This is a genomic window from Rhizobacter sp. P2_D12 (genome assembly GCF_056404395.1).
Window position 1 is genome coordinate 111,652 of record NZ_JBFUEB010000002.1, and the last position, 41,522, is coordinate 153,173.

Here is a 41,522-nt window from a genome sequence, read left to right on the forward strand (position 1 = left end):
CTGGATGGCCTGGTCGAGCTCGAACAGCATGCCGCGCCGCATGTCGTCGCGCACCAGGCTCTGCACCCAGAGGAAGGAGCAGACGCGGGCGCCGCGCGTCACCGGCATCACGCGGTGCAGGCTGCTCGACGGGTAGAGGATCAGGTCGCCGGCCGGCAGCTTGATCTCGTGCGCGCCGTAGGTGTCCATCACCTCCAGCTCGCCGCCGTCGTACTCGTGCGGCTCGCTGAGGAACRGCGTGCACGACAGGTCGGTGCGCAGCCGCAGGCTGGTGCCGGGCACGCCGCGCACCGCGCCGTCGACGTGCAGTCCGTAGTGCTCGCCGCCCTCGTAGCGGTTGAAGAGGGGCGGCACGTAGCGCAGCGGCAGCGCGGCCGACGCGAACAGCGGATGCGTTTCCAGTGCCTGCAGGATGACCGGGCCCCAGCGCTGCGTCAGCGGCCCGGCCTCCGGCAGCTGGCGGTTGCGCTTGACCTGCGCACCCTGCGGGCCGACCGTCTCGCGGCCGTCGTTCCAGTCGGCCGCGTCGACGGCCTCGCGGATCTCGGCGACCTGGGACGGCGTCAGCACGCCGGGCACGTGGAGCAGCATGGTCAGTACTTGAAGTTGGCGCTCAGCAGGGCGTTGCGTGGTTCGCCCGGCTTGTAGCGGGAGCCGCCATTGTTCAACGAAGCGGTGTACTCCTTGTCGAACAGGTTGTTGACGTTCAGCTGCAAGGAGATGTTCTTGTCGATGTCATAGGACACCATGCTGTCGGCCACCCAATACGATTTGGTGTTCAGCAGGTTGGTCACCACGCCGCCATTGCTGCTGCGAGCGACCGTGTCGACGTAACGCACGCCGCCGGCCACGGTCAGCTTGTCCAGCAGCTTGTAGGCCGCCCACGAGCTGAAGGTTTTCTTGGGCGAGTAGACGATCACGTTGCCGTCGTTGCCGGTGGCGCCGGGCACGCCGCGGATGATCTTCGGATCCATCACGGCCAGGCCCAGGCTCAGGTCCAGCTGGGGCGTGACCTGCCCGACCAGACCCAGTTCGATGCCGTCGACGCGGCGCTTTCCGACCTGGGTGAAGGTTGCACCGGTCGCCGCGCCGTCGGAGATCAGTTCGTTCTTGTTCTCGCTGCGGTAGATGGCTGCGGTGGCCGCCAGCTTGCCGCCGAACAGGTCCCACTTGGTGCCGAGTTCGATGTTGCTGCCTTCCTGCGGCTTGATGCCCGGGTTGGCCTGGTTGGTGGTGGAGGTGCTCAGCGAGAAGTTGCTTCCGCCGGGCGGCTGGAAGGAGTTGGACACCGTCAGGTAGACGCTGCCGTTCTGGGTCGGCTTGAACAGCGCGCCCACCTTCCAGCTCACCAGGTTGTCGGTCAGGCCGAGTTGCGGGTTCTGCACCAAGGTCTCGGCCGTGGCCGGCGTGGTGCCGGTGTTCGACGCGGCGGTGAAGGTGGCGCTGTTGGTCTCGGTGTGGAACTTCTCCCAGCGCACCCCCCCATTCAGAAGCCAGCGCTCGGACAGCGTCAGCGTGTCGAAGGCGTAGACCGCCGCGCTCAGCGTGTCGCCCTTGGTGTAGCCGCCCTTGAACGGCGGGCTCAGGAAGGTGTCGCCGGTGCTCGGGTTGTACAGGTCGGCGCGCGGTTGCGACAGCGGCGAGGTCGGTAGCGTCGTGCCGCTGCGGCTGACGTCGGTCAGCGTCTGGGCATTGGCCTGGTTCTGCTTCTCGTAGATGAACTCGAAGCCGCTGGACAGCGAATGCTTGACGGCACCGGTCGCGAACTCGGTCGTCAGGTTGGTCTGGTTGGTCAGGATCTCGTTCGTCTGGTGGCGGCCTTGGCGCGAGCGCTGCACCGTCAGCTGGCCCGTGCCCTGCGTGACGGCGACGCCGTTGACGCCGGTCAGCACGAAGTCCTGCTCGGTGTGGCCCAGGCGCGTGATGTTGCGCARCGTGGTGCCACCGCCGAAGTCATGCTCGATGCGCGCGGTGAACATGTGCAGCGTGACGTCGTCGAAATCGTCCAGCGAACCGTAGAAGTTCTTCGAGTCGACCGCCGGGCCGGTGGGCAACGTGCCGAACATGTAGCCGTCGAGCCCGTAGGTGGAGACACCGCCATCGGGCCGGTTCTTCTGGTCGATGTAGAGGTAGTTGAAGATGGCGCGCGTCGGCGTGCCCAGGCCGAAGGCGACCGAGGGCGCGAAGCCGAAGCGCTTGCTCTTGACCTCGTCGCGGCCGGGCGTGCCGTAGTCCTGGGTCATCACGTTCAGGCGCACGGCCGAGCCGGGGATGGACAGGTCGAGCGGCCGGTTCAGGTCGGCAGTGGCGCGCAGGCGGTTCGACGTTCCCACCGTCAGCGTGCCGTTGTTGAAGGCCTCGCGGCCGGCCGACTTGGAGACCAGGTTGACGTAGCCCGACGAGGCGCCGCGGCCGTTGTCCGAGCCCGACGGGCCCTTGATCACCTCGACCTGCTCGATGTTGAACACGTCGCGCGAGATGTTGCCCAGGTCGCGAATGCCGTCGACGAAGATGCTGCCACTGGTGTCGAAACCGCGCAGGAAGATCGAATCGCCGGTCGAGGTGTTGCCGTTCTCGCCCAGCTGCATCGTGATGCCCGGGGTGTTGCGCAGCGCCTCGGCCAGCGTGGTGGCGACCTGCTGCTGCAGCACTTCCTTCTTGATCACCGTGATGGTCTGCGGCGTGTCGAGCAGCGGCTGCGTGAACTTCGGGCTCGACGGGTTGTCGGCCTTGAACTCGCTGCCGTTCTGGCCCGTCACCTTCACCGCGGGCAACGTGACTTCGGCCGATGCGTCGGGCTTCTTCGGCGCTTCGGCCGTCTGGGCCGCCGCCGGCAGGGCCGCCGCCATCAGGCTGAGCGCGGCAGAGGTCATGGTTGCCGCGTGCTTGCGGCTCTTGATGTGGGCCAAGGGAGACTCCTCGAGATTTTTGTCAGGGACTGCGTTTCGGCTGGCGCGTGGCTGGCGGATTCGTTAAAAGACAGCCGGCCCGTCACCGGCGCCGGCTGCAATGGAGAAACTCGGTTCAGCGCCGCAGCGCGTACCAGGCGACCACGACGACCGGCAGCCCGAGCGCGAACCAGGACAGCGCATCCCACGCGCCATCGCCGACCAGTGCGGACAGCAGGCCGACGGCGCTCAGCAGCGCCAGCGCGACCGGCCAGCCCCACAGGCGCAGGTTGGCATTCATGGTTGTGTCGCTGCCTCGGGCTCGCTGACGAAGCCGACCTTGGTCAGCCCGGCCTTCGACGCATCGGCCAGCGTCTGCGCGACGTAGCGGTAGGCGACGGCCTGGTCGGCGCGCAGGTGGATCTCGGGCTGCGGCTGCTTGCCGCTTTCGGCGGCGAAGCGCTTGCCGGCCTCGGCACGCGTCACGACCTCGCCGTTCCAGTACAGCAGGCCGGCCGCGTCGATCGCGAACTCGACCTTGTCGGGCGGCAGCTGGTTGACCTGCGAGCTGGCCTTGGGCAGCTCGAGCTTGACCGCGTTGGTGAGCAGCGGCGCGGTGATGATGAAGATCACCAGCAGCACCAGCATCACGTCGATCAGCGGGACCATGTTGATCTCCGCCATCGGCGCGCTGGCGTGCTTGGAATCGAAGCTGGCGAAGGCCATCGCGCGCCCCTCAGGCGGCCGCCGGCCGGGCGGCCAGCGCGCGCACGTTGGCCGGCTGCGCGGCCTCGTTGCCCAGCGGCTGGCCCATCGACACGAATGTGTGCAGCTCGTAGGCAAAGGCGTCGAGCTTGGACGACATCACGCGGTTGGCGCGCGTCAGCCAGTTGTAGCCCATCACCGCGGGGATCGCGACGGCGAGGCCCAGGCCGGTCATGATCAGCGCCTCGCCGACCGGGCCGGCCACCTTGTCCAGCGTGCCGGCGCCGCTCATGCCGATCGCGACCAGCGCGTGGTAGACGCCCCAGACGGTGCCGAACAGGCCGACGAAGGGCGCGGTGGCGCCGACGGTGGCCAGCATCGCCAGGCCGTTCTCCAGCCGCGTGGTCTCTTCGTCCAGCACCTTCTTGATGGTGCGGGTGACGAACTCGCCCGAGGTGCCGGCCTCTTCGAGCTTGGCGGCGCCGTACCTGGCGTGGTGGGCCTGCGCATGCATCGCGTGGCTGGTGAGGTGCGAGAACGGGTCGTGCACGCCGTGCGTGGCGATCTCGTTGGCGACGGACTCCAGCGATGTCGCGTTCCAGAAGAAGTTCAGGAAGGCCTGGCTGTGGCGGCGCCGCGTCACCAGCGACAAGCCCTTGATGGCGATGATCACCCACGACGCGATCGACATCAGCACCAGGATGCCCAGCAGCGTCTTGCCCACCACATCGCTTTGCGCGATGAAGTGGCCGAATCCCAAACCGGCTTCAGCGTTCACGTCATTTCTCCAGGTCAAAGGACAGCGGGATCAAGGCCCAGCCCGCAGTGGGGCGGCCGTTCTCCGTATAGGGTTCGAAGCGGAATTTCTGCACCGCGGCGACGGCCGCGTCGTCGAGCCGCGCGAAGCCGGACGACTTGCTGACCTGCACCGATTGCGGCACGCCGGCCTCGTCGATGTAGACGCGCACGGTGACGCGGCCGGTCTCGTTCAGGCGCTTGGAGGCGCGCGGGTATTCGGGCGGCTCGGCCTTCAGGTACTTCACGGCCGAGGCCGGGATCTGCTTCGGCGGGGCGGGCGGTGCCGGGGGCGCGGGCGGGGCCTCGATGGCGACCGGCGCGGGCGGCGGGGGCAGCTCGACCGGGGGCGGGGGCGCGACGAACGCGGCCGGTGCGGGCGTCGGCGCAGCGGTGATCAGCGGCGCCGGCGGCGGAACCTTGGCGATCGGCTTCGAGGGCGGAGGCGGCGGTGCCGGCGGCGTGGGGGGCGCCGGCGGCGCGATCAGGTCGACGAAGATCGGCGCCGCGCTGGCCACCGCATCGCGCACCGCAGGCACCTGCATCAGCCCCCAGCCCACGCCCAGGTGCACGGCCACGATGCCGGCCACGACGGCGCGCAGCTGGCCCAGCGTGAGGCCATCGGCACGCACCGGCCGGCGGCTCAGCGGCGGCAACGCGGCGGGCATTGCGGGAGGAGACACGGCAGCCATGGGTGGGGGTTGGAAGGGAGAAAGAACGCGGTACGTCAGACAGCAGCAAAAAACTTTAACACAAACGAGAACGATTCTTATTAAAGCATCACAACGTGGACATGCACCCCGGATTGGCATCCGGGCTGCCAAGAAAAACGGGCCGCACAAGGCGGCCCGTCAGGGGTGAGGGAAAGCTCAGGTCGTCACTTCGCGACGATCACCTGCGCTTCCGTGCCGGCTTCGCGCCGCAGCATCACCAGGAAGCCGGTCTGCGACGGCGAAGCCGTCGCGCCGCCCACCGGGGTCAGCGTGTCCACGCGCTGGATGCGCAGGCTGCGCACGATGCCGCTGCTGTCGCCGTTGACGGCGTAGCGCGGCTTGCTCGGCGTGAAGGTCATCTTGTCGAACGCGTCGGTGACGTTGCCGGTGTAGTAGTTGTCGTAGCCGATCGCGGTGAAGTCGAACTGCTGGTCGGCCGTCAGACCCAACGCTGCCAGCGGCACCGTCATGATCATGTTGGCCGAGTTCAGGTCGGCATCCGCGTAGTAGTACGCGCTGGTCACCCCCGTCGCCAGGTTCTGCACGTTGATCAGGTTGATGCCCGTCAGGCCGAACCCGCCCTGCTCCGCGTTGAAGACCGCGAAGTCGGGCACGCCGTCGCGGTTGGTGTCGATGTCCACCTCGAAGCCGGCCGGGTAGTTCGGCGTCGCGCGGCGCCCGAAGGTGCTGAGCGCGAACTGCAGCGCGTCTTCACCCGCCACGTAGCGCACCCCGATGGCCCGCAGGTCGATCAACGCGAAGTTGTCGCCCGGCTGCGGCTGCTCGCTCGGATCGGCCTTCTTGCTGGTACCGGTCAGCGCGAAGATGTCGAACTCGCTGTCGGCCGCACCGACGTTGCCCATCAGGATGATGCCGCCCGGCCAGTTCGGGCGCACCGCGGCCACCGCCAGCACCTGCGCCGCCTTGCGCGGCAGGATGTGCCACGGCACGCTCAGCACCTCGGTGCCGGCCGTCAGCGTGAAGTAGCCGTCGTACTCCGGCCCGTCGAGCAGGTCGCCGCTGCCGCCTTGCGCACCGCCGTCCAGCGTCCACTCGGGCAGCTTGGCAGGGTTCACGCGCAGCCTGACGGTGATCGTCTCGCGGCCCTTGGCGGCCACCTTCACCGACTTCGGCGCCGAGATCGACACCGCGCCGCTCGATTCGTCATCGGCGTAGCGGAAGGCGCTCTTGATCGTGAAGGTCTTCGCCTTGTCGCCGAAGTTCTGCACGACGAGCTTCTTCTCGTACTCGGCCGGAGCCGAGACTTCCTGGGCGCCGAAGGACAGCGCAGCGGACAGCGAGGTCGGCTCGTAGGCGATCGCGTTCAGCGCCAGCGCCTTGTTGACCCGCACCTCGCCCGCGCCGATGCGCGTGATGGGCGCCAGGCGGCCGGGCAGCAGCGCCGGGTTGGTGTAGATCTCGTTCATCGCGCTGTTCATCAGCATCGACTTGATCTGCAGCGGCGTGCGCGTCGGGTACTTGCCGATCAGGATCGCGGCAGAGCCCGCCACCATCGGCGTCGCACCCGAGGTGCCGCCAAAGGCCTCTTCGCCCGTCGCGCTGCCGGCCACCGCCGACACCGACGCGCCGGGCGCGCCGATCTCGGGCTTGATGGTCTGGAAGCTGATGCTCGGGCCGCGCGCCGAGGTGCTGGCCATGCTGCCGATCAGCGGCACCTTGGTGCCGTCGCTGACCGTCACGTTGACCGGCGCCGCGATGTTGGCCTTGATCTTGTTGGCCGCCGATTGCTGGATCACGAGCGTCGGCACGAAGTTGCTGCCGCCGCCGTTGCTGAACGACACCGCGTCGCCGGGGGCAACCAGGCCGAGCAGCACGCCGGTCGCGCCGGCCGTGCCGGCCGCATCCACCTTCAGGCTCACCGAGCAGGTGCCGCGGTCGATCAGCGCCACCTTGCCGGCCGGGTCGGCCAGCAGCGCCTGTCCCGGGCAGGCCGTGCCGACGTAGACCACGTCGCCGCTGAAGCCGCCGCCGATCGGCGCCCATTCCACCGTGGCGGTGTTGCCGTAGACGCCGGCGATCGAGGCCGGCGAGTTGATCTTCAGGCCGAAGGCGACCGCGCTGGGCACCTGCGTCTGCGCGACGCTGATGGCCCCCGGGGAGATCGACGGCGAGCTGACGATGTACGGCTTGTTCGCGGCATTGCCGGCGGCAAGCACCGCGACGATGCCGGCGTCGACCGCGGTCGAGATGGCTTCGGTCGAGTCGTCCATCACCTGGCCGTAGTCGGAGCCGAGCGACAGGTTCATCACGTCGACCGCGTCGGACGGATCGCCGTCGCCGTTCGGGTCGATGGCCCAGTCGATGGCCTTCAGGATCGACACGCCGTTGCAGCTGGTCGCGACCGCGCTGCACACGCGCAGGGCCAGCAGCTTGGCACCCGGGGCGACGCCCTTGTGCGTGCCATCCTTGCTCTTGCCGGCGATGATGTCGGCGACGTGCGTGCCGTGGCCCTGGAAGTCGATCGGGTTCGGGTCTTCGGTGCGCGGCCCGTTGGGCCACGTGTCGCCGACGAAGTCGAAGCCGCCGATCACCTTGTCGGTCGGGTAGACGCTCGGGTCGACCGTGGTGTTGCGCGGGTCGCTCGGGTCGGTGCCGTAGGCCTTCAGGTAGGCCTCGGGCGTGCCGTCGCCGCCGAGGTTGCGGTGCGTGTAGTCGATGCCCGAATCGAGCACGGCCACGCGCACGCCGGTGCCGTCGAAGCCGGCCTGCTGCGCGGCGGTCGCGCCGATGTAGGGCACGGTCTCGGACAGGCTCATCTCGTAGTGGTTGACGCGGCGCACCTTGGCGACGCCGGGCATGGCCGCGATGGCCTTCAGCTTCGACGCGTCGACCGTGACGGCGATGGCGTTGTGCGCCATGGTCACGCGGCCGAGTTCCTTGGCGCCGACGGCAGCCAGCCGCGCCTGCAGCGCGTCCTGGTGGGACAGCAGGGTCTTGCGGTGCGAGGCCAGCGCTTCGCGCGTGGCCTGCGGGGCTTCGCGCAGCGTCTTGACGCTGAGCGCACGTTCGTTGGTGGACGCGGCGATCGCGAGCTGCGAGGCCATCGCGGCCACCGGCGCGTCGTCCAGCGTGACCCAGACGTCGACCGAGCCGCTCAGGCGGGCCAGGCGGCTGTCGAGCACGTCGGTCTTGCCGCCGGGCAGCGAAATCTGCTGCACGCTGCGCGTCGGCGCGTCGGCGAGGGGTGCATCGTCGGCGGATGCGGTGTCGGGCGTACTGCCGCCGCCACCGCCGCCGCAGGCAGCGAGGACGAGCGCGGCAGTGACTGCCAGCCCGGCTTTCCAGGAAATTCGGATAGACACGAGACACTCCTTGTGGGGCACGTCCAACCCGATCCGTCCGACTGCTTCCAGCTGGACCGGGACGGCGCCGGAGACGGGTGCGTGCCCGGCGCCGTGCGTGAGGTTGATGGGAGAACGCATGCTCGGCGGCGTGTCCTCGCCGTGTCAAGCCGTGACAAAGCGTGCCCCCTATCCCTAGGGGGACCGGAAAACCCTGGGTCGTCGGACCTCGCCCCGCACGGTCGCGAGCGCAGTTGTCGCGCACTCTCCGATCGGGCGGGTATGCTCGCTGCATGAAGACCCTGGCCCGTTGGTTCCTGCTCGCCGCCTCGCTGTTGCTGCTGGCCCACTTCTACCCCGGCGTCAGCGTCAGCAGCTTCGGCTCGGCGCTGCTGGCTGCGCTGGTGCTCGGCCTGCTGAACGCGCTGCTGCGCCCGCTGCTGGTGCTGCTGACGCTGCCGGTGACGGTCCTCACGCTCGGGCTGTTCCTGTTCGTGATCAACGCGCTGATGTTCTATTTCGCGGCGCAGCTGCTCAGCGGCCTGGCGGTGGCCGGCTTCTTCGCGGCCTTGATCGGATCGCTGATCTACAGCCTGTGCGGCGTCGTGATCGACACCGCACTCGAGGCGCTGTTCAAGAACTGACCGCCGCCGCGCGCGGCGCCTTCAGCATCGCCTTGATCCCGCGCACCGCCTGCCGGATGCGCGCCTCGTTCTCGATCAGCGCGAAGCGCACGTGGTCGTCCCCATGGTCGCCGAAGCCGATGCCGGGCGACACCGACACCTTGGCCTGGGCCAGCAGCTGCTTGGCAAACTCCAGCGAGCCGAGCGCGCGGTACGGTTCCGGGATGCGCGCCCAGATGTACATCGAGGCCTTGGGCGTCTCGACCGGCCAGCCGGCCTCGTGCAGCCCCTTCACCAGCACGTCGCGCCGGCGCTGGTACTGCGCGGCGATGTCCTTCACGCACTGCTGGTCGCCCTCGAGCGCGGCGATCGCGGCCACCTGCAGCGGCGTGAAGGTGCCGTAGTCGTGGTAGGCCTTGATGCGTGCCAGGGCGGCCACCAGGTCGCGGTTGCCGACCATGAAGCCGATGCGCCAGCCGGCCATGTTGTAGCTCTTGGACAGCGTGAAGAACTCGACCGCCACTTCCTTCGCGCCCGGCACCTGCATGATCGACGGCGCCTTCCAGCCGTCGAACACGATGTCGGCATAGGCCAGGTCGTGCACGACGAAGATGTCGTGCTTGCGCGCCAGCGCCACCACGCGCTCGAAGAAATCCAGCTCGACGCACTGCGCCGTCGGGTTGCTCGGGAAGCCGAGCACCATCATCTTCGGCTTCGGGTAGCTGCCGCGGATCGCGCGCTCCAGCTCGGCGAAGAAGTCGACGCCGGGGACCAGCGGCACCGAGCGGATGTCGGCGCCGGCGATCACCGCGCCGTAGATGTGGATCGGATAGCTCGGGTCGGGCACCAGCACGGTGTCGCCGCGGTCCAGCGTCGCGAGCATCAGGTGCGACAGGCCTTCCTTGGAGCCGATGGTCGCGATGGCCTCGGTGTCCGGGTCGATCTCGACGCCGTAGCGGTCGCGATACCAGTGCGAGATCGCGCGGCGCAGGCGCGGGATGCCTTTCGAGGTGGAGTAGCCGTGCGTGTCCGGCCGCTGCGCCACCTCGGCGAGCTTGGCGACGATGTGCGGCGGCGTGGCCCCGTCGGGGTTGCCCATGCTCATGTCGATGATGTCTTCGCCGCGCCGGCGCGCGGCGGCGCGCAGCTCGGCGGTGATGTTGAAGACGTAGGGGGGAAGGCGGTCGATGCGCGCGAAGCGGCGCTGGCCTGCGGGAGAGGACATGGAATGACTTTCACGTGAGCGCCCGGAACCGTCCGAGCGACGTGAGCCGCGCATGAGGCGCGGCCCGGCGCGGCCCGGCGCGGATGGTAGCCGAGGTCAGCGCGGACGGGCGGGCTTGCCGGCCGGCCGGACGCCGGCGCCGCGCACCTCGAACTTCACCGCCTGCAGCAGCGCGCCGTCCTGTCCCGTCAGCTTCAGCTCGTGCCGCCCCGGCCACGGCGCCCAGTGCAGCCGCTCGCCCTGCCCCAGCCGCTTGCCGTCCATCCACCAGGTGCCGCCCTCGCCTTCCAGCACGATGCGCTGCGCGGCCGGCGGCATGTCGGGGTCGATCGCGAAGATGCTGCCGTCGCGCGGGCTCGCGATGCCGAAGCGCTGCGTGCCGCRCACCTGCGCGCCGGCGCTCCAGCGCGGCTGCTCGGTGCCGGCGACGAAGAACTCGTCGCGCGCCGCCTCGCGCTGGTCGTCGAAGCGGATCGCGGCCGACACCACGCCGGCCGGCGGGGCGGTGCGCTTCGACGGCGTGCCGTCGTGCAGGAAGCGCACCAGCGCCTGCCACACCGGCGCGGCGCCGCTGACGCCGCTCACGTCGTGCATCGCCTCGCCGCTCGCGTTGCCCACCCACACGCCGACGGTGTAGCGGTCGGTGAAACCGACGCACCAGTTGTCGCGCATGTCCTTGCTGGTGCCGGTCTTCACCGCCGCAAAGCCCTTCGTCACCAGGCTGCTGTCCAGGCCGAAGGTGCGCGCCCTCGCCGCGTTGTCGGCCAGGATGTCGGCGACGAGCCAGGTCGCCGCCGCGTCGGCCACGCGCTTCGGTGCGGGCGCCGGGCCGCGCAGCGCCGGCGGCGTGAACATCCCGCCGTTGGCCAGCGCGCGGTACGCATTCGTCAGCGCCAGCAACGTCACGTCGGCGCTGCCCAGCGCCAGCGCATGCCCGTAGTAGCCGCCGCTCTCGGGCAGCGCGAGGCCCAGCGCATTGAGCCGCGCCACCAGCGCGTCCGGCCCCAGCATCGCGCCGACCCGCACCGCCGGCACGTTCAGGCTGGCACCCAGCGCGGTGCGCGCGCTGACCCAGCCCTTGAACGCATGGTCGTAGTTCTGCGGCAGGTACAGGCCGTTGCCGGTGGCCAGCTGCGCCGGCGAATCGTCGAGCAGGCTGGCCGGCGTGATCAGCCGGCGCTCGAAGGCCAGCTCGTAGACGAAGGGCTTCAGCGTCGAGCCCGGCTGGCGCCGCGCCAGCACGCCGTCGACCTGGGCCGCATCCGACAGGCCGCCGCTGGAGCCGACCCATGCGCGCACCTCGCCGCTCGCGTTGTCGAGCACCACCACCGCGCCGTCCTCGACATTGCGCCCCGACAGCTCGGCCAGTTGCCGCTGCAGCGTGGTCACCGCGAAGCGCTGCAGCCGCGCATCGAGCGTCGTGGCTTGCGTCGGCTTGTCGCCCAGCACCACCTGGCGCGCGAAGTGCGGCGCGAGCTGCTCGCCCAGCGGCATGCCGCCCTGGCGCATCAGCGCGGTCTGCGCCAGTGCGGTGACGCCCTTGCAATCGAGCTTCTGCAGTTGCAGCACGCCGCAGGCGCGCTGGGCCACCACCGCCGGGGCCGCGTTCGGCCCGCGCAGCAGCGCCGCGGCGATCGCGGCCTCGTCGACGTCCAGCCCGCTGGCGTGCTTGCCGAACAAGGTCTGCGACAGCGCGTCGATGCCGACCACCTCGCCGCGAAACGCGACCCGGTTCAGGTAGGCCTCGAGGATCTCGCTCTTCTTCCAGCGCGCATCCAGCCGCGTCGCGGTGACGGCCTGGCCGAGCTTCTGCGCCACGCTGCGCCCGCCGGCCGGCCGCGCCAGGTCGTCGTCGAGCAGGCCGGCCAGCTGCATCGTCAGTGTCGACGCGCCGCGCGTGCGCGTGTTCCACAAGTTGGCCCAGGCGCTCTTCGCGACCGCGCCCCAGTCGACGCCGCTGTGCTCGTGGAAGCGGCGGTCCTCGCTGAGCACGATGGCCTGCAGCAGCGCCGGCGAGATGTCCTGCAGCGGGACCCAGGCCAGCCGGCGCGCGCTCTTGTCGACGCGCACCGTCTGCAGCGGCGTGCCGTCGCGCGCCAGCAGCGTGACGTCGGACGGCTTGTACGCCGCCTTCACCTCGTTGAAGGTCGGCAGCGCCTGCGCCGCGCCCGCTGCAAGCAGCAGCGCAGCGGTGCAGGCGTGCCATCTCACGGCGCGACCTCGATCAAGGCGTTCGGCAACTCGCCGAAGCTCTCGGGCGCATACATCGCCTCGACCCGCGTCGGCGGCAGCGCGAAGCGCCCCGGGTTGTTCAGGCGCACGGTGTACTCGATGACGTGCTTGCCGCGCGGCAGGTGGTCGTAGTAGCTGCGGAAGGCCTCGAAGCTGCGTTCCTCGTAGACCGGCCAGCTGCCGCTGCGCTTCTCGCCCTGCGTCGCGACCGCGCTGTCGCGGCCGAGGCCCGAGCCGAGCAGCGTCGCACCGCCCGGCACCGGGTCGCTGACGACGACCCAGGTCATGTCCGACTGTGCCTCCACCTCGATCCGCACGCGCAGCACGTCGCCGCGCGACCATTTCGTCTTGTCCGCCTTGTCCTTCTGCTCGACCGCCGTCACCGTGCGCACCAGGCTGTAGCCGGCGCGGATCGGTTCCTTCAGCGGGATGGCCGCCAGGCTTTGCACCGTCAGCCACGGCTTGCCGCTGCCTTCCTGCACGACGCCCAGCGTGCCGGGCTTGTCGGGCCACGGCAGGTTCACGACGCCGCCGTCGGCCGACTTGCTCCAGTCGATCGCCAACGGCGCGCCGCCGGTGTTCGCGACCGTCCTGCCGGCCACCTTGGCCGACTCGAACTTCGCCGAGAACTTGTCCAGCGCCAGCGAGCCCCACAAGTTGGCCGTCGTCGTCAGCCACGCGCCGCCGCGCTGCCGGCCCAGGCTGCCGACCACCATGCGCGGAAGGTCGTCGCGCCAGGCCGGGTCGTCGAGCACCGCCAGGATCAGCCGCGCCGCGTTCGCGTCGGCGCTGTCCATCAGCCACCACCAGAAGTCGTCGCCCTCGTTGCTGAAGCGCAGCGTCGTGCCGGCATAGGTCAGCCGGCTGCGCAGGATCTGCTGCGCCTCCTCCAGCCGCTTCGCTTGTTCGGGCACGCCCGGCACGCGGCGCAGGATGTTCAGCCAGTCGATGACCGCGGCGGTCGGCCACTGGTTCGGCGTCAGGTTGATCGAACCCAGCATCTTCGGCTGCGCACGGCCGTAGCGCGACAGCGCCTCGACCGCGGCGAGCTTGCGCACGTCCAGGTCGGCGCGCGGCGACCAGAACTTGCGCTCGATGCGGCCTTCGACGAAGGCGCCCAGGCCGTCCAGCATGCTGTCGCGCGCGGCCGGCGGCAGCTCGAAACCGGCCTCGTGCGTGGCCGCCAGCACATAGGCCGTCAGCCGGTCGCTGCCATGCGGCCCGTCTTCGGCGCGCGGCGGGAAGTAGCTGGCCAGCCCGTCGCTGTCGAGGTAGGTCGGCAGCGCGTTCGCGACGCCGGCCCACAGCTTCGCGTCCTTCAGCCCGACCGACTTCGAGGTCTTCTGCTCCAGGCAGATGAACGGATAGGTCTCGAAGAAGCGCCGGATGCCGGGCAGCGCGCCGCTCAGCTTCGGCTGCACGCCGACGTTCAGGCCGCCGCGCTTGGCACCCGCCTGCGGCAGCGCATCGGCCGGCGCCGCCACCGGCAGCGTGAACGGGCCATCGAGCTGCGACAGCGTGGCCTGCAGCACGCGCACCGGCACCGCAGCGCTGACCAACTGCGTGACTTTCAGCTTGTCCTGCGCCTTGTCGCCGGCCAGCTCCTGCGCACCGGCTTCCCACGCGATGCTGAAGACGTCGGCCGGCACGCTGACCGGCCACACCAGCTCCTTCGCGCCCCCGGCCGGCAGCACCACCTCCTGCGGCGCCAGCTCGATCGGCGTGCGCACGATGTCCGCCCCGCGTTCGCCGCCGCCGTTCGCGCTGCCGGCCAGCGTCGCCCGCACCTTCATCTCGTGCGTGGTGGTGTTGCGCAGCGTCAGCATCGCGCTGAACTGGTCGCCGTCGCGCACCAGCGGTGGCAGGCCGGACAGCACCTGCAGGTCCTGCGTGACGCGGATGCTGGTGCTGCCGGTGCCGAACTGCTGCAGCCCGGCATCGGCGATCGCGACAAGCCGGAAACTGGTCAGCGAATCGTTCAGCGGCACGTCGACCACCGCCTCGCCGTTCGCATCCAGCGCCACCTGCGCCTTCCAGACCAGCAGGGTGTCGAACAGCTCGCGCGTCGCGTTCTTGCCGCCGCCGCCGCCGGCCGCCACCGCCTTGCGGCCGTAGTGGCGCCGGCCGATGATCTCGCTCTGCCCGGTGCTGGTCTCCACGCCCAGCGCGCGCGGCTGCAGCATCGCGCCCAGCAGGTCCCAGGAGTCGTTGGCGCGCAGTGCCAGCAGCCCCTCGTCGACCGCGGCGAAGGCGACCTCGGTGTTGGCCAGCGGCTTGCCGTCGTGGACCACCTTGATGCGCGCCTTGGCGGTCTGGCGCACCGCGTACTGCGGCTTGTCGGCCGTCACGCTGACTTGCAGCTGGTGCTCGGACAGGCCCACCTTCAGCGCCGCGATGCCGAGCTTGAAGGCCGGCTTCGACAGGTCGACCATCGCGGTCGGCGCCTGGTATTCGCGGCCCTCGTACCAGAACGAGCGCACCCAGTTCAGCGGTTCCTTCCAGCCCCAGGTGAAGAACGAATACCACGGCACCTCGCGGATGCGCCCACGCAGCACCAGCACGTTGACATAGACGTTCGGGCCCCAGGCCTTGTCGATCTTCAGCTCGACCGTCGGGTCGTCGCCGCGCAGCGTCAGCACCTGCGTCGCGATCACGCCCTCGCGCTCGACGCTGACCAGCGCCGTCGCCTCGCGGAACGGCATGCGCACCTGCAGCCGCGCGGTCTCGCCGGGGTTGTAGCTCTTCTTCTCGGGCAGCACGTCGATGCGGTCGTCGTTGTCCTGCGCGAACCACAGCTCGCCCTGCTTCGTGACCCAGACGCTGGTGGCCGACTCGGCGAGGTTGCCGGCCTTGTCCTTGGCCTGTGCGATCAGCTCGACCTGGCCGGCGTTCTCGAGCGCCGCATCGCACAACAGCAGGCCGCGGTCGTCGGTGCTGCCGCTGCACACCGGCCCCAGCTCCTTCACCTCGGTGCGGTTGTCGTAGGCATAGAAGCCGCCGACCATGCGCTTGCGCGTGCTGATCACCTGCGACAGGCGGCCGCGCACCTCGACGGCCTGGCCCTTCAGCGGCTTGCCGGCGGTGTCCAGCGCCAGCACCTGGAACTTGACCTTGCCGCGCGCGCTCGCCCACGAGCCGGTCTTCAGCCCCAGCACGACGGCGCTCGGCCACAGCGCGACGGTGGCCGATGCGGTCTGCACCTCGCCGTTCGGGTCGTTGAAGGTCACCTCGGCGACCAGCTCGCTCGGGCGCTTGATCGCCGGCAGGTCCTTCACCGCCAGGTTGGCGGCGCCGTCGCGGTCGGTCGTCAGCGCGAGCTTGTCGGCGACGACGCGGGCGCCGCCATTGCCGGCCACGCCCTCGTCATCATCACTGCGCTCGGCCTGCTTCGGGTCGCGCGGCGGCTCGAAGCTGAACTCGTCGTAGCCGGCGAAGCCGCTGCTGCGGTTGCGCAGCAGCGCGGTCAGCCGCGCCGGCGCCTGCGCCATGCCGCCGCCCGAGAAGTAGTTCAACTGCACCGCGATCGGCAGCTCCTTCGGCGCCACCGCCACCTCCTTCGGCCCGCTGACGCGCGCATCGACCAGCGGCAGCCGGAACTCCTCGACGCGGAAGCTGCCGCTGGTCCAGCTGGCGCGCGGGTCGCCGGCGGCCGCGCCTTCACGCTCCAGCAGCACGTCGTAGACGCCCAGCTTGGCGGCCGGCGGGATGTTCCAGCTCGAGACGGCATTGCGTGCGCCGTTCCAGCTGAGCGGCAGCGTGACCTCCTGGCCGCTGCCCTGGTGGACGATCTTCAGCCGCGTCGGCAAGCGGTCGGCCGGCAGTGCGGCCAGGCCGGCACTGGTCTCGCGCCGCATGAAGTGCTTCATCGACACCGTCTCGCCCGCGCGCAGCAGCGTGCGGTCGAACACGGTGTGCGCCTGCATGTCGGGCTGCGGGTCGTTGCTGGTCGGGAAGTTGAAGCGCCAGGTCTCGATGCCCTTCTGCCAGCTGCTGAAGACGAAGGCGGTGTCGGTCAGGCCCTTGGGCGTGGGCTTGCGCGCGGTGACGAAGTAGCCGGCATCGGCCGGGCACTCGCCGCCGCGCATGGCCAGCGCCTGCGCGACGCGCGCCAACCCGTTCGCATCGGTCGTGCCGGACCACAGCCGCTGGCCGCGGCAGTCGTTGACGGCGACGTCGGCATCGGGCACCGGCTTGCCGCGGTCCAGCGTCGTGACCCACACCAGGCTGTTCTCGCGCCCGAGCTTGAAGTGCACGCCGAGGTTGGTGACCAGCACGCCGGCGCGCACGTACATCGGCGCCTTCTTGTCGAGCAAGGCCTCGCCGAGCCGGCGCGACTCGATCTCGACCACGTGGTAGCCGGGGTCGGCAATCGGAATGCCGACCACCTCGAACGGGCGCGGGTCGCCGCCGTTCAGCTGCGGCAGGTCCATGCGCTTGACGTCGGCGGCGGCGTTCAGCAGCGACAGCTCGCGGGTCTCGACCACGCGCTCGCGCCGCACCTCCTTGCTGCGGCCCTTGGCGTCGGTGACGCGCTCGACCTCATAGTGCTGCGCGGCCGGCAGCCCGGCCTCCTTCGCGGTGAGGCGGCTCTCGTGGTAGCGCGCGACGCGGGCATACCACTGCAGCATGTCGGCATCCGAGCGCAGCGTCTTGATGCGCACCGCTCCGCCGCCGGCGGCCGTGCGCAGGTCGCCCTGCACGTGGCGCAGCGTGACCGGCAGCATCGCGTCGGCGTTCAGCTCGATGACGCCGAACGGCGCGGCGGCGAACTTGGCGATCGGCGGCGCGTCGCCGGTCGCCACCTTCAGCGGGAAGCTCGCGGCATTGGCCAGCGTGCGGCCCGACACGTCCTTCAGCTCGCGCGGCAGCTCGATGCCGAAGGACATGCGCTCGGGCAGCGGCGTCGGGAAGCGCAGGCTGTCGACCTCGGTCGCCTTGTCGTCGGCATCGAACTCGGGCGCCAGCGCCTTGCCGTCGGCGGGCTTCAGGCGGATGGCGGCGGCGAGCTCGCGCGGCAGCGGCGACGAAAAGCGCAGCGTCAGCGGGCGGATCGGCAGGCACGGCGCCTCGGCACGCTCGCGCTCGCAGCTGAACTCGGCGGTGAAGGCCTTGCGCACGCGGTAGTTCWGGCGCTGCTCGGTGCGCGTGACGACCTTCGGGTTGACCTGCGCCGCGATGCCGGCGCCCCACACCAGGCGCAGCGCGCTGTCGGGCGGCAGCGGGCGCTGGCAGGCCAGCACGACGATGCGCTCGGCCTGCTTCTCGAGCTGGCGCGCCTTGATCATCTCGTCGCGGATGGCGCCGCCGACGATGCGCACCGGCATGCGTTCGCCGACGCCTTCGACCTCGCAATGCGCGTTGGCGGCGACGCTCGCCTCGACCGCCGGGCCGCTGAGCTGCAGCAGGAAGTGCTGGTCTTCCTCGACCTGGTTGCCGGCGTACGGCAGCGTCGACACGACGGCCGGGCCGCCGGTGCTGAACGCGTAGTCGGTGCTGCCGGTGAGCGCACCGTTCAGCGGCTTCCAGTCGGCGCGCGCCTTCAGCGTGCAGCGCGTGCCGGGCGGCAGCGCCTCGCGGAAGTCGTACAGCCACACGCGGTCGTTGGCCCAGCGGCCCGAGCCGGCACGCACCGGCCCTTCGCACGCGACGTTGAACGGGTCCGGCAGCCGCAGGTCGCCGAACGGCACCACGGCCTCGGAGAACTTCACGGTGACCTGCCGCACCTGCGCGACTTCGCCCTGCGGGCTGACCGCTGCCACCGTGGCGGCCTGCGTCGGCGCCAGCCACAGCGCGAACGTGGCGGCACCGATGGCCCGGGCGATGAATCGTGGCATGCCGTCTCCTCCTGAAGTGCCGGGAGGATAAGCGACGGCGGGACGGTCAACCTTCCTGTCGACGATCCTCTTCCATCTGCCGGCGGCGCTGCACCTCGAGGTCGCGCAGCCGCGCGTCGATGATGGACGCGTCGATGAAGTCGACCTTGCCGCCCGGCGTGCGCGCCAGGCGCTGGCCGGCGCGCAAACGGTCGACCGCGCCGGTGAGGTCGCCGACCGCGTAGTGCGCCTCGGCGTCGGCGCGCAGCGAGCGCAAGCGCTCGCCCAGCTGCTCCCAGGTGCGGCTGAGCTGCTGCCAGGCCAGCGCGTCGGCCGGGTGCAGCGTGGTCCAGGTCTGCAGGTCGTCGGCGCTGCGCTTGACCGTCGGATCGGCCTTCGGCGATGCCAGCGCGACCTGCGCCTGCAGCAGCAGCACCGCGCGCGACGGCGGGCTGCCGGCCTCGAGGTAGGGCTTGAGCACCTGCGCGGCGCGCGGGCCGTCGCCGCGTTCGGCCAGCGACTGGGCCTGCAGCATCACGACCTCGCGTTCGGCCGCGGCATCGCTGCGCGGGCTGCCGCGCACCAGGCCGAGCGCGACCTGCAGGGCCGCATCGGCGCGCGCCCAGTCGCGCAGCATGGTCGAGGCCAGCGCGCTGGCGTAGGCGGAGTTCAGCCGCTCGGCGACGCCGGCGTTCGGCGCCACGCTGTCCTGCGACTGCGCGCGGCGCAGCGCGTCGGTGCGCGGATCCATCATCACGCGCGCCCGCGCCTGCGCCGCGACGTGGGCCAGCACGCTGACCGGCGGCACCGGCGCGGCGGTGCCCAGGCGCTGGCGCGCATCGCCGATGCGCTCGGTGGTGATCGGGTGGGTGCGCAGGTAGGGGAAGCCGCCGCTGTCGTTGAGGTGCGAGGCCTGGTCGAGCTTCTCGAACATCGCGGCCATGCCGCCGGGCGCGAAACCGGCACCGGTGAGCACGCCGAAGCCGATGCGATCGGCCTCGCGCTCCATGTCGCGCGAGAAGTTCAGCTGGCCCTGCACCGAGGCCGCCTGCGCGCCGGTGAAGATCGCGTTGGCGCCGTCGGTGCGGTTGCTGCGGGTGGCCGCCAGCACGCCGAGGATCATGCCGGCCAGCCCGAGCAGCGACTGGCGCCGGCTGTTGACCATGCCGCGCGCGATGTGGCGCTGCGTCACGTGTGTCATTTCGTGCGCGAGCACCGAGGCCAGCTCGTCGCGCGTGGCCGTCATCGCGATCAGCCCGAGGTGCACGCCGACGAAGCCGCCCGGCAGCGCGAAGGCGTTGACGGTCTTGTCGCGCACCAGGAACGGTTCCCATGCGAAGCGCTGGTCGGTCTCGGCGCCGATGTTGCCCTGGGCGCGGGCGGCGGCGACCAGCGGCTGCCAGATCGACTGCAGGTACTCGAGCAGCACCGGGTCGTCGAGGTAGTCCGGGTCCTGGCGGATCGATCGCATGATCTGGTCGCCCAGCTTGCGTTCGGTGCCGACGCTCAGGTCGTCGGACACGGAGTCGCCGAGGGCCGGCAGGTTGGCCTGCGCGTACGCCGGCATCCACGCGGCGCTGCCCAGCACGGCCAGCGCGCAGAGCGTGGCGGTGAAGCGGGCGGCGACGGACGGGCGGGATCTGGGGTTGAAGCGGGTCATCCGGAAGGCTGCAGGACGACTGCAGGAGCAAGGGCGGCCGGTCGCTATGATGCCAGCGCCACGTTGCCCGGATGTTTCCCCCCATGACCAAGCCCCTTCCACCAGTGCAGGCGGAACCCGCCGCGGCGCTGACGCACTTCGACGCGCAGGGCCAGGCGCACATGGTCGACGTGTCGGCCAAGGCCGAGACGCACCGCATCGCGCGGGCCAGCGGGGTGATCCGGATGCTGCCGGCGACGTTCGCGCTGATCGCCTCCGGCGGCGCGAAGAAGGGCGACGTGATCGGCATCGCGCGCATCGCCGCGATCCAGGCCAGCAAGCGCACCGCCGAGCTGGTGCCGCTGTGCCACCCGCTGCCGATCACGAAGGTGGCAGTCGACTTCGAGCTCGACGCCGCCGAGAACCTGGTGCGCTGCACCGCGCAGGTCGAGACGCTCGGGCGCACCGGCGTCGAGATGGAGGCGCTGACCGCGGTGCAGGTCGGGCTGCTGACGGTCTACGACATGTGCAAGGCGGTCGACCGGGGGATGGTGATGGGCGAGATCCGGGTGCTGGAGAAGCAGGGAGGGAAGTCGGGCGACTGGGCCGTGCCTACCTGAAATCCTCGTAGGTCAGCGGGCGATCCGGCGGCAGGCACTGGAACGGCAGCGGCGCCGCATCGGTGCGCGGCAGTGCGCAGGGTGCGAAGAACTCGTCCGACCCCGGGTTGTTGAACTCGCGCAGGCGCTGCGCGACATAGCGCGCGCGGTCGGTATCGCCGCTTTCGTCGAGGGCCCTGGCCCAGGCCATCATCAGGCGGGTGTCCAGCAGGTAGTGCGGCGCGCGCTTGAAGGCGGCCAGCGCCTCGCCGGGGTGTTCGACGGTGGTGCCGGCCGCGTAGTCGGCGTGGTGTGCGAACAGCCAGCTGCGCTGGCCGTCGGCGATGCGGTCCGGCAGCGGCGCAGCATTGATCGGCGGCGAGAAGATGACCACGACCCGCATGTAGTCGGTCACCGACACGATGGCGCCGAGGACGAGCAGGGCCGAGCCGATGCCCAGGGCCACCGACGCGCGCGGCATGGCGCGGGCAGCCGCGGCGCGGTCCTGGCCGACGCCCCCCAGGCAGATGCCGAGCGCGAAGGCCGTGGGCAGCAGGAAGTAGGCATACCAGAGGGGGTACTCGAGCATGCTGTGCACCGCCATCATCAGCACCATGGCGAGCGCGCTGCGCTGCGTCAGCACGTCGGCCGAGTGCGCCTGGCGCGACGCGGCGAACGCCTTCCACAGCGCCCACAGCAGCAACCCGATGATCAGCAGTGCCAACGGGATGCCGAGCTCGACGAGCAGCTGCAGCGGCAGGTTGTGTGTGTGGTCGAAGAATGCACCCGGCCGGCCGGGGAAGGGCGTCAGCGTCCATGCGAAGTTGAACTCGCCCCAGCCGACGCCGAACCACGGATGCTGCGCGATCAGCGACAGCGCGTTGGCCCAGATGCCGAAGCGCGAGCTGGAGGGATCCGAGCGGTGGATCTGCGAATCGCCGGCGAAGGTTTGCGCGCCGGCCGTGGCAAACATCCATGCCAGCACGTACAGCACCGGCGCCAGCCACAGCAGCATGCGCGTGAAGCGCGACAGGCTGCGGTCGGCGATCCCCCACACGGCCAGCAACAGCACGCAGACCATGCCGGTGCGGGACACCGTCAGCACGACGCCGAGGACCAGCGCGCCCATGGCCACGAGCGACACGGCGCGGCCCACGGCCAGCAGCGGACCGCGCGGACGCTCGATCCAGGCTTCGTGCAGGCACACCAATGCCGCGAGCGACCACACGAGCAGGCTGCTCAGGTGGTTGGGCTGGCGCAGGTTGCCGCCGGCCCGCCCCGGCGTGGCGGGGTGGGCGATCCAGTTGCCGTCGGCCCATTGTGGTGCGAACGACTGGACCCCGGCCACCGCGAGGCTGAGCAGCCCGGCGATGAACATGGCGACGCAAAAGGCCCGGAAGACCGGATCGCGCTGGTCGAGCGACCTGCCGACGGCTACGCCGACCGCCAGCACGACGACGCTGGCAAGGATCATCCCGGCGGACGACAGCGCCAGCGGCCACGGCAGGCCCGAGACCCCGCCGGCAGCCAGTGCCGAGAGCGCGAGGATCAGCAGGGCCGCGGTGGCCGCCAGCGACGGCGCCGCATCGCGCCGCGCACCGGCCTGCAGCGGCACCGTGGCGCACAGCACCAGCGCCAGAACGCCCCATCCCGCCAGTGCCGCCGCCTGGTTCAACAGCGTCGCCGACGGAGGAACGTTGAAGGCGAGCAGCGAGGGAACGGCGATGGCCGCCAGGGCGAGACCGCCGACGAGGGCCGGCTCGGCGCGAGAGGAAGAGGTCATCCGGGAATTCTGCCCGAGGCGCCAGCAAGTAAACTTGCCGACCGGTCAGTGCCCTGGAGGAGCGCAAATGCTGAAATGGTTGGACGCGAAGGAAGAACAGGCCTTCGGCACACAGCTGGCGAAGTTCTACATCGAGCGCGTGCCCTTCGAGTCGCCGTTCAGCACCAAGCAGTTCGCCACCAAGACGCAGGAGGTCCTGAAGAAGGTCGACCTGCAGGTGTTCAACTTCAAGACCGGCCGCTCGATGAACGTCTACAAGAAGGCCAAGCTCGGCAATGCGTTCAAGTGGGTGCTGCGCGACGCCGGCTACGACACGGAGTACGTCGACGGCCTGACCGAGTGGCTGATGCACCGGCTGTGAGCGGCGCAGCGGGCGGGGGCCGGCGGTGACGGGCTGGCTCAGGAGACTGCTGGCACGGGATCGCAGCGCAGCCACGCCTGCAGATGACGGCGGCGCCACCGCGGCAGCTCACATCCAGGATGGAAATGCCTTGCTCGGCAATGGCCGACTCGAGGAGGCGGCCGCACGCTATCGCCTGGCCGCGGAGGCTGCACCGCACAATGCCGATGCTCACGTCAATCTCGGTTTCGTGCTGCTCGAATTGAACCGGCCAGCCGAAGCCTTGCCGGTGCTGCGCCAGGCCGCAGTGCTCGCGCCTGACTCGGCCGATGCGCACTACCTGCTCGGCACCGCGCTGGCGAAGCTGCATCAGCCAGCGGCTTCGGTCCCGGCCTTCGAGCGGGCGCTGGCCCTCAACGGGGATTTCGTCGCCGCGCATCGCGACCTGGCCAAGGCCTTGCACGACATTGGCCAGCATGCGCGTGCAAAGGCGCTGTTGCACACCGCAGCGGCGCTCGACCCGCGCTCGCCCGATCTGTACCTCTTTCTCGGCAACATCGCGCTGCACGAGATGGAACTCGATGCTGCACTGGCCAGCTACGACCGCGCGCTGGCCATCGAACCCAAGCTTGCCGTGGCGCTCAGCAACAAGTCGCAGGCTTTGCTGCAGCTCAGCGATTTCGATGGCGCGGCAGCGGCGGCACGGCGTGCCCTGGCGCTTGATCCTTCCTTGCATTTCGCCCGCAGCAACCTGCTGATGACGCTGTCCAGCGATGGTCATACGTCGCCACAGGCATACCTGGAGGAAGCGCGTCGCTACGGCGAGGCGGTGACGCCCGCGACGATCTTGTCGACGGTCCGCCGAACCGGTGGGTTGGCCGGTGCGGGCCAGCCGTTGCGGATCGGCTTCGTGTCCGCCGACCTTCACAACCACCCGGTCGGGTTCTTCCTGGACAGCGTGCTGGCGCACTGGGACCCCAGGGGGAAGATGGATGCGATCGCCTACAGCAACCGGGCCGCAGGCGATGAGCTCACGGCCCGGCTCAAGGGACGCTTCAGCGAATGGCACGACATTTCCAGCCTCGACGACGACACGGCGGCGCGCAAGATCGCCGCGGACCGCATCGATGTGCTGGTCGACCTGTCCGGCCACACCGCGGAGAACCGGCTGCCGGTATTCGCGCGGCGTCCGGCACCGGTCCAGGTCAGCTGGTTGGGGTATTGGGCGAGCACCGGCGTGCCGGCCATGGACTGGCTGATTGCCGATCCGGTCTCCGTGCCACCGGAGCAGCGCGGATTCTTCAGCGAGTCGATCTGCTACCTTCCCGACACCCGCCTGTGCTTCACGGCGCCGGGGGGCGACGGTGTGCCCGAAGTGGCAACGCCACCGGTCGTCGCCAAGGGCCATGTCACGTTCGGATCCTTCCAGCGCCTCACCAAGCTCCATGATGCGGTGCTGACGCTGTGGGCCCAGGTGCTGGCGGCAGTGCCGGGTTCGCGCCTTCGGTTGCAGTCGAAGCAGATGCAGGATCCGACAGCACGCCGGCAACTGCTCGCACGGCTGCAACGGGTCGGCGTCGACGCCCGGCGCGTCGAGCTGGTGCCGGCGAGCGCGCGTCTGGCCTACCTGGCGGCCCACGCCGAGATCGACATCCTGCTCGACACCTTTCCGCACAGCGGGGCGACCACCACCTGCGAAGCCCTGTGGATGGGCGTTCCCACCGTGACGCTGGCCGGGTCGACGATGCTGGCGCGCCAGGGTGCGAGCCTGCTCGGCTGCGTGGGTCTCGCGGACTGGGTGGCGCGCGACGAGGCACACTATGTCGAGTTGGCGGTTCGCCACGCGGGCGACATCGACGCGCTGGCTTGCCTGCGCGCCGGGTTGCGCGAGCAGGCTGCAGCGTCACCATTGTTCGATGCCGGACGCTTCGCGGCACATCTGCAGGCGGCGCTGCGCATCATGGCCGGCGTCGACGAATCGGCCGCCTGAGCCGATTCCCATGTCTTGAATCTTGAACTTCTAGAAAGAAACCGATGATCCTGACCCGCTTGCTGCGCCGCTTGTTTTCATCCAGACCGCTGCAAGGCGATCACGTTTTCGGCCAGCTGCAGCGCACGGCTTCGAATGCCGCGGTGAAACTGCCGGCGCTGTCGACCCCGGCACCGGATCGCGTCCCCAACTTCTTCTTTCCGATCCTCTGGTCGACTCGCAACAACGAGGCTGTCGCGTCATCGGCGCGAACGATTGCCGACTTGGTGAATGACGGTCACTATTTCGGCGACAACCTGCTGACCTGGGGCCGCAACATGTCGATGCTGGACGACCAGCCGTTCGTGCAGGCCTGGAAGACCAATATCGAGAGCGCTGCCGACCAAGCGATCCTGTGGCGGCGGTATGTGCTGGCCTGTGCCGCGTACCACTGCGTTCAGCTGGGTGGCGATTTCGTCGAATGCGGCGCCTACACGGGCGTCGGCATGAAAACGGTGATGGACTACCTCGGAGGAACGGACTTTCCGCGCACCTTCTGGGGCTATGACCTGTTCGAGCACGATGACACGATGCTGCACCACGCCATGCCCGAGCATGGAGCAGGGTTGTATGAGCGCGTACGACAGAAGTTCGCGGCTTACCCGCAGGTGAACCTGTTGAAGGGAACAATCCCCGATGTCTTTGCCCAAGGCTGCCCCGAGAGCATCGCCTACATGCACATCGACCTGAACCAGGCACCCGCGGAGATCGCCGCGCTCGACCATCTCTTCGACCGCATGGTGCCGGGGGGCGTGCTGATCCTCGACGACTACGAATGGGCAGGCCCCTACCGCGTACAGAAGCTGGCGGAGGACGTGTGGTTCGATGCGCGCCAGTACCGCGTCATGCCGCTGCCCACGGGTCAGGGCCTGGTGATCAAGCGCTGAGCTTCACGGCGCAGGCCAAGTCACTTGGAGGAGGGCGGGCTGCCGGACGGCCAGCGCGGCCCACAACACCTGCATGTTCCGGCATCCCGGCTCCGTCTCGAGTTTGCAGATTCGTCGGAGTACCTGCGCCGACTCGTCAGGCCGCTGATTCAAGGCCAGGGCCGCTGCAAGGCGGACCATGTTCGGCCCGGAAGGAAAGCGGGCAACGACTCTGCGCATCTCTGCAAGTTGGGCCTCGGTCATGTTCTCTCGCTCGGGCGTCCGCCCCAGTCGCAGCACTGCGTCCAGATGGGTGAGCATGCGAATCGGCGCCGCATCAGGACGGGACTTGCCGAGGCCGATGCGGGCCTGCTCGAATCGCAGCATCCGCATCTTCTGCTCGATGGCGAAGTAATCGAGAGACACCACGACGAGGACGCCCGTCGCACAGCACAGCAGCAGTGGCGACACCCACACCGGAGTGGCGCGCACCGATGCCGGCAGGACGTTCGCACACAGCAATCCGCACAACATGCCGGCCGGCAGCAGGAAGTAGGTGTACGCGAGCGGAAATTCCACCTGGGCGTGGACCAGCATCGCCATCAAGCCGGCAAGTGCGAGCAAGGTGGTCGAATCAGCCGTATGCCTCACGGTGCGCCACAGCCAGGCGCAGAGCCAGGCAACCATCGCCAGGCCCAGTGGCACGCCGTTCCAGACCAGCAGGTCGAGAACCAGGTTATGGCTGTATGCCAGCACTTCATGCGTGGCCGGAAACCCGGCAACGACGGCATATTGAGCCACGCCCGATCCCATCCAACCGTACCCCTCCCAGGGTTGCAGCTGCAAGGCAGCCACCATCTCGCGCCAGTGGATGAGGCGATTTCCGGTTGACTGCTCTCTCAACACCGCATCGCGTGCGACCGATTCGCCCAGCATCGGATCGAGAAGCGTCCACGCCAGTTGAGCCAACGCCAGCAGTGCCACGCCGACAGCCAGGTGCCGCAGGCCGAGGCGGCCGGTCCAAGCACGGCGCTTGCAGATGGCCAGCGCCAGGATGACCACCAGTTCGAGCCAGGCGACACGGGCTTGCGCCAGGACGAGGCCGAAAGCGAGCAGTCCGGCCAGCAGCACGCTGGCCAATGTGCCGATGCGTCGGCGATCGAACAGGCAAGCGGTAGCGAGCAACCCCAGTACCAGCAGCGTTGCCAGCAGGTTGGGTTGGAGCAGGTTCGCGTACGGTCTCTCGTGCGGAATGAGTTGGTTCACCAGCATCGGCAAGTCATCCGGCACCAGCCATTGACACAGGGCCATTGCGGAAGAAGCGATGGCCCCGAGCAGCGCTGTCCAGGCAGATGCTTCCAGTACGCGACTGCCCGACCACAGACGGCTCGCATGATGACCGGCGACAACCATCGCGGCGAACGAGAGCAGGTACAGGCTGGCCAGGATCGCGTCGCCGAGAAAACTCAGCGTGCCGGCCAGGAATTGCAGGAGCGGAATGGCGGCCATGGCCGCAGCGGCGACAGCCAGAGACGGCACGGCCGCAATCCGCCAGCGAAGGGCGTGCAGGATCGCCGTGCAGCCCAGCAGCGCTGCCATCGCCATGGCGAGTTCAGCATGGAACGCGGTCCATGGCAGTTCGTGGGTCGGCATCAGCCACGCCAGCGACGCGCAAACGGCGGCCCCCCAGAGCATGAGCCGTATCGGCGAATCCATCGGCCCGTGAACAGGCAATGCGGCGGGATTCAGAGTCATGTCGAAGGCAGTGAACGCTCAAGCAGAAAAGGCCTCCGAAGAGGCCTTTATCTGGTCAGCTAGGAACCGATTACTTGCAGCTGGAAGGCAGGTACTTCGCTTGGATCGTGCCGCTGCAAGACCAGGACACTTGGCCAGTCGACGTGTCGAAGTTGCCAACCAAGGTGATGTTCGAGCCAGAGATGGCGGGTTCGCTCTTGGCGATCGCGGTAATCGTGCCATTTGCGGTACCAGCGCTGCTGTAGGCCACGCTGGAAACCCATTGCGACTGTTGGCTGTTGATGACGCCCGACGTCGTGGTCGGCATGCCGCCGTAGCTGGCAGCTTGTTCCGAAATCGAGGTCTTGCCCGACGAAGCGGCCAGGATCACTTCGGAGACCTTGGCGCGGACCGTGTAGTCGCGGTAGGCCGGCAGCGCAACCGCTGCCAGGATGCCGATGATCGCCACGACGATCATCAGTTCAATGAGGGTAAAGCCTTGTTGGACGCGTTTCATGAGGAATGGCTCCTGAGTCGGTTGAGGAAAGAGACGGAACTGCCGCTCGCACTTCTCATTTGCAGCGTTCATGCCAACGCAATCCACCCCCCTAGAACGGTAATGCTCCGCGCTTTCGTGGTGCATCTGACACCGAAGCGACCAAACTTGTCATTCGACGACGTCTTCCGGGGCAGCTCGCCCGACGTTTTGTGTCAGGGCGTTAGAGTGCCGCCCATCTGCATCGGCAACAACGTGTTCGCGCCAGATCGCCTCGAGCGCATCCTCGAGCCGGCGGGCAAAGAGGCGCACGTCGAACAAAGCGGAGGCGGCGACCCGGCTTCTCATCGATTCGCGCAGGCGGACCAACGCGTCGATGTCGGTGGCGAGTTGCACGCCCTTGCGAACATAATCGCCGCGGTCCACCGCCACCCATTCCGGCAGGTCAGCCGCTCGCAGCATGGTCTCGCCCTGGCGCGAGATCATGGTCTCGCCGCACAGGGTCAGCGTGGGCACCCCCATCCACAAGGCTTCGCAGGTCGTCGTCCCGCCAGGAAACGGGAAGGTGTCGAGCACGATATCGATCTCTGAGTAGGTCTTGAGGTAGGCGTCGCGCGATACGGGGCCGCGGATCATCACGCGGTCAGCAGTGATGCCGACACGCGCCAGACGGGCCAGGGTCTGCTCGACGGCCTTCGCCCGTCCGGTCTGGACGCTCTGGATCAGCAAGCGCGAGCCCGGCAGCCGTTCCATGACCTCGCCCCACAGGCTGATGACATCGTCGGTGATCTTCGGCAGGCGCTGGAAGCAGCCGAACGTGATCACGCCGCGCTGCAGCGCCGGCAGCGGCTCGACCGGTGGCGTCGTATCGGCCGGCGGCGGCGTGAAGCACAGCCGCGTCTGCGGCAGCCGCCAGACGCGCTCGCTGAACTGCGCTTCGTTGCCGGGCGGCACGCAGCCCTCGTCGGCCAGGACATAGTCGATCGCGCTGACACCGGTACTCGCAAAGTAGCCCAGCCAAGTGATCTGCAAGGGCGCAGGGCGGTACGCGAAGACGCCCAGGCGGTTTTCAGCGCTGTGCCCGGACAGGTCGATCAGGATGTCGACTTCGTCCGACCGGATGCGGCGCGCCGCGGTCTCGTCGTCCAGGCCCTTGAGGACAACCCAGTGCTTGAAGCGCTGCTTGACCCGTGCCGTGAGCGCATCCTCCAGGCCTTGCGTGTGGTAGCCGACGAGTTCCAGCTTGCCGGGATCCAGGTGATTCAGGATGCCCTCGATGAACAACCCGACCGGATGCACCCGGAAGTCGCCGGACACGAAGCCGACGCGCAAGGGTCGGCCCGGCGCCCTGTCGCGCGGGGCTGCAGGAGGCAACGGTGCGCGCGTCAACTTGGCATCGAAGCGGCGCGCCTCGGCCAGGTACTGGTCCGGCGTTTCGTGGTCGGTGATCGCCAGATAGAACAAGAGGTTGCTGTGGGCGATCAGGTGATCGGGCCATCGCCGAAGGACTTCGCGATACGCCGCAATGGCGCGCTCCGTCGCACCCATGTCGCCCAGCGCGCTGGCCAGGTTGCATCGCGCGTGTGGATTGTCAGGATCCAGCCGGATCGCCTCCTCGTAGTGCTCGATAGCCTCGTCGATGTTGCCGAGTTTGGCCAGTGCGATGGCGAGGTTGCCATGGATCTCGGCAATTGGCTTGACCGACAGGCCCTGACGGTAGACGGCGATTGCCTCGCCGGCTTGACCATTCTCGTCCAGCACGAGGCCCAGATTGGCATAGGCACTCGAGAGGTCCGGCCGCAACGCCAAGACGCGGCGATAGTGCTCGACCGCCTGCACCGTCTTGCCCTGGGCCCTGCAGACCCCACCCAGCTCGCTCAGCGTGTCCGCGTTGCGTGGATCCAGTTCCAGCGCGCGCCGCAGAGCCACTTCCGCCTCGGCGTAACGGCCCTGCGCGTTGCGCAACATGCCCCATTTCACGTGAGCGTCGGCCAGCGTCGGATCCACGTCGATCGCCTGCTCGTAGCTCGCAATGGCTTCCTCGAACAAGCCCTGGCTGCGCTGCACGCTGCCGATGTTGGCGATGACCTGCGCATAGTCCGGCCGAAGTTCAAGTGCGCGGCGATAGTGCGCAATGGCGGCATCCGGCTGCCCTTCGGCGGTACAAACGTTTCCAAGGTAGTGGTGGAAGTCCGGGTTCAGCGGATTCCGCGCGATCGCTTCCTCGATGATGGCCCGGGCATCAGCAGCGTCCCCCTTCAGCGCCAGCATGCGGCACAGGTCGGCACGCGCCGGCTCGAAATCCGGCCGCAACGCCAGCGCCATGCGCATGTGCTCGACAGCTGCGTCGAGATCCGGCACGCTTTCGAGCGCCCCGGCCAGCATGTACTGCGCATCGAACGATTGCGGGTCGAGGGAAACGGCCTGCCGCAACTGCTCGGTCGCTTCAGCCGCTTCGCCGAGCTGTTGCAGTGCATAAGCCAGGTTGACGTGATGCGCCGCGATCTCCGGCTCCTTCGCCACCGCCGCCCGGAATTGCTGCGACGCCGCCAGCATCTGGCCGGCCTTGAGCAACTCCACACCCAGTTTCGACGGATCAACCGTCTCGCGTTCCGGTTCCGGTTCCGGCGCCATCGCCGCAGCAGCGCGTTGCGGCCCGCGCAACCAGTCGAAGAATCCCATAAACCCTCGGAGTCAACCCACGTCGATCACGTCGCCGGCGACGAGCATGCGAATCCGGTGGATGGTAGCAAGGCCCGCGATCTCGCTCATCACGGCGTCGGTCTCGCCCGGCTTGATGTGGGTGATGTGCACGTCGACGCTGTCCTTCAGCGATGCCAGTTCGTGGCCGAGCGCGGCCGGGCACAGGTGCCGGCTGATGCGCGCCAGCTGCCGCTCGTCGTCGCTGAAGGCGGTCTCGATCACGAGGTGGGCCACCTTCAGCTGCGCCAGGCGCTCCCACAGCGGCGGATTGGGGCCGGTGTCGCCGGTGTAGATCCACCAGCCGTCCCGGCCCTGCAGGCCGAAGCCGACCGCCGGCACCGTGTGGGCCGCGCTCAGCACCTCGAAGGTCTTGCCGCCCAGCAGCAACTGCTGGCCGACCTCGAACGGCCGCAACTGCAGCACCGGCTGCTCGCGGCTGGGCAGGCGGGTGAAATCGGGCCAGATCACGCCGTTGAAGATGTGCTGGCGCAGCGCCTCGAGGGTCTGCGGCAGCGCGTGCACGACGATCGGCGGCCGGCCGGCGGCCATGCGCCGGCGCATCACGCTGTCGGCCAGCAGCCCGATCGACAGGATGTGATCGAGGTGCGAGTGGCTGATCAGGATGTGGTCGACTTGCGCCAGCTCGTCGAGCGAGAGGTCGCCGACGCCCGTTCCGGCATCCACGAGCACGTCGCGGTCGACCAGGAAGGCGGTGGTTCGGCTGCCAGCGGCAATGGCCCCGGAGCACCCGAGGACGCGTATTTTCATGGCGGAGGCAGAGGCGAGCGGCGCGGGCGGACCCGCAGGATGGAGCGCTCAATGCTGACCGTGACCGCCGCGCGATGCAAGGTGCGAAGCCGCGATTGGGGCCGCCTTGAACACCTCGATACCCGCCAGTCGGGGTCGACGTGAATTGCTTCACGCCGGCCGGGCTACAGGAAACCTTCGCCGGCGCCGAGCCTGGGAGTCAGGCCATCAGGCCTGCACGAACTGCATCTGCGTGCCGGCCAGCTCGATCACGTCACCGTTCTTCAGCGGCAGCGTGTCGCTGGACAGCGGGTTGCCGTTGATCGTCGGGCGGGTCGCGCCTTCGACGTGGGCGAACACGTAGCCGCCCGGGCGCTTCGTGATCGAGGCCACCTGCACGCCCGGCTTGCCGACGGTGGTCACGACCTTGGTCAGCGCGACCTCGCGGCCGGCGGCGGCGCCGTTGAGCACCTTGATCGTCGCCGGGTTGGACGACTGGCCCAATCCGCCGAAACCGGAGGCCGGGGCCAAGGTTTGCGCAAAGCCCTGGGCAGACGGCACCGGCGCGGCGCCCGGCTTCATGATCATCGTCTTCTCGTAGTCGGTGCCGTCCTCGACCAGGTACTTGATCTTGTACTTGCCGATTTCGACCGTGTCGTTGTGCGCCAGCAGCTGCTTCTTGACGGCCTTGCCGTTGATGTAGGTGCCGTTGGTGCTGTTCAGGTCTTCGATGAAGACGTCGGAGCCCACCATCTGCAGCACCGCGTGCTCGCCGCTGACGGCCAGGTTGTCGATCACGATGTCGTTGTAGGGCCGCCGTCCAAGGGTCGTCTTGTCCTTGGTGATCTGCACTTCCTTGATCACGACCCCGTCGAGCGATACGACCAACTTGCCCATGCTTGACCTCTAGTCTCTCTTGTATGTCTGGGCCCCTGTGGGCCGTTCGAAATGAGCTGGCAACCTCGGAGCTGGCAACCTCAACGCCGGAACGGCCACCAGGACCGGGGCGCAATGCTCTGGCCCCGTACCCGGACCAAGACCACCGCGATATTATCCTTTCCACCGGCGTCATTGGCCGCGTCAATCAGCGCGGCACCCGCCTCTTCGAGCGAGTCGTGCGCCTGCAACACCTGGCCGATGCTTTCGTCGTCCAGCATGTCAGACAGCCCGTCGGAGCACAGTAAGTAGATGTCTCCCGGCATCAGGTCGTGCAGGTGGGTCTCCAGCAGCACGGTGTCCTCGACGCCGACGGCGCGCGTCACCAGGTTCTTGTTGGCGGAAAACGCGGCCTGCTCGGGCGTGATCAGCCCCGAATCGATCTGTTCCTGCAGCAGCGAGTGGTCGTGCGTGATCTGTTGCAATCGGCCGGCGCGAAAGCGGTAGCCGCGCGAATCGCCGACATGGCCCATCAGCAGCCTGCCGTCGCGGAAGGCGCCGACCACCAGCGTCGTGCCCATGCCGGCGTACTGCGGGTTGGAATTGGCCGCGTTGAAGATCGCCCGGTTGGCGTTGTCCACGCAGATGTCCATCGCCCGGCGCACGTCGGTGTCGGACGCATTGCCCGACGCTTCCTGCAGCCAGCGGCCCAGTTCGGTCTTGATGAACGAGGTGGCCATGCCGCTGGCGACCTCGCCGGCGTTGTAGCCGCCCATGCCATCGGCCAGCACCACCAGGGCCGATGCCTCGTGCACCGCGACGGAATCCTCGTTGTTGTTGCGCGCTCGGCCGGTGTCCGTGGCACTGAAGAATTCAAGCGACATGGCGTTGGCGGACACGGGCAGAGTCATCGAACCTTCAAACCGAGGGGGTCAGGAATTGTGCCTTGGATCGGCTCGATCGAACTTGACGGTCGCGGCGAATCCGCTGGAATCGGGGGGTGCGGATCCTACAGCCGGCGCGGCCGGCAGGGCTTCCAGCGGTGGGGCGGCCTCCAACAGCGAGGCCACCTGGCGCAGGTCGGCGGCCAGCTGCCGCCCGTCGGCATAGCGCACTTCCGGGCGTTTCTCGAGCGCCAGCGTGACCACGTTGGCCAGCATCTCCGGCAGTTCCGGGCGCAGCGTGCGCACGTCGGCCGCCGGCTCGTTGGCGATCTGGTGCATCAGCGTGGCCATCGATTCCGAGCGGTGCGGCAGCAGGCCGGTCAGCATCTGGAACAGCAGGACGCCCAGCGAATAGAGGTCGCTGCGGCCATCGACCCGCAGCCCGGCGAGCTGCTCGGGCGACATGAACGACGGCGTGCCCAGCACCATGCCGGTGCGGGTGCGGCTGGAATCGGAGATGCGGGCAATGCCGAAATCGGTGACCTTCACCGCATCGGCCGCCAGGTCGACCATCACGTTGGCCGGCTTGATGTCGCGGTGCACCACGCCCTGGCTGTGCGCATAGGCCAGCGCCTCGGCGATGCGCGCCACGATGCGCAGCACCTGCGGCACCGGCAGCAGCCGCCCGGGCTGGCTGTGGCGTTGCAGGTCTTCGCCCTTCAGGTACTCCATCGCGATGTAGGCGAGCTCCTGGTCCTCGCCGGCGTCGTAGATGGTGACGATGTCCGGGTGCTGCAGCCGGCCGGCCGTCTCGGCCTCGCGGAAGAAGCGGCGGCGCGCCTCGGCCAGCTCGTCGCCCTCGAATTCCTGGCTCAGCGCCATCGTCTTGATCGCGACCTGACGGCCGATCTTGCTGTCGCGCCCCAGGTAGACGGCGCCCATCGCGCCGCGGCCGATCTCGCGCTCGATGCGGTAGCGGCCCAGCGTGCCGCCGCCGGCGCCAGGGCGGGTGGAGACCGCCGGTGGCGGCGCCGTCGCCGGGGCGGCGGCAGCGCCGGCCTCAGGCGTGCGACGGGCTCGCCCGCTTTCGAAACCCAGGTGGCCGGTGAGCAGGGCGGCCAGCGGCGCGGCCCACGACAGCCAGGCCGCAGCCGACAACAGGCCCCAGCCCAGCAAGGCCTGCACCACCGCCAACACCACCGTCGCGAGACGGCCGCGCCCTGCCGGCAGGCGCGGCAGGACCAGGCAGACGTGGGCGACGCTCAGTGCAAGCAGCACGGCCACGATCGCGATCGACGTTGTTCTTGCCAAGGCGATGGCCCGCACCGTGGGCCCCGTGGGTTGGAGCGGTCACCTTATCACAGCGACCCGGCTTTCAGCCCTCGGCCGCGGCCTTGGACGCACCACGCTTTTGCAGCCACAGCCCGACCACGACCACCAGCACCGCACACAGCCCGCCGACGATGAAGTCAGCCTCCGGGACGGTGGCGTGGAACCAGTCGCGGGTCGACGGGTCGCTGACGAACATCTCGCCGGCCAGGAAGCCCAGCAGCGCGGCGCCCAGCGTGATGATGATCGGGAAGCGGTCCATGATCTTCATCAGCAGCGTGCTGCCGGCGATGATCAGCGGGATCGACAGCGCCAGGCCGACGATCAGCAGCGGCAGGCGGGCATTCTCGGGCGCGCGGTCGGCGGCACCGGCCACGGCCAGCACGTTGTCGACGCTCATCACCAGGTCGGCCACCAGGATGGTGCGGATCGCCGCGCCCATCGTGCCGTGCGACTTGACCTCGCCGTCGTCCTCGGCATCGACCAGCAGCTGCACGCCGATCCACAGCAGCAGCACGCCGCCGATCACTTTCAGGTACGGCAGCTGCAGCAGCTGCACCGCGACGATGGTCAGCACGATCCGCATCACGATCGCGGCGGCGCTGCCCCAGAAGATGGCCTTCTTCTGCTGCTCCTGCGGCAGCGAACGCGCAGCCATCGCGATCACCACGGCGTTGTCGCCGGACAGCAGGATGTTGGCGGCGATGATGGCGCCGAAAGCGCCCCACAAGGCTCCTGACGTGAAGTCCATGGGTGGATCCTGTTGCTAATGTTGTTGACGGGAAAGGCGGAATTGTCTTTCACCCCGGACGCCGTGCGCTTCTGTAGTTTCCACAGCGGACGGGCGTCCGAAGCGAAAAGGGCCGCCTCGGCGGGCGGCCCTTCGCACGAGCGCGGAACGGCTTAGAGCAGGCCCTTCAGCAGCTTGCCCATCTCCGACGGGTTGCGCGTCACGGTGAAGCCGCAGGCTTCCATGATCTCCAGCTTCGCGTCGGCCGTGTCGGCGCCGCCCGAGATCAGCGCGCCGGCATGGCCCATGCGCTTGCCGGGGGGCGCGGTGACGCCGGCGATGAAGCCGACGATCGGCTTCTTCATGTGGTCCTTGCACCAGCGCGCCGCATCGGCCTCGTCCGGGCCGCCGATCTCGCCGATCATGATCACCGCATCGGTGCCCGGATCGTCGTTGAACATCTGCATCACGTCGATGTGCTTCAGGCCGTTGATCGGGTCGCCGCCGATGCCGACCGCGCTCGACTGGCCCAGGCCGATCTCGGTCAGCTGGGCCACCGCTTCATACGTCAGCGTGCCCGAGCGCGAGACCACGCCGATGCGGCCCTTGCGGTGGATGTGGCCCGGCATGATGCCGATCTTGATCTCGTCCGGCGTGATCAGGCCGGGGCAGTTGGGGCCCAGCAGCAGCGTCTTCTTGCCGCCGCGGGCTTCCTTCTGCTTCATCCTGTTGCGCACTTCCAGCATGTCCTTCACGGGAATGCCTTCGGTGATGCAGATGGCGAGATCCAGGTCGGCCTCGACGGCCTCCCAGATGGCCGCGGCGGCGCCCGCCGGCGGCACGTAGATCACGCTGACGGTGGCGCCGGTGCTGGCGGCCGCGTCGCGCACGTTGGCGAAGATCGGGATGCCTTCGAAATCTTCGCCGGCCTTCTTCGGGTTCACGCCGGCGACGAAGCAGTTCTTGCCGTTCGCGTAGTCACGGCACATGCGGGTGTGGAACTGGCCCGTCTTGCCGGTGATGCCCTGCGTGATGACCTTGGTGTCTTTGTTGATCAGGATGCTCATGGATGTTCCTTCGGGGTCGTCGCGCGGGTTCAGGCCTTCAGGGCGCCCATGACCTTCTGGGCCGCCTCGGCCATCGAGTCGGCGCTGATGATGGGCAGGCCGCTGTCGGCCAGCATCTTCTTGCCCAGGTCTTCGTTCGTGCCCTTCATGCGCACGACCAGCGGCACCGACAGGTTGACCGCCTTGCATGCGGCGATCACGCCCTCGGCGATGGTGTCGCAGCGCATGATGCCGCCGAAGATGTTGACGAGGATCGCCTTGACCTTCGGGTTCTTCAGCATGATCTTGAAGGCCTCGGTGACCTTCTCGGCCGTCGCGCCGCCGCCCACGTCCAGGAAGTTGGCCGGCTCGCCGCCGAACAGCTTGATGGTATCCATCGTCGCCATCGCCAGGCCCGCGCCGTTGACCAGGCAGCCGATGTTGCCGTCGAGCTGGATGTAGGCGAGGTCGAACTTGCTGGCCTCGATCTCGGCCGGATCCTCTTCGTCGAGGTCGCGGTAGGCGGTGATCTCGGGGTGGCGGAACAGCGCGTTCGAGTCGAAGTTGAACTTCGCGTCCAGCGCCTTGATGCTGCCGTTGCCTTCGAGGATCAGCGGGTTGATCTCGGCCAGCGACGCGTCGGTGGCCATGTAGACGCCGTACAGCTTCTTGAAGACGTCGACCGCCTGGGCCTGCGAGGCCTGCGGCACGCCGATGCCGTTGGCCAGCTCGATGCCCTGCGCGTCGGTCATGCCGGTCAGCGGGTCGATGAAGACCTTGATGATCTTCTCGGGCGTGCTGTGGGCGACTTCCTCGATGTCCATGCCGCCTTCGCTGCTGGCCATCATCGCGACCTTCTGGGTCGCGCGGTCGGTGACGGCGGCGACGTAGTACTCCTTCTTGATGTCCGCGCCTTCCTCGATCAGCAGGCGGCGCACCTTCTGGCCCTCGGGGCCGGTCTGGTGCGTCTTCAGCTGCATGCCGAGGATCTCGCCGGACAGCTTCTTGACGTCGTCGAGCGAGCGCGCCAGCTTGACGCCGCCGCCCTTGCCGCGGCCGCCCGCGTGGATCTGGGCCTTCACGACCCACACCGGGCCGCCCAGCTTCTGGGCCGCCTCGGTGGCTTCCAGCACGCTGAAGGCCGGGTAGCCCTTGGGGACCGGGACACCGGCCTGGCGCAGGATTTCCTTGCCTTGGTACTCATGGATTTTCATCGCAGACTCTCTCGCTCAGTTTCTAGAAATGGTCAACGGGCGGGCAACGCTCGGTACCAGCGGGGGTAATGGGTGCGCACGACGGGGCCGTCGGTGCGCAGTGCGTGGCAGCGGTCGAGCTGGAACGGTTGCTGGCCGGACGCATTGTCCTCCCGCGTGTCCAGCACCTCGCCGGCGAAGGCCTGCACGACGGCGGTCGGCAGCACCTGGGTCAGCTCGGTCAGGTGGGTGCAGCCCTGCACGCCGCCCAGGCGCTCGCGCACGGCCTGGCGGAAGCCCTTCAGCAGGTTCAGGCCGACCAGGCGCGCATAGGCGTCGCCGTGTTCGTTGCAGTGGCCCGGGTAGGGCATCCAGCGCGTCTCGGAGCCGGCCTCGAGGATGTTGAAGGCCTCGTCGATGACCAGCCGCAGCAGCATGTCGTGGATCGGGTCACCGGCGTGCCGGACTTCGCCGGCCAGCTTCGCGTCGCGCGTCTTGACGTCGCCCAGGTGCGCATCCACCTCCCACAGGCCGTTGCCGCGCGCGTACACGCGCACGTCGATGCTGCGTCGGTGCTTGAGCTGACGCTCGGGCGCTGCGGTGGGCAAGGCCATGGGCAAGGCCATCGGTCGGGGTTTCAGGGTGGTTACAGCCGCGGACGAGCCTGGAAGGCCGGGCCCGCGCAGCCCTCAGGGCAAACCCCCGAAATGTAGCATCCCGCACCGCAGCAAGCGGCCGGGCGGGTCAGCCGGCGGGCGTCAAGGCCTGTACTTTTCCCGCCGGCTGCTTGCCGAGGATGATCATGCCCAGCACCTCGTCCTCGGTGACGTCGGCAGTGCGGTAGGTGCCCACCAGCCGGCCGTTCTTCATCACCGCGAGGCGGTCGCTGAGTTCGAACACGTCCGGCATGTCGTGGCTGATCAGGAAGATGCCGACGCCTTCGGACTTCAGCTGGCGCACCAGGTTGCCGACCATGCGCGTCTCTTCCGGCCCGAGCGCCGCGCAGGGCTCGTCCATCACCAGGATGCGCGCATTGAAGTAGATCGCGCGCGAGATCGCGACCACCTGGCGCTGGCCGCCCGACAACCGCCGCACCGGCGTGCGGATGTTGGTGAAGTTCTTGTTCAGGCGCTGGAAGACCTGCCGCGCCTGCACCTCCATGAAGTGGTCGTCCAGCGTGCGCCACGGCGTCAGCTTCTCGCGGCCGAGGAACAGGTTGGCCACCGAATCGAGGTTGTCGGCCAGCGCGAGCGTCTGGTAGATGGTCTCGATGCCGTGCGACTGCGCCTCGGCCGGCGTGCGGATCTGCACCTTGCGGCCGGCGATGCGCGTCTCGCCGCTGTCGATCGGGTAGGCGCCGGCCAGCATCTTCATCAGCGTCGACTTGCCGGCGCCGTTGTGGCCCAGCAGCGCGACCACCTCGCCGGGGTACAGGTTCAGGTTGACGCCCTCGACGGCGCGCACGCCGCCGAAGGCCTTGTGGATGTCGACCAGTTCGACCAGGGGTTCCACCTTGGATGGCATCGGTCAGCTTTCCTGCACGTAGCGGCGGTAGAGGACGTCGAACACGACCGCGACGATCAGCACCTGGCCGATGATGACCATGCGCTTGCCGATCGGCACGTCCAGCAGCAGCATGCCGCTGTCCAGCGACTGCATGATCAGCGCGCCCAGCACCGAGCCGAGGATGGAGCCGCTGCCGCCGGCCAGCGCGGTGCCGCCGATCACCGCGGCGGCGATCACGTACAGCTCCATGCCGCTGCCCAGCGAGTTGGTGCCGGCGTTCAGCCGCGCCACGGACACGATGGCGGCCACCGTGATCAGCACGCCCAGCAGCGCGAACAGCATCAGCGTGACGCGCCGCACCGGGATGCCGACCAGCGCCGCCGCGTCCGGGTTGCCGCCCATCGCGAAGACGTAGCGCCCGAAGCGCGTGCGGTGCACGATGAACGACAGCCCGCCGGCCACCACGCCCCAGATCAGCACCGGCACCGGGATGCCCTGCGCCTCGGTCTTGGACGAGATCTGGTAGGCCGACATCACGGCCACGAAGCCGAGCAGCAGCGCGATCGTCAGCGCCACCAGCAGGCCGTCGACCCACAGCGGCTGCTGCGCCATGCCGTGGCGCTGCTTCGCGCGGCGCCGCAGCAGCATGCGCGCCACCAGCGCCAGGCTGAGCAGCCCGCCCAGCAGCCAGCTCGGGCCGACGCCGATCGCGCCGTCGTAGCCCCCGCCGAGCGTCAGGAAGAAGTCGTCGCTGACCGGCTGCGTCTTGCCGTCGGCCACCAGGAAGGCCGCGCCGCGGAACGACATCAGCCCGCCCAGCGTGACGACGAAGGACGGCACGCCCAGCACCGCCGTCAGCCCGCCCTGGTACACCGACACCAGCAGCGCCACCGCCAGCCCGGCCAGGCAGGCCGCCGGCCACGACCAGCCGGCCGTGTACTGCAGGTAGGCGATCAGCACGCCGACGAAGCCCATCGTCGAGCCCACCGACAGGTCGATGTGGCGCGCGACGATCACCAGCACCATGACGGTGGCGACGATGCCGACCACCGCCGTCTGCTGCGCGATGTTGTAGAGGTTCTCCGGGCTCAGGAAGATGCCGCCGGACATCGCGTGGAACACCAGCGACATCACGGCGAGCACCGCGCCCATCAGCACCAGCCGCCAGTCGACGGCGGCCCGGCGCAGGTGTGCAAGCAGCGAGGTCACTTGCAGGCCGCAGGCACCTTGTCGCCCGCCACGCCCTTGCAGAGCTCGTCCTTCTTGATCCAGCCGGCCTTGACGACGACGTCGAGGTTGTCGCGCGTGATGGCCACCGGCGCCAGGAAGCGCGACTGCAGCGCGATCTTCTTCTCGCCGCCGTTCCAGCTGACGGCCTTCTCGGGCTTCTTGCCGCTGCCGAGCGCGACCGCGGCGCTGGCCGCTTCACGGCCCAGGTCGCGCGCGTCCTTCCACACCGACACCGTCTGCGAGCCGGCGGCAACGCGGTTCAGCGCGGCGAAGTCGCCGTCCTGGCCCGACACCGGGATGCCCTTGATGCCCTTGCCGGTGAGCGCCGCCACCACGCCGCCGGCCGTGCCGTCGTTGGAGGCCACGACGGCATCGATCTTGCCGCCGTTCTTCGTGATGATCTGCTCCATGTTCTTCTGCGCGACCTCGGGCTTCCAGCCGTCGGTGTACTCCTCGCCGACGATCTTGATGTCGCCCTTCTTGACGGCGGCATCGATGATCTCCTGCTGGCCTTCGCGCAGGAAATTGGCGTTCGGGTCGGTCGGCGAGCCCTTGATCATCACGTAGTTGCCCTTGGGCTGGGCCTTGTAGACCGCGCGCGCCTGCAGGCGGCCGACCTCCTTGTTGTCGAAGGTGATGTAGAACACGCCCGGCGCCTCGATCAGGCGGTCGTAGGCCACCACCGGCACCTTCTGCTTGGTGGCCTTGTTGACGGCCGGCAGGATCGCGTCCTTGTCCATCGCCAGCACGATCAGCACCTTGGCGCCCTTGGACATCAGGCCCTCGATGTCGGCCAGCTGCTTCTCCGGCGAGCCGCCGGCATCGGCGCTGACGTACTTCGCACCGAGCTTCTCGAGCTGGGCCTTGATGGCCGCCTCGTCGGTCTTCCAGCGCTCTTCCTGGAAGTTGGACCAGCTGACGCCGACGGTCAGCTGGGCGAAGGCGGCGGAGCTGCAAAGTGCGAGCGCGACGGCGCCCAGGGTGTGCTTGATGTGCATGTCTCTCTCCTGTCTTGTGGGGGCATCACTTCGGTCGACGACAGGCCCAAGTTCGGCCTTCCCGACATAGTTYGAGTGACGAACGAAATGTTGCCGCAATCCGTTTTGGCGTCATCGGGACAAGCCCTGATGTCGGACAGCTGCAATGAAAAAGGGCCCCGCAGGGCCCTTGAAGGAGTCGTCGTCAGGTCAAGCAATCAGAACCAGATTTCCGCTTGAGCACCATAGGAAGTGCCCTTGGTCTTGCCGTCGTTGCGGCCGGTGACGCCCAGGCCGCCGTTCTCGGCCGCGTTGGCTGCCGCGTTCCACTTGGCCGTGGTCACGTACAGGCGCAGTTCCGGGCGGTTCCAGAAGCCCGGGCCCGTCGACAGCGTCGGCGCGAAGGTGAACTTCGCCAGCTTCTGCGTCTCGCCGTTCTCCGGCTTCTTCTGCACGTACGCCGTTTCGGCCACCAGCTTGAAGTTCTTCGTCAGCGCGTACGAGCCGCGTCCGCCCACC

General features: G+C 68.8%; 32 protein-coding genes (1 of these 32 running past the window's edge). 5 read left to right on the forward strand and 27 right to left on the reverse strand.

Translation table 11 applies throughout. From position 1 onward, the window contains the following. The 7 genes from AC1DYN_RS01260 to AC1DYN_RS01290 all read right to left on the reverse strand — a co-directional run. Positions 1-591: the 5' portion of a Fe2+-dependent dioxygenase gene (locus tag AC1DYN_RS01260; RefSeq protein ID WP_477957271.1), read on the reverse strand. It extends 90 nt beyond the left edge of the window; only the first 591 of its 681 coding nucleotides appear in the window; it begins with the start codon at positions 589-591; the stop codon falls past the left edge of the window. 2 nt (positions 592-593) lie between these two features. Next, the gene (locus AC1DYN_RS01265; protein WP_477957272.1) at positions 594-2,909 is read right to left on the reverse strand and encodes a catecholate siderophore receptor Fiu; all 2,316 of its coding nucleotides are present in this window, start codon (positions 2,907-2,909) and stop codon (positions 594-596) included. Between the two features lie 115 nt (positions 2,910-3,024). Beyond that, entirely contained in the window at positions 3,025-3,189 is a 165-nt protein-coding gene (locus AC1DYN_RS01270; protein WP_477957273.1) for a hypothetical protein, read from the reverse strand. Continuing rightward, on the reverse strand, positions 3,186-3,614 hold the full coding sequence (locus tag AC1DYN_RS01275) for an ExbD/TolR family protein (RefSeq protein WP_477957274.1): 429 nt from the start codon (positions 3,612-3,614) through the stop codon (positions 3,186-3,188). The genes AC1DYN_RS01270 and AC1DYN_RS01275 overlap by 4 nt, the downstream gene beginning before the upstream one ends. A gap of 10 nt (positions 3,615-3,624) precedes the next feature. Next, positions 3,625-4,371: a MotA/TolQ/ExbB proton channel family protein gene (locus AC1DYN_RS01280; RefSeq protein WP_477957275.1), complete on the reverse strand. Its 747-nt coding sequence runs from the start codon at positions 4,369-4,371 to the stop codon at positions 3,625-3,627. A gap of 1 nt (position 4,372) precedes the next feature. Beyond that, positions 4,373-5,080, reverse strand: coding sequence for an energy transducer TonB (locus tag AC1DYN_RS01285; protein WP_477957276.1), 708 nt, complete (start codon positions 5,078-5,080; stop codon positions 4,373-4,375). 185 nt (positions 5,081-5,265) lie between these two features. Continuing rightward, positions 5,266-8,424 carry a S8 family peptidase gene (locus AC1DYN_RS01290; protein ID WP_477957277.1) on the reverse strand — a complete coding sequence of 1,053 codons (3,159 nt, stop codon included), beginning with the start codon at positions 8,422-8,424 and terminating at the stop codon, positions 5,266-5,268. Between the two features lie 272 nt (positions 8,425-8,696). On the opposite strand from AC1DYN_RS01290, the gene AC1DYN_RS01295 reads away from it, so the two are divergent. Further along, positions 8,697-9,047: a phage holin family protein gene (locus tag AC1DYN_RS01295; protein ID WP_477957278.1), complete on the forward strand. Its 351-nt coding sequence runs from the start codon at positions 8,697-8,699 to the stop codon at positions 9,045-9,047. Here the strand turns inward: AC1DYN_RS01295 and alaC are convergent. The 4 genes from alaC to AC1DYN_RS01315 all read right to left on the reverse strand — a co-directional run bounded on the left by alaC (position 9,037) and on the right by AC1DYN_RS01315 (position 19,956). Further along, positions 9,037-10,251 carry an alanine transaminase gene (gene alaC, locus AC1DYN_RS01300; protein ID WP_477957279.1) on the reverse strand — a complete coding sequence of 405 codons (1,215 nt, stop codon included), beginning with the start codon at positions 10,249-10,251 and terminating at the stop codon, positions 9,037-9,039. The two genes, AC1DYN_RS01295 and alaC, sit on opposite strands and share 11 nt — an antisense overlap. Before the next feature lie 96 nt (positions 10,252-10,347). Continuing rightward, entirely contained in the window at positions 10,348-12,462 is a 2,115-nt protein-coding gene (pbpC, locus tag AC1DYN_RS01305) for a penicillin-binding protein 1C (protein ID WP_477957280.1), read from the reverse strand. Continuing rightward, entirely contained in the window at positions 12,459-18,317 is a 5,859-nt protein-coding gene (locus tag AC1DYN_RS01310) for an alpha-2-macroglobulin family protein (protein ID WP_477957281.1), read from the reverse strand. The genes pbpC and AC1DYN_RS01310 overlap by 4 nt, the downstream gene beginning before the upstream one ends. A 46-nt stretch (positions 18,318-18,363) precedes the next feature. Beyond that, positions 18,364-19,956 (reverse strand): M48 family metalloprotease, encoded by a 1,593-nt coding sequence (locus AC1DYN_RS01315; RefSeq protein WP_477957282.1) that lies wholly within the window; start codon positions 19,954-19,956, stop codon positions 18,364-18,366. Positions 19,957-20,039: 83 nt separating this feature from the next. Here AC1DYN_RS01315 and moaC point away from each other — a divergent pair, with 83 nt between their 5' ends. Next, a complete protein-coding gene (gene moaC / locus AC1DYN_RS01320; RefSeq protein ID WP_477957283.1) occupies positions 20,040-20,555 on the forward strand; it encodes a cyclic pyranopterin monophosphate synthase MoaC in 516 nt (171 codons plus the stop codon). Here moaC and AC1DYN_RS01325 read toward each other — a convergent pair. After that, positions 20,548-22,317 (reverse strand): PglL family O-oligosaccharyltransferase, encoded by a 1,770-nt coding sequence (locus tag AC1DYN_RS01325; protein ID WP_477957284.1) that lies wholly within the window; start codon positions 22,315-22,317, stop codon positions 20,548-20,550. The two genes, moaC and AC1DYN_RS01325, sit on opposite strands and share 8 nt — an antisense overlap. Before the next feature lie 67 nt (positions 22,318-22,384). Here AC1DYN_RS01325 and AC1DYN_RS01330 point away from each other — a divergent pair, with 67 nt between their 5' ends. Genes AC1DYN_RS01330 through AC1DYN_RS01340 form a run of 3 tightly spaced genes read left to right on the forward strand, consistent with a single transcriptional unit; the run spans position 22,385 to position 25,573 of the window. Beyond that, on the forward strand, positions 22,385-22,678 hold the full coding sequence (locus tag AC1DYN_RS01330) for a hypothetical protein (RefSeq protein WP_477957285.1): 294 nt from the start codon (positions 22,385-22,387) through the stop codon (positions 22,676-22,678). A 25-nt stretch (positions 22,679-22,703) separates the two neighbouring features. Then, positions 22,704-24,647: an O-linked N-acetylglucosamine transferase, SPINDLY family protein gene (locus AC1DYN_RS01335; protein ID WP_477957286.1), complete on the forward strand. Its 1,944-nt coding sequence runs from the start codon at positions 22,704-22,706 to the stop codon at positions 24,645-24,647. A gap of 44 nt (positions 24,648-24,691) precedes the next feature. Next, positions 24,692-25,573 carry a TylF/MycF/NovP-related O-methyltransferase gene (locus AC1DYN_RS01340; protein ID WP_477957287.1) on the forward strand — a complete coding sequence of 294 codons (882 nt, stop codon included), beginning with the start codon at positions 24,692-24,694 and terminating at the stop codon, positions 25,571-25,573. A gap of 3 nt (positions 25,574-25,576) precedes the next feature. On the opposite strand, the gene AC1DYN_RS01345 is transcribed toward AC1DYN_RS01340, so the two are convergent. The 15 genes from AC1DYN_RS01345 to AC1DYN_RS01415 form a co-directional block, all read right to left on the reverse strand. Then, positions 25,577-27,307: a PglL family O-oligosaccharyltransferase gene (locus tag AC1DYN_RS01345; protein WP_477957288.1), complete on the reverse strand. Its 1,731-nt coding sequence runs from the start codon at positions 27,305-27,307 to the stop codon at positions 25,577-25,579. Between the two features lie 70 nt (positions 27,308-27,377). Next, positions 27,378-27,803 carry a pilin gene (locus AC1DYN_RS01350; RefSeq protein WP_477957289.1) on the reverse strand — a complete coding sequence of 142 codons (426 nt, stop codon included), beginning with the start codon at positions 27,801-27,803 and terminating at the stop codon, positions 27,378-27,380. Between the two features lie 150 nt (positions 27,804-27,953). Continuing rightward, complete coding sequence (locus tag AC1DYN_RS01355) at positions 27,954-30,464, reverse strand: tetratricopeptide repeat protein (protein ID WP_477957290.1); 2,511 nt, start codon at positions 30,462-30,464, stop codon at positions 27,954-27,956. A 12-nt stretch (positions 30,465-30,476) separates the two neighbouring features. Continuing rightward, positions 30,477-31,253 (reverse strand): MBL fold metallo-hydrolase, encoded by a 777-nt coding sequence (locus tag AC1DYN_RS01360; protein WP_477957291.1) that lies wholly within the window; start codon positions 31,251-31,253, stop codon positions 30,477-30,479. 207 nt (positions 31,254-31,460) lie between these two features. Further along, entirely contained in the window at positions 31,461-32,129 is a 669-nt protein-coding gene (locus AC1DYN_RS01365; protein ID WP_477957292.1) for an FHA domain-containing protein, read from the reverse strand. A gap of 80 nt (positions 32,130-32,209) precedes the next feature. After that, the gene (locus tag AC1DYN_RS01370; RefSeq protein ID WP_477957305.1) at positions 32,210-32,992 is read right to left on the reverse strand and encodes a Stp1/IreP family PP2C-type Ser/Thr phosphatase; all 783 of its coding nucleotides are present in this window, start codon (positions 32,990-32,992) and stop codon (positions 32,210-32,212) included. Positions 32,993-33,040: 48 nt separating this feature from the next. Then, positions 33,041-34,318, reverse strand: a complete 1,278-nt coding sequence (locus AC1DYN_RS01375) for a serine/threonine-protein kinase (RefSeq protein ID WP_477957293.1) — start codon at positions 34,316-34,318, stop codon at positions 33,041-33,043. A gap of 49 nt (positions 34,319-34,367) precedes the next feature. Next, positions 34,368-35,072, reverse strand: coding sequence for a TerC family protein (locus AC1DYN_RS01380; protein ID WP_477957294.1), 705 nt, complete (start codon positions 35,070-35,072; stop codon positions 34,368-34,370). A gap of 152 nt (positions 35,073-35,224) precedes the next feature. Next, positions 35,225-36,118 carry a succinate--CoA ligase subunit alpha gene (gene sucD / locus AC1DYN_RS01385; RefSeq protein WP_477957295.1) on the reverse strand — a complete coding sequence of 298 codons (894 nt, stop codon included), beginning with the start codon at positions 36,116-36,118 and terminating at the stop codon, positions 35,225-35,227. Positions 36,119-36,147: 29 nt separating this feature from the next. Beyond that, positions 36,148-37,311, reverse strand: coding sequence for an ADP-forming succinate--CoA ligase subunit beta (gene sucC, locus AC1DYN_RS01390; RefSeq protein WP_477957296.1), 1,164 nt, complete (start codon positions 37,309-37,311; stop codon positions 36,148-36,150). 32 nt (positions 37,312-37,343) lie between these two features. Next, entirely contained in the window at positions 37,344-37,904 is a 561-nt protein-coding gene (locus tag AC1DYN_RS01395) for a DUF2889 domain-containing protein (protein ID WP_477957297.1), read from the reverse strand. A 130-nt stretch (positions 37,905-38,034) separates the two neighbouring features. Further along, the gene (locus AC1DYN_RS01400) at positions 38,035-38,814 is read right to left on the reverse strand and encodes an ATP-binding cassette domain-containing protein (RefSeq protein WP_477957298.1); all 780 of its coding nucleotides are present in this window, start codon (positions 38,812-38,814) and stop codon (positions 38,035-38,037) included. 3 nt (positions 38,815-38,817) lie between these two features. Then, positions 38,818-39,948 carry a sugar ABC transporter permease gene (locus tag AC1DYN_RS01405; RefSeq protein WP_477957306.1) on the reverse strand — a complete coding sequence of 377 codons (1,131 nt, stop codon included), beginning with the start codon at positions 39,946-39,948 and terminating at the stop codon, positions 38,818-38,820. 53 nt (positions 39,949-40,001) lie between these two features. Further along, on the reverse strand, positions 40,002-41,024 hold the full coding sequence (gene xylF / locus AC1DYN_RS01410) for a D-xylose ABC transporter substrate-binding protein (protein ID WP_477957299.1): 1,023 nt from the start codon (positions 41,022-41,024) through the stop codon (positions 40,002-40,004). A 197-nt stretch (positions 41,025-41,221) separates the two neighbouring features. After that, positions 41,222-41,522: carbohydrate porin (locus AC1DYN_RS01415; protein ID WP_477957300.1), on the reverse strand; the 301-nt coding region annotated here is incomplete at its 5' end.

Coding starts and splice junctions, on each gene's coding strand:
- AC1DYN_RS01345 (WP_477957288.1), bottom strand. CDS start 27,307: ATGACTCTGAATCCCGCCGCATTGCCTGTTCACGGGCCGATGGATTCG.
- AC1DYN_RS01360 (WP_477957291.1), bottom strand. CDS start 31,253: ATGAAAATACGCGTCCTCGGGTGCTCCGGGGCCATTGCCGCTGGCAGC.
- AC1DYN_RS01285 (WP_477957276.1), bottom strand. CDS start 5,080: ATGGCTGCCGTGTCTCCTCCCGCAATGCCCGCCGCGTTGCCGCCGCTG.
- AC1DYN_RS01405 (WP_477957306.1), bottom strand. CDS start 39,948: ATGGGCGCGGTGCTCGCCGTGATGTCGCTGGTGTTCCACGCGATGTCC.
- AC1DYN_RS01400 (WP_477957298.1), bottom strand. CDS start 38,814: ATGCCATCCAAGGTGGAACCCCTGGTCGAACTGGTCGACATCCACAAG.
- moaC (WP_477957283.1), top strand. CDS start 20,040: ATGACCAAGCCCCTTCCACCAGTGCAGGCGGAACCCGCCGCGGCGCTG.
- AC1DYN_RS01380 (WP_477957294.1), bottom strand. CDS start 35,072: ATGGACTTCACGTCAGGAGCCTTGTGGGGCGCTTTCGGCGCCATCATC.
- AC1DYN_RS01270 (WP_477957273.1), bottom strand. CDS start 3,189: ATGAATGCCAACCTGCGCCTGTGGGGCTGGCCGGTCGCGCTGGCGCTG.
- AC1DYN_RS01340 (WP_477957287.1), top strand. CDS start 24,692: ATGATCCTGACCCGCTTGCTGCGCCGCTTGTTTTCATCCAGACCGCTG.
- AC1DYN_RS01295 (WP_477957278.1), top strand. CDS start 8,697: ATGAAGACCCTGGCCCGTTGGTTCCTGCTCGCCGCCTCGCTGTTGCTG.
- AC1DYN_RS01315 (WP_477957282.1), bottom strand. CDS start 19,956: ATGACCCGCTTCAACCCCAGATCCCGCCCGTCCGTCGCCGCCCGCTTC.
- AC1DYN_RS01350 (WP_477957289.1), bottom strand. CDS start 27,803: ATGAAACGCGTCCAACAAGGCTTTACCCTCATTGAACTGATGATCGTC.
- AC1DYN_RS01325 (WP_477957284.1), bottom strand. CDS start 22,317: ATGACCTCTTCCTCTCGCGCCGAGCCGGCCCTCGTCGGCGGTCTCGCC.
- alaC (WP_477957279.1), bottom strand. CDS start 10,251: ATGTCCTCTCCCGCAGGCCAGCGCCGCTTCGCGCGCATCGACCGCCTT.
- sucD (WP_477957295.1), bottom strand. CDS start 36,118: ATGAGCATCCTGATCAACAAAGACACCAAGGTCATCACGCAGGGCATC.
- AC1DYN_RS01330 (WP_477957285.1), top strand. CDS start 22,385: ATGCTGAAATGGTTGGACGCGAAGGAAGAACAGGCCTTCGGCACACAG.
- AC1DYN_RS01275 (WP_477957274.1), bottom strand. CDS start 3,614: ATGGCCTTCGCCAGCTTCGATTCCAAGCACGCCAGCGCGCCGATGGCG.
- AC1DYN_RS01395 (WP_477957297.1), bottom strand. CDS start 37,904: ATGGCCTTGCCCACCGCAGCGCCCGAGCGTCAGCTCAAGCACCGACGC.
- AC1DYN_RS01365 (WP_477957292.1), bottom strand. CDS start 32,129: ATGGGCAAGTTGGTCGTATCGCTCGACGGGGTCGTGATCAAGGAAGTG.
- sucC (WP_477957296.1), bottom strand. CDS start 37,311: ATGAAAATCCATGAGTACCAAGGCAAGGAAATCCTGCGCCAGGCCGGT.
- AC1DYN_RS01370 (WP_477957305.1), bottom strand. CDS start 32,992: ATGTCGCTTGAATTCTTCAGTGCCACGGACACCGGCCGAGCGCGCAAC.
- AC1DYN_RS01355 (WP_477957290.1), bottom strand. CDS start 30,464: ATGGGATTCTTCGACTGGTTGCGCGGGCCGCAACGCGCTGCTGCGGCG.
- xylF (WP_477957299.1), bottom strand. CDS start 41,024: ATGCACATCAAGCACACCCTGGGCGCCGTCGCGCTCGCACTTTGCAGC.